Raw genomic sequence first — 50,560 nt, forward strand, 5'->3', positions numbered from 1 at the left:
CTCCGTATTACCGCGGCTGCTGGCACGGAGTTAGCCGGTGCTTCTTCTGTGACTAACGTCAAATCAACGTGCTATTAACACGTCCACCTTCCTCATCACCGAAAGAACTTTACAACCCGAAGGCCTTCTTCATTCACGCGGCATGGCTGCGTCAGGGTTCCCCCCATTGCGCAATATTCCCCACTGCTGCCTCCCGTAGGAGTCTGGGCCGTGTCTCAGTCCCAGTGTGGCTGGTCATCCTCTCAGACCAGCTAGAGATCGCAGGCTTGGTAGGCCTTTACCCCACCAACTACCTAATCCCACTTGGGCTCACCTTATGGCTAGTGGCCTTGCGGTCCCACTACTTTGATCCTCAGATATTACGCGGTGTTAGCCATCGTTTCCAATGGTTATCCCCCTCCATAAAACAGATTCCCAAGCATTACTCACCCGTCCGCCACTCGTCAGCATCGAAAGCAAGCTTTCAACCCGTTACCGTTCGACTTGCATGTGTTAAGCCTGCCGCCAGCGTTCAATCTGAGCCATGATCAAACTCTTCAGTTTAATCTCGCTCAATGAATACATAACGTTATATTCTTTTCGAATCTCAAGTTAAGCATCATTGATTTCTAAATTTTAAATCTTTTTGAAAATCAACGAATGCCCACACAGATTGTCTGATTGATTGTTAAAGAGCAAAAAAGAACGACGCGATTTGTATCATCTTAATTTCTACAACGTCGCGTCGTTGTGTGCGGCGTATTATAGACATCTCGAAAATCTTTGCAAGTCTTTTTTTGCAAATTTTTAAGATTTTTTATCGCTTGATGACTTTTACACCAACTTGCAAAATTATTCACCTAAGTGCGGTGAAAATTTAGTGAATTTTTATACCGCACTTTGCTTTTACGTCCTATTAATTTCACATTTTACTTTTTCATTTGCTTAATTAAAGCAGGTAATTGCGCAATGCTATTTATCACAAAATCAGCAGTTTGTTCACTTTCAGCGGTGATCGCTTTGCCTGTACGCACTAAAACACAATTTTGCACACCAGCTCCTTTGCCAGCTTGCATATCTTCTTTTTTATCACCCAGCATAAAAGACTGCGCAGGATCGATATCCAATTCTTCTATTGCCTGTAATAACATACCCGATTTCGGCTTACGGCAATCGCACGCTTCTTTATATTCTCCTTTGCCTTCAGGGTGATGAGGGCAATAATAGATACCATCGAGATCAACACCGCGATCTGCCAGTGACCAATCCATCCATTCGGTGAGTTGTAAAAATTGTTGTTCTGTAAAATAGCCTCTTGCAATGCCCGATTGATTCGTTACCAACACCAATAAATAGCCCATTGCCTTAAGTTGTTGCAATGCCTCAATACTTCCTTCAATAAATTGAAAGTCATCAATTTGATGGACATAACCGTGATCAATATTGATCGTCCCATCTCGATCGAGAAAAATCGCTTTATTCACCTTCTTATCCTTATTATATTAATGCTTGCTATTTTGTTGCATTATGACGTAATTTTATTCTAACTAATAGCGGAACATTCTAAAAATCTTGTGAATAAATATTGACACAGCATTCTAGACGTCTAAAATACCAAAAACTTAAATTTAAGCATATAAAAAGGGCTTATATGATTAAGCTAGAAAACCTTAGTAAAATTTTCGACATTGCGGATAAAAAAATCACCGCACTTGATAACGTCAATTTGCACGTTCCGAAAGGGCAAATTTGCGGTGTGATTGGTGCCTCAGGTGCGGGGAAAAGCACGCTAATCCGCTGTGTCAATTTATTAGAACGACCAACTTCTGGTTCTGTGATAGTAAATGGCAAAGCATTAACCCATTTATCCGATAGCCAACTGATTCAAGAACGACGCAATATTGGAATGATTTTCCAACATTTCAATTTGCTCAGTTCACGCACCGTCTATGGCAACATTGCCCTACCACTAGAATTAGCAGGTGAAAGCAAAGCTGACATTAAACAAAAAGTGGAACAGTTGCTTGCTTTAGTTGGATTAAGTGAAAAACGTGATGTTTACCCAGCCAATCTTTCAGGCGGACAAAAACAACGTGTTGCTATTGCACGCGCCTTAGCCAGTGATCCTAAAGTACTCCTCTGCGATGAAGCAACCAGTGCGCTAGATCCCGCCACCACGCAAGCAATTTTAAAATTATTAAAAGAAATTAACCGCACTTTAGGTATTACTATTCTATTGATTACACACGAAATGGACGTAGTAAAACGGATCTGCGATCAAGTTGCGGTGATTGACAAAGGACGACTTGTTGAACAAGGTTCGGTGAGCGAAATTTTCTCAAATCCAAAAACTGAATTGGCACAACAATTTATTAGCTCAACATTCCACATTAATTTGCCGGAAGAATATTTGGAAAAATTATCACCAACCCCAAAACACCCGAATGCTTGGCCAATTATTAAATTTGAATTTACGGGGCGTTCCGTAGATGCCCCGTTACTTTCACAAGCTTCCAAACGTTTTGGCGTGGATTTAAGTATTCTCACCTCACAAATTGACTATGCAGGTGGGGTAAAATTTGGTTTTACCATCGCAGAAGTGGAAGGCGATGAAGACGCGATTACGCAAGCCAAAATTTATCTAATGGAAAATAATGTTCGTGTGGAGGTATTAGGTTATGTGGACTGAGTTTAGCGCTGAATTTTCCCGTCAGCTTACCCCACAAGTTTGGCAACTGATTGCCAACAGCTCTTTTGAAACAGTTTATATGAGCCTTGTGGCAACCTTTTTTGCTGTATTATTTGGCTTGCCATTGGGCATCATCACCTTTCTAACCAAAGAAGGGCAAACCCTAAATAATAAAAAATTGAACCGCACTTTAGAAATCATTATTAATGTTGGGCGTTCAATTCCTTTTATCATTTTATTATTTGACTTAATGCCCGTAACGCGTTTTCTGGTTGGCACCACCTTAGGCACCACAGCGGCAATTATTCCATTAAGTGTTGCGGCCTTGCCTTTTTACGCACGCTTAACCGTAAACGCCTTGGGCGATATTCCTACGGGGCTAACAGAAACCGCCAAAGCAATGGGAACAAACGTTTGGCAGCTAGTTACACGCTTTTATTTACCCGAAGCCTTACCGATTCTAATTAAAGCAATGACACTCACCTTAGTCACGCTGATTGGTTATTCCGCAATGGCTGGCGCAGTGGGCGGTGGCGGTTTAGGTAACACCGCAATTTCTTTCGGATTACACCGCAATATGCCTTATGTGCTTTGGGTTTCAACCATTATCATCGTACTTATCGTTATGTTATGCGAAAAATACGGTAACAAATTAGCGGATCATTTCGATCATCGTTAATCTCAACATCCACTTAACTCACTAAAAAGGAAAGTAAAAATGAACTTTAAAAAATTATTCACGGTAGCCACACTTTCATCGGTTTTAGCGCTAACCGCTTGTAAAGATGACAAAAAAGCAGAAACCACCGCCTCAGCACAACCTGCTACACAAAAAATTAAAGTGGGCGTAATGTCAGGGCCAGAACACCAAGTGGCGGAAATTGCGGCAAAAGTAGCGAAAGAAAAATATGGTTTAGATGTCGAATTTGTCGAATTTAACGAATATTCATTACCAAACCCAGCGGTAAGCAATGGGGATTTAGATATCAATGCAATGCAACACAAACCTTACCTTGATAAAGATTCGCAAGAACACGGCTATAAAAACCTTGTTATCGTGGGTAACACCTTCGTTTATCCATTAGCTGGTTATTCGAAAAAAATTAAAAATGTGAGCGAATTACAAGACGGTGCAATCATTGCTGTGCCAAATGATCCAAGTAACCTTGCGCGTGCATTAATCTTATTAGAAAAACAAGGTTTAATTAAACTTAAAGACAACACAAACCTATTCGCAACCTCTTTAGACATTGTAGAAAATCCAAAACATCTACAAATTAAAGAAGTGGATACCTCTGTGGCAGCCCGTGCATTAGATGATGTTGATTTAGCGGTTGTTAATAACACTTACGCGGGTCAAGTTGGTTTAAATACGCAAGAACACGGTGTGTTTGTCGAAGATAAAGATTCGCCTTATGTAAATATTATCGTAGCGCGTGAAGACAACAAAGACAGCGACGCGGTGAAAAACTTCGTAAAAGCGTATCAAACCGATGAAGTGTACCAAGAAGCAGTAAAATACTTCAAAGACGGCGTAGTTAAAGGCTGGTAATTTTAGCCCCTTTTTTCACCTTGCCCCTGACCATTCAGGGGCATTATTTTCTCATCGAAAAAACACCGCACTTTTCTTGTTCAACGAAAATGAACGCTCTATAATAGCAACCCCTTTACTTATTCCAAAAAAACGTATGGACATTGCAATTTATATCCAATTTTTCGTAGGACTGATCGCACTAGTCAATCCACTGGGTGTCATTCCTATCTTCTACTCAATGACATCAGATCAAACACCTGCACAGCAAAATCGCACTGGGCTTATTACCTGCTTTTCTGTTACCGTGATTTTGTTGGTCAGCTTCTTCTTTGGCAATATGATTTTAGATGCCTTCCATATTTCCATTAACTCTTTCCGCATTGCGGGAGGCATTTTGGTGGCGATGATCGCACTGACAATGATCAACGGTAAAATCGGTGATCATAAAATCAATAAAGAAGAAAAAGCAGAAAACTTTGACGATTACAACAACATTGCCGTTGTGCCATTGGCAATGCCAATTATGGCAGGCCCCGGCTCAATCAGTGCCACCATCGTATTTGGCTCAAATCAGCATACCATTATGGATTATATTTACACCTCTCTCACCATTGCCATTTTCGGGCTATGCTGTTTTATCTTATTAAAATATTCTGAGCCATTGATTAAAAAATTAGGCAAAACAGGTTCCAATGTGATTACCCGTATTATGGGGTTAATTTTGATGTCTCTCGGAGTTGAAATTATTGTTGAAGGGATCAAAAACCTTCATCTCTTCTGATTTATTTTTTAAAGTGCGGTGGTTTATTTAGAATTTTTTCATAAACCACCGCTTTTTTTTGATAATCATCTAATCTTTCATAAAAAACCATTTTTTTACAAAAAAATATTTGCAATAGATCCCCTTTTTGTTGCATAGTAATTCCCAAGCCAACTTTCTAAGGCTTACCTAAAGACTGTACAACAGGACTTTAGCCATTCTAATAATAAATTTATCAACATCATACACACATAAAGGAAGTAAATTATGTCACAAGTTACCTCATTAGAAGAATTCTTAGCCAAAGTTGAACAACGTGATGGACACCAACCAGAGTTTTTACAAGCTGTGCGTGAAGTGTTCACTTCGATTTGGCCATTCTTAGAGAAAAACCCACAATATCGCTCACAAGCTCTTTTAGAGCGCCTTGTTGAGCCTGAGCGTTTAATCCAATTCCGCGTAGCGTGGACAGATGACAAAGGTCAAGTACAGGTAAACCGTGCTTTCCGTGTTCAATTCAGCAGTGCAATTGGACCATTTAAAGGCGGAATGCGTTTCCACCCTTCTGTAAACCAATCAATCTTAAAATTCTTAGGCTTTGAACAAATCTTCAAAAATGCCCTCACCACATTGCCAATGGGCGGTGGTAAAGGCGGTTCAGACTTCGATCCTAAAGGTAAATCTGACGGCGAAGTAATGCGTTTCTGCCAAGCATTAGTGAGTGAGCTTTATCGCCATATTGGCCCTGATACAGACGTTCCTGCAGGCGACATTGGTGTTGGTGGTCGTGAAGTGGGCTATCTTGCTGGAATGATGAAAAAATTATCTAACCAAGCAGGCTGTGTGTTCACAGGGCGTGGTTTATCATTCGGTGGTAGCTTAATTCGTCCAGAAGCGACAGGCTATGGCTTAGTGTATTTTGCACAAGCAATGCTTGAAGAAAAAAATCAATCTTTCCAAGGTAAAACCGTGGTTGTGTCAGGTTCAGGTAACGTCGCACAATATGCGATTGAGAAAGCCTTACAACTTGGCGCGAAAGTCGTTACTTGTTCTGACAGCTCTGGCTACGTTTATGATGAAGCGGGTTTCACCCCAGAAAAATTAGCTGCGTTGATGGAAATCAAAAATGTACAGCGCGGTCGAGTGAAAGATTATGCAGAAAAATTCGGCTTACAATATGTTGCGAACGAGCGTCCGTGGAGCGTGAAAGCAGACATCGCCTTACCTTGTGCAACACAAAACGAATTAGACCTTGCTGATGCACAAAAATTAATCGCCAATGGCGTACAACTTGTGGCAGAAGGTGCAAATATGCCAACAACGATTGAAGCAACTGACGCATTACTTGAAGCTGGCGTATTATTTGGTCCAGGTAAAGCGGCAAATGCAGGTGGTGTGGCGACTTCAGGCTTAGAAATGGCACAAAGCTCACAACGTCTATACTGGACGGCTGAAGAAGTGGACGCGAAATTAAAACAAATTATGCTCGACATCCACGCTAACTGTAAAAAATACGGTAAAGTGGAAGGTCAAGCTAACATCAATTATGTCACTGGTGCAAACGTCGCTGGTTTCGTAAAAGTTGCTGATGCAATGTTAGCGCAAGGGGTTTACTAATAATCCGTAAAGAGCAAAACACATTATGGACTAAGCAAGCAGAGCGAAAGGACATTAATGTATTTATTAAGATAAAGGGAGGTTAAACGCCTCCCTTTATTTTCTCTGCTAATCATTTATAAACAGGTAAAAATTCATAAAAAAACCACCGCACTTTTTTACGATGGTTTTTCTTTTCCCGAGTTTTCACTTATCCTAAAAAATACTTATACGCCGGGCTATCCGTTACATCTTGATAGGTGTAAGCCAGTTCTTCCAAATGTCCGTTAAAACGAATTTCATCATTTTCATCTAATTGGAAGCCAGCAAGCACATTGCCATAATCTGCACCGTGCGCACGATAATGGAACAAGGAAATGTTCCAGTGTGTGCCAAGCATTTCAAGGAATTTAAGCAATGCACCTTTCTGTTCTGGGAACTCAAAACTGTATAAACGTTCTTTAGCTTGGCTTGATGAGCGTCCACCAATCATATAACGAATATGGGTTTTCGCGACATCATCATCAGACAGATCCATCACCGCATAGCCGTTTTGTTGTAGCTGGGCGATGATTTCATTTTTTTCCTTTTCACCACTGATACGCACCCCAACAAAGATACAGGCTTGCGCTTGATCGGCATAGCGGTAATTAAATTCTGTTACCGCACGATCGCCAAGCAAATGACAAAAACGCAAGAAACTGCCTTTTTCTTCGGGAATCGTTACCGCGAGCATCGCTTCGTGTTTTTCACCAATTTCACAACGCTCGGAGACATAACGTAAAGTATGAAAATTCAGGTTTGCCCCAGATAAAATATTGACTAAGGTTTCCCCTTGAATTTGATGTTGTTTGACATATTTTTTAAGCCCCGCCAGAGAAACAGCGCCTGAAGGCTCCGCAATTGCACGAACATTTTCAAAAATATCTTTCATTGCCGCACAAATTTCATCGCCATCCACTAGCACCACATCATCAAGATAGTGCTGACATAAGCGGAACGTTTCATCACCAATGCGTTTTACTGCCACCCCATCGGCAAATAATCCCACTCTTTCTAGATCCATGGGTTGCCCTGCTTTTAACGCTTGATACAGGCACGCCGAATCTTTGCTTTCCACGCCAATCACTTTAATTTCTGGCATTAATTGTTTAATTAACACAGCAACCCCCGCTGCCAAACCGCCACCGCCAACGGGGACAAAAACCCGATCGATATTAGAAGATTGTTGTAATAATTCCAGAGCTAAGGTGCCTTGCCCTGCGATCACTAAAGGATGATCGAAAGGGGGAATGAACGTCATATTTTTCGTTTTAGCCAGTTCAATCGCTTTACTTTTTGCTTCATCGAAGTTTGCGCCATAAAGCAACACATCGCCACCAAAACGACGCACCGCTTCAACTTTAATGCTTGGCGTATTCTGTGGCATCACAATTAATGCCTTTAAGCCAAGATGCTTGGCGGATAACGCAACGCCTTGTGCGTGGTTACCTGCGGATGCGGCAATGACCCCCGCTTGACGTTGTTGTTCGTTTAATGCGGCGATCATTGCGTAAGCACCGCGTAATTTAAAACTATGCACTGGCTGGCGATCTTCACGTTTAATTAAAATGTGATTAGCTAAGCGAGAAGAGAGTTTTTCCATCGGCTGTAATGGGGTGGTTTGCGCTACTTGATAAACCACTGAACCTAATTTTAAAATGGTTTTTAAATAATCGTCCCCACTGGGTGCCGGACTGTTGAATGAAAGGGTTGTCATTTTATTATCCTTAAATAAAACCTGAAATAATATTAATCAGTAAAGAAAGCACGGTAACGTTAAAAATAAAGGCAACAATGCTATGAATCCCGCCTAAAATACGCCCTGCTCTTGATGAAAACATAACATCGGCGGTTTGCGCTGACGTGCCTATAATCAAGGCTGTATAAATAAAATCATAATAATTTGGCTCGGTTTGATAACCATTTTGCCCATCACTTTGGGGAATTTGTAATGGCATTGGCTCCCCGCTTATTTTGCTATGGTAGAAAAGATGAGCATACCGAATGGCGAATAAAATATGAATGACTAGCCAAGAAAGAAAAATAGAAATGATAGCCACACTGATATACCACATTTTTTCCATAACGGGCAAATTTTGTACAATACTCACTAAACGGACTAAGGCAACAAGACAAGCAACAATAATAATGCTCACAATGGCAAACATCGCTTTTGTTCCTGTTTGGCGTTCTTGTAAAAGTGCGGTCATTTTTTCGCGATGACGATGTTGCTGGCGAATTGTCCAAAATGTCCAAAATAAATACAGGCTCATACCTATATCCCAAGAATAAATCAGATCAATGCTGATCTCGCCCTGAGAAAGCAGGCGAAAGCCTAAAAAAGCAAACACAACAAGGATCAAGCTGGTATAAAATTTAATGTGTTGCTTTAACATTTTTAGCATAATGTTTCCCTTCACGACCTAAGATTATAGGCACAATGATAAAAAATAAGTGAAAAAATGACCGCACTTTATTCCGTGCAGTCATTTTTCTTTAATCGGCTAATTTAGTGCGATCTCTCACCGCACCTTTATCTGCAGAAGTGGCGAAGTGGCCATAAATTTTCAGTGCTAACGACACTTCACGCTGACGATTCGCTGGTTTCCAGCCTTTTGCATCTTGCTCTGCACGACGGACCGCCAATTCTTGTTCAGATACCATTAATTGAATGGAACGGTTTGGAATGTCGATCTCAATGGTATCGCCATCTTTCACTAAGCCAATTACGCCACCTGCTGCCGCTTCTGGCGAACAATGTCCGATAGATAAGCCTGATGTTCCACCAGAAAAACGCCCATCGGTTAATAATGCACAAGCCTTGCCTAGCCCCATTGATTTTAAGTAACTGGTTGGATAAAGCATTTCTTGCATACCCGGTCCGCCTTTTGGCCCTTCGTAACGAATCACCACCACGTGGCCCGCTTGCACTTTTCCACCTAAAATGCCATTAACCGCGTCTTCTTGGCTTTCAAAGACAATGGCGTTTCCGGTGAATTTTAAAATCGATTCATCTACCCCAGCGGTTTTTACAATACAACCATCTAAGGCGATATTACCTGAAAGCATTGCAAGTCCACCATCTTGGCTATAAGCAAATGCTTTACTGCGGATACAGCCGTTTTCTCTGTCATCATCAAGGCTTTCCCAACGGCAATCTTGCGAAAAGGCTTGTGTGGTGCGAATGCCAGCCGGCCCTGCACGATAGAATGCACGAATTGCTTCGTCTTGAGTTAGCATAATGTCATATTTGGCTATTTGCTCTGCCAAGCTTAACCCTAATACGGTGCGAGTTTGGTTATCCAGCAGATTCGCACGATCTAATTCGCCTAAAATGGCCATTATACCGCCTGCTCTATGAACATCTTCCATATGATATTTCGCGGTATTTGGGGCAACTTTGCTTAAACAAGGCACACGGCGAGAGAGGCGATCAATGTCTGCCATCGTGAAATCCACTTCAGCTTCTTGCGCTGCCGCCAATAAATGCAGAACGGTATTGGTTGATCCCCCCATTGCAATATCTAAGCTCATCGCATTTTCAAAAGCGGCTTTCGTGGCAATCGAACGTGGTAATACAGATTCATCATCTTGTTGATAATAGTTGTGGCAAAGTTCAACAATTTGTTTCCCTGCATCTAAAAATAATTGTTTACGATCTTTATGCGTTGCCAAACAAGAGCCATTACCCGGCAAGCTTAAGCCTAATGCTTCTGTTAAACAGTTCATTGAGTTTGCGGTGAACATTCCAGAGCAAGAACCACAGGTTGGACAAGCTGAGCGTTCAATAGCTTCAACATCAGAATCGGACACATTTTTATCCGCACTTTGTACCATTGCATCGACTAAATCTAACTTAATCAATTGATCAGAGAGCTTGGTTTTTCCGGCTTCCATTGGACCGCCAGAAACGAAAATGGTTGGAATATTTAAGCGTAATGCTGCCATTAACATTCCCGGGGTAATTTTATCGCAGTTGGAAATACACACCATTGCATCGGCACAATGTGCATTCACCATATATTCTACGCTGTCGGCAATTAAATCACGAGAAGGTAAGGAATACAGCATTCCACCGTGTCCCATTGCAATGCCATCATCAACGGCGATCGTGTTAAATTCCTTCGCCACGCCACCAGCTTGTTCGATCTGCTGTGCAACTAATTGCCCAATATCTTTCAAATGAACGTGTCCCGGTACAAATTGTGTAAATGAGTTCACCACCGCAATAATAGGTTTTCCAAAATCATTTTCTTTCATTCCTGTTGCACGCCATAAGGCGCGTGCGCCCGCCATATTGCGACCTTGTGTACTGGTTGCTGAACGTAATTTAGGCATAATCTCTCCAAACTTTGACAAATTTTTAAATTAAATACAATGCGATAAAACGCAATGAGGCATTTATTTCTTCAGTTAGCCGATGAATTTAACGCAATGACATCAGGTAATTTCACTAATTGATTGACTAATAATTCCACCGCTCTTTCACTTTGCACGATGACTTGCAAGGTGATTTCTTGTTGCTGGCTTTCGGTTTGTAATTTTACCACTTCAAAACCACGATGACGCATTACGCGCAATAAACGCTCTAAAGTTTCTGGCCGTCTATTGGCACGAATTGATAATTCATACTGTTGCATAATTTTCCCCACAATTCCTTTTTTTTATTCTTCCAGCATATCCACATTGCAAGCATTTGGCGGAACAAGTGGCCACACGTTTTCTTCTGCTGGGATACAAATATGTAATAAATAAGCCCCTTCTGATCGGAATAAACGATCTAATGCCCCTTGCACTTCTTCCCCTGATTCAATGCGTTCACCCTGAATATCAAAGGCAGAGGCAAGGGTAACGAAATCAGGGTTATCATCAAGAATGGTATTACTATGACGAGCTTGGAAAAATAAGGTTTGCCATTGGCGTACCATACCTAAGCGTTGGTTGTCTAATAAAATGATTTTTACTGGTGTTTTGCCACGTTTAATCGTGCCAAGTTCTTGCACGTTCATCATTAATGAGCCATCACCCGTAATTAAAATCACCTCATCATTGGGACGGGCTTTTTTCGCCCCAATCGCTGCGGGCAAGCCAAATCCCATTGTGCCAAATCCTGCTGAGGTAATAAAATTTTCTGGGGCATAATGTTGCATATGCTGTGCTGACCACATTTGATGCTGTCCGACATCAGTAACCACAATGGCGTTTTTTGCTTTTTGCTGAGAAACCGTGTTAAGCAACCACCAAGGATTAATCGGTTGTTTCCCCTGATTTTGTGCATAGCGAAAATCAAACGCTTGTTTGAGTTTATTGATTTCTTTATGCCAATCAGCCAATGCTAATTTCATTGCTAAGGCGTGAAAAATGGCATTTAAATCACCACGTAATGCCACATCAGGACGGCGTAATTTACCGAGTTCAGCAATATCAATATCGCAATGAATCACTTTTGCCTTAGGGGCGAAGGTATCTAATTTTCCCGTTACACGATCATCAAAACGCGCACCGAACACGAGCAATAAATCTGACTCTTGAGTGGCTAAATTGGCGGCTTTGGTGCCGTGCATACCGATCATTCCCATATAATAAGGCGTATCAGGCAAAATTGTGCCTAATCCCTTTAAGGTGGAAATACTTGGGATTTCGGTGATAGCTAAAAATTCACGCAAGGCAGGAACCGCATTCGCCATTCCTACGCCCCCGCCAACATACACCACAGGACGTTTCGCATTTTTCACTAATGCCAATGCTTTTTCTAATTCGACAGGATCAAGTGTGGTTGGTTTTTCCACAGGAAGGGTAAAAGGCTGTAAATCGGTTTCAGCAAATTGCACATCTTTTGGAATATCAATCAACACAGGGCCAGGGCGACCACTTTGCGCGATTTGAAAGGCTTTGGCGATAATTTCTGGCAATTCACCAATATGTTGCACAATAAAACTATGTTTCGTGCAAGCGAGAGATAACCCTAATACATCGGCTTCTTGAAAGGCATCCGTACCGATTAATGAGGACGCCACTTGCCCCGTAATCGCCACAACTGGAATGGAATCCATTAACGCATCACCTAGCCCAGTGATTAAATTGGTTGCTCCCGGGCCTGAAGTGGCAATACATACGCCTGTTTTACCGCTGGCTCTGGCATAGCCAATTGCCGCCATCGCAGCGCCTTGCTCATTACGACAGAGTAAATGTTCCAAGCCTGAATCATAAATGGCATCATAAACTGGCATTATCGCCCCACCGGGATACCCAAACACCACATCCACCTGATGCGCCTTTAAACATTCGGTTACTAATCTTGCACCGTTCATTTTTCACCTATCCTATATCATAAATTAGTTATAAAAAAAGCCTCTCAGCAATCTCTGCGAGGGGCTTTCTAATAAGTATAAATCAGGTTTAATTATTCTAGTTATTAGCAAGCCAACACCTCGCAGTGATAATCACCACGAGGTTAATAATAATGCTAATAAGAGAATAATGTTTTGTCATTGTGTGAATAAAATCTGAATAATTACCGTTACTGGCTACTATTGATACCACATTGAAAATAGAAATCAAGGAATTTTTCTATTTAGCAATCGTTTTCTTATAAAAGAGAAAACGTGAAAGAAAAAGTGCGGTCATTTTTTCGTATAATTTGCTATGATATTCGCTGTTTTTGTTGAAGGAGCTTAATTATGCAAAATCAACCCTTTCGTGCCGTTGTATCCGATTTAGATGGCACATTGCTCAATGGAAATCACGTGATTGGTGATTTCACAATTGAAACCCTCGAAAAATTATCCCAAAAAAAGATTGATATTATTCTCGCCACAGGGCGGAAATATGAAGACGTGGCACATATTGTAGGCAAAGTGAAACTGGATAACGCCGTGCTCATTACTTCAAATGGCGCAAGAGCGCATAATTTGCAAGGTAAATTGCTGTTGAGCAACAGTTTGCCCGATGCAATCGCAATGGAAATAATGCAAACCCCTTATGATAAAAAAAATGTGTTTGTAAATAGCTATCAAGAAGAGGGTTGGTTCATTAGCCTAGATATGCCCGAATTAGCAAAATATCATCAAGATTCTGGTTTTATGTATCAGGTTGTGGATTTCAACCAACATCACGGGCGTGAAACAGAAAAAGTCTTCTTCATTGGCAGAACGCCCGCCGATCTCGCCCCAATTGAAGCACATATCGCACAACATTTTGGCGAGCACGTTTATATGACCTATTCCACCCCACAGTGTTTAGAAATTATGAATAAAAATGTGTCAAAAGCCACCGCACTTGCTAAAGTTGTAACAAATCGCGACTATGGCTTAAATGCTTGTATTGCCTTTGGAGATGGAATGAACGATGTGGAAATGCTCAGCGAAGTAGGAAAAGGGTGCATTATGGGCAATGCTGATCCACGTTTAGTGCAAACTTGCCCGCAGTTAGAACAGATCGGTTTTAACCGTCACGAAGCTGTCGCAAGTTATTTACGCGCCACCTTTGGCGTGTATTAGAGCAAAATAAGCGGGTATCAGGCGAGATGGCAATTTGGCAAACATTACTCATCATCAGTACTGGCGCAGCATTAGGCGCTTGCACACGTTGGGGCTTGAGTGAGTTATTAAACCCACTGTTTTCATTTCTCACGTTTGGTACACTGATCGCCAATTATCTCGGCTGTTTTTTAATTGGCATCTTACTCGCTCTCGCTTGGCAATCCCCCCAGTTTTCTGGCGAATGGCGATTATTTTTAATCACAGGGTTTTTAGGCAGTCTCACCACCTTTTCTTCCTTTTCAGCGGAAGTCATTAATAATTTCTTAAATGAAAAATGGCTGTCCGCACTGACCATTATTGCCTTACATCTTGCAGGCAGTCTATTATTTACACTGTTGGGCGTGTTGTTGTTTCGTTATTGGCGATAAAGGCTTGTACTGTATTTAAGGCTTCGGCACGAATTTTATCCCGTTCAAATAAAATCTCGTGCTTGGCATTTTCCAGTGTAATTAACTGTCCTTGTGGCAAGCAGGCAACTAATTTTGCCAACTGTGCATTTTCTACAATTTTTTCTTTGCCAGCTTGCAAAACCAAGACAGGAATTTCAATGCGCGACAAAATTTTTTCCAACCCTTTAATTGCCGTTAAACACAAATGCACCCAGCGGAACGTTGGCCCGCCAAGACTTAATTCAGGAAAATAGCGATTAATACGATTCATCCATTTCATTCTGGTTTTGCAGAAACTGAGTTCATTTAACTCAAGATTGGTGGGTTTATAAGCGGTTTTGCCGAATACATAACGCTGTCCTTGTCCAACTAACATCATCAAATTAATGATCAACTCATCACGCAATAAATGTTTGGTCGGCAAGCCAAAAAATGGCGAAGAAAGCACCGCACGTTGAATCTGATGATCATAATTAGCCAAATAATAGGCCGAAATCAGTGATCCCAACGAATGGGCAAGCAGGTATTGTTGCGAATAATCGTTGTGGCAAGTGATTTGCTTAATTACCGTATCCATATCCTCACAGTAAAAGCGAAATTCATCAACATAACCTTTGTCTTTATCCGTTAATAAACGTTGAGAATACCCCTGTCCACGGTGATCAAAAAGCAATACATCATATCCCCATTGATAAAAATCATAAGCCAACTCCGACCATTTCAACATATTCTCCGCCCGTCCATTGACTAAAATCATCAATTTTCGCTCCGCACTTGGCAAGGTTTCTGCGTGCAAAAAATGGCGATAGGCAATTTGGCAACCCTGCTTCCCCGTTAAATATTGGATAGGAAATTGATCGACAAAGGGCATTAATTGCTGTAACGCAAATCGACAAAAATGAGGTTCTCGGTGTAAGCAATTTGACATTGGATTACCTTCAATAAAACAAAGATATCACGATCATAAAGGAAAGCTGATAAGAAAGATAGAACATAATGCCACATCAGAGGTTCTGACTTTTTGATAAAACTTCATATTTTTAAAGTGCGGTGTTTTTTTCGTTATTTTTATACAACAGCCCTATTGCTAAACATTCAAGGGAAAATAAAACATTTTGCTATTCAAATTCACTAAAAAACCCACAAAAAAGCACCGCACTTTATTTTCAGCCGTGCGGTGCTTTCTATCTATTCGTTTTTCAATGAGTTTTTAACTTAGAAATTACGCCACGAGTTGTTTTAAAATACGGCGAACAGGCTCCGCTGCCCCCCATAGTAATTGGTCACCAACAGTGAAGGCGGCGAGGTATTCTGGCCCCATTGCTAACTTGCGTAAGCGCCCTACTGGTACGCTTAATGTGCCTGTTACTTTTGCAGGGGTTAATTCGCGTAAAGTGGTTTCTTTATCGTTTGGAATCACTTTCACCCATTCATTGTGAGATGCAAGAATTTGCTCAATTTCGTCTAATGGCAAATCTTTTTTCAATTTGATGGTGAAGGCTTGGCTGTGGCAACGTAATGCGCCAATACGCACACATAAGCCGTCCACTGGGATTGGATTGTCACTTAAACCTAAAATTTTATTGGTTTCTGCATAGCCTTTCCATTCTTCTTTAGTTTGCCCTGTTTCCGGTAATAATTTATCGATCCAAGGGATTAAACTACCGGCAAGTGGCGCACCAAAATTATCAATTGGGAAGGACGCATCACGCATTTTTGCCGTTACTTTGCGTTCAATATCTAAGATTGATGAAGCTGGATTTGCTAATTCAGCTTTAACAGACGCTTCTAATTCGCCCATTTGCACTAATAATTCACGCATATTTTTTGCACCCGCACCAGAGGCAGCTTGGTAAGTGGCAACGGATACCCACTCCACCAAATCACGTTCAAATAATCCGCCTAATGCCATTAACATTAAGCTCACTGTACAGTTTCCGCCAACGAAGGTTTTTACACCATTTTTTAGCCCTTCACTGATCACATTCTGGTTTACAGGATCAAGTACGATAATTGCATCTTTGTCCATACGTAATGCAGAAGCTGCATCAATCCAATAGCCGTTCCAACCTGTTGCTTTTAGTTTTGGATAGACTTCATTGGTATAATCACCGCCTTGGCAGGTAACGATAATGTCTAATTTTTGTAATTCCGCGATGTCAAACGCATCTTTTAACACACCGGCCTCTTTACCCGCGAAAACAGGGGCTTTTTGACCTGCTTGTGAAGTGGTAAAAAAGATAGGGTTGATATTCGCGAAATCATTTTCTTGCTGCATACGATCCATTAGTACGGAACCCACCATTCCACGCCAACCGATAAAACCAACGTTTTGCATAAAATTTTCCTTATAAGTAATGTTGTGTTGAAAATAAAATCTGGATGAATTATGCCCAGTAAAACGGTTAAAAGTATAACCCTTCGGCTTTAATTCACAGGAAATTAATTACGTTAAACCGTGCAAAAAAACGTACAAGATAGCGTAAACAAAAGCAAGCATTTTTCTAAAAAAAGTTGCGAATAATTGATCTTTCTATAAAGAATACTCAATTTAGCTCGGCGAGCGTTGAAAAAATTGAAAAAGGAAAGAAAAATCCCCTTTTTACAAGGCAAAAGGGGATTAAAAGAACGAGAAAAATTAGCTGTATTTTTTTGCCGATAACCACGCGGCGATATAGCCCAAGAGCGCGCACATTGCGAGTAAAAATAGTAACTCGCCAATCATTATGCCGTGTAGCTCAAAATTTACCGCAAAAATTTCCGTCACATATTTCACCGCACTTGTAAAATAGCCAATTACAATGGCACTGAACACGCAAGCCAATAATCCTCCTAGGACGGCATAGATCATACCTGTGTAAAGGAAAGGACGTAGGATAAATTGATCTGTGGCACCAAGCAATTTCATCACTTCAATATTCGCTTTGTTGCTATACACATCAGAACGAATACTGTTGCCAATCACGAGAAAAACGGAAATAGCCATCAAAAGCGTGCAAACTACCGCAATATGTGCAATGAGCCACGAAAGTGCGGTGAGTTTTTCCATTAAATTATTATCTAAACGCACTTCTTGCACGCCTTTTATTTTAGCTAAGTTTTCCCTTAATTCATTGCGTTTTTGGCTTTCATTATAGTCTTTGCTTGGCTTAATAATCACTACCGCAGGCAGCGGATTATCATCTAGAATATCCAAGCCTTCACTAAAACCAGACCAGTTTTTAAACTCATTAAGACTCTCTTGACGAGAAATATAATTCAGACTTTCTACCCCAGATTGTTGGCGAATTTTTTCCACCACTAAATTAGCATCGGCTTCCGTGAGATTTTTATGCAAATAAACGGTAAATTCGCTTTCAGGATAAAATTGTGTGGTGGCTTGATGAATATTTTTCCATAACAAATAGCTCACCGTTGGCACAGTTAGCGAAGCGGCGATCACGAGAATGGTTAATAGGGTGGCATATTTTTTCTTAATTAGATCTGCCAGCACCGCTCGTAGCACATAATGGGTTTGAACCCACCAAGACGCATTAATTGGACGAGAACTCATTTCACTTTCCTTAACGTAAATGACCTTGTTCTAAGATTAAACAAGGTTTTGGTTTTTGTTGAACAATATTAATATCGTGAGTGGCAATTAACACCGTCATACCAAGGCGGTTAAACTCTTCAAATAAATTAAAAATATCGAGAGAAAGCGCGTTATCTAAATTGCCTGTTGGCTCATCGGCAAGTAATAATTGAGGCTTATGTACAATGGCACGAGCAATATCCACGCGCTGTTGTTCTCCACCAGATAAATGGATAGGCAAGTGATTGGCACGATCACGTAAACCAACACGATCTAACGCGGCTAAGGCTCGGCTTTGTGCTTCTTTTGGATGAATACCTGAAATAATTAATGGTAATGCCACATTATCAACAATACAACGATCGGCAAGCAGACGATAGTCTTGATGCACCATACCAATTTGGCGACGTAAAAATGGCAATTCGTGTTTAGACAAACGTGTAATATCGTGTCCGTTAAACCAAATTTGCCCGCCATTCGCGCGCTCCATTCCCATAATGAGTTTCAATAAGGTACTTTTCCCCGCGCCAGAATGCCCAAGAACATAGGTCATACTCCCTACGGGAAGATGAAAGTTTAATCCCTGCAAGGCAGGCTTGCCGCCTAAATAAGCCTTGCTGACATTTTCAAAGCGTATCATCGTTGTTATCTCTTTTCTTTTATGTTAAGCGGATGATTATAACGGATATTCTCATTTTTTGAGCAGAAATTTGTGGGATAAATGTAAGGAATTGTCAATCAAACTAGAAAATGACGAGCATAACTAAATTGCTCATCATTTTTATCCATTAATCCAATAGTTTACCTTTCAATTCTGGAATTAAGAAAAGAGTAGCGATCATATCGATCACATAAATCAAGGCAAGGAAAGCAATCGCAGTAGAAAAAGAATAAGTCGCCACCACTGCCCCGACAACTACTGGGCCAAAGCCACCTACAGCACGTCCAAGATTAAACAACACATTTTGTGCAGTGGCACGAGCTTGGGTCGGATAGGCCTCTGCCATTAATGCACCATAGCCCCCCATCATTCCGTTTACAAACATTCCTAAGAATGCCCCCGCAATGAGCATAGCGCTTGGTTCAGTCAGTTGCGAATAAGTGATGACGCTGATAATCGCACCAAGCTGGAAAAGCAGAAAACTTGGCTTACGCCCGATTTTGTCGGCAAGACGGCCAAAAATCCAGATACCACTCATCATTCCACACACAGTTACCGCAGTCCAAACACCAGATTTAGTTAAACTGAACCCAAGCTGTTTAGAAAGGAAATTAGGTAACCAAATCATTATGCCGTAATAACCAAAATTTTGTACAGATGTAAGTATCACCACGCCCAAGCTCACTTTTGCTGTTTGCTTATCTTTCACCAATAATTGGAAAGACTCTCGGAATGCCTGCCATTTAGATTGTGTAGGATGTGTAGTGGAAAGTGCGGTCTGTTTTTCCGTAAAAACCTCTGGCTCGTGTAATTTTCTTCGTAAATACCACGCAACAAGAGCAGGGAAAATGCCCACAATAAACATTCCTCGCCAGCCGATTATTGGCAATAATAATGGGGTAAGCAGCACCGCGCCCAATACACCGATTTGCCACCCAAGAGCCACATAAGAAGCTGCTTTGGCACGATGTCGAGCAGGCCACGCTTCTGCCGCTAATGCCATTCCAATCCCAAATTCACCACCTAAGCCAATACCAGCAATAGTACGATAGATTAGTAAATCCCAATAGCCTTGAGCAAACGCACATAACCCTGTAAACACGGCAAAGAGAACAATTGTCCAAGTTAATACTCGCACACGTCCATAACGATCACTTAACGCACCAAAAATTATGCCACCGGCTACCGCTCCGATTAATGTCCAAGTAACTAAAGATCCTGCTTGGGCGCTTGATAATGCTAAATCAGCAGAAATGGCACTAAGCATAAAGCCAAGAATGAGTAAATCAAAACCGTCCATTGCATAGCCCACGGCAGAGCCAATCAAGGCTTTCCAGCCATAATCATTTACGTTGTTTTTCATAGATGTCCTTTTGCTACTCACGGGTAGCCTTTAAAGTGTTAAGAAAGGAGATTTGCTAATATGTACATAAAAGCACATCATAAAAGCGTGCATAGTGTAGTCAATTCGTTTGCGTTAAGCAATGAGAACAGACTAGAAAATGAAGAATAAAAAACAGCCTTGCAAATCATTACAAGGCTGTTAGAAAACTTATTCCACCGTAACCGCTTTAGCTAGATTACGAGGTTGATCCACATCAGTGCCTTTAATTAAGGCAATGTGATAAGAAAGGAGTTGTAACGGCACAGTGTAAAAAATGGGTGCAGTAACTTCATCAACTTTCGGCAATACGATCGTTTTAAAGCCTTCGCCATTGCTGAAACCCGCATCGTGATCTGCGAAAATATAAAGCTGACCACCACGAGCGCGAACTTCCTCAATATTTGATTTTACTTTTTCCAGTAAATCATTTTCTGGCGCAACCACAATCACAGGCATATCGCTATCAATTAGGGCTAATGGGCCGTGTTTTAATTCTCCTGCCGCATAGGCCTCTGCGTGAATATAAGAAATTTCTTTCAATTTCAATGCAGATTCCATTGCAATTGGGTAAAACTCACCACGTCCTAAGAATAATGTATGATGTTTTTCAGCAAAATCTTCAGAGAGTTTTTCAATCTGTTTATCAAAAACTAGCGCACTTTCAATTTGCGCTGGTAAGCGTTGTAGAGCCTGTACGATGTGATGTTCTTGTTCTTCACTCACGGTGCCTTTTAAACGCCCAATTGCTGCATTTAATAATAATAAGCAAGTTAATTGCGTGGTAAATGCTTTGGTGGATGCCACACCAATTTCCACCCCCGCACGGGTCATAAAGGCAAAATCAGATTCACGTACTAATGAAGAGCTTGCCACGTTACAGATGGTCATTGCTGTCATATAACCCGATTCTTTCGCTAAACGTAATGCAGCTAAAGTATCTGCCGTTTCTCCTGATTGTGAAAGGGTAATTAATAAACTGTTTGGACGTGTTACAAATTTGCGATAGCGGAATTCCGAAGCAATTTCCACATCACAGCTCACCCCAGCAATAGATTCAAACCAGTAGCGCGCAACCATACCTGCATTATACGATGTACCACAGGCAACAATTTGAATATGTTCCACTTTTTTCAAGATTTCTGCGGCATTAGGGCCAATGGCATCAATATTCACTTTACCATTGACGATGCGGCCATCTAAGGTATTCATAATTGCAACAGGCTGTTCAAAAATTTCTTTTTGCATATAGTGGCGATATTGTCCTTTATCTGCCGCATCCGCTTCAAAATGTCCTTCGTGTACTTCACGCTCAACGGCATTACCTTGCGCATCAAAAATTTGCACATCTCGGCGAGAAATTTCAGCAACATCACCTTCTTCTAAATAAATAAAACGACGTGTAACACTTAAGAGGGCAAGCGGATCAGAGGCAAGGAAATTTTCACCCACACCTAAGCCGATAACCAATGGGCTACCAGAACGAGCGACAACAAGATGTTCAGGTTCATCTTGATGCATCGCAACCATACCATAAGCGCCGCGCAATTGTGCCACGGTTTTTTGCACGGCGTCTAATAATGAGCTAGCAGTACGATATTCCCATTCTACTAGGTGTGCAATGACTTCTGTATCGGTTTGAGAAAGAAATACATAACCGCGTTTTTGCAATTCTTCACGCAATTCTTCGTAATTTTCAATAATACCATTATGTACAATAGCAATTTTACCAGAGCGATGTGGGTGAGCATTGGCTTCTGAAGGCTCACCGTGAGTAGCCCAACGTGTATGTGCAATCCCTGTTCCGCCTAAAATGGGGTTCGCTTCAATTGCTTCATCCAGCGCATTGACTTTCCCTACTCGGCGAACAATTTGCATATTATGATCTGCATCTAATACCGCCACACCCGCGGAATCATAACCACGGTATTCCAAACGATGTAATCCATCAACCAGAATTTCTGCTACATCACGTTGTGCTACTGCACCAACAATTCCACACATAAAATGTCCTTTGTTTCAATGTTAAAAAAATAATAAAAAATACTTAAAATTTAGACCGCACTTGCACAAATAACCTCTACGCCTTGTGCTTCGATTTGCTGTCTAATGTCTTCTGTCAACAAATCATCTGTGACTAATACATCAATTTGTTGCCAGGTTAATTCGATATTTGGCATTTTTCTGCCAATTTTTTGTGATTCCACCATAACGATAACTTCACGGGAAACATCCGCCATAACACGACTTAAATCCACTAATTCATTAAATGTCGTGGTACCGCGTTCAAGATCAATGCCATCTGCACCAATAAAGAGCTGATCAAAATTGTATGAACGTAACACCTGTGCGGCGACTTGCCCTTGAAAAGATTCAGAACGGGTATCCCAAGTCCCCCCTGTCATCAATAGCGTTGGTTCATTTTCTAAAGCACGCAACTGCGTGGCAACGGAAAGCGAGTTGGTCATCACGACCAAACCTTGCTTCTTATTGAGCTGATTGATCAATGCAGCGGTTGTGTTACCGCTATCAATGATGATGCGATTATGATCGGCAATCCGTTCTGCCGCTTTTTTTGCAATCGCTAACTTTCGTTTTGAAAGATGCTCATCTTGGTTTTCATCCAGCAATTCTTGCGGCATTAAAATCGCCCCACCATAACGGCGTACTAATACCCCATTTGCCTCAAGCGCAGTTAAATCTTTGCGAATAGTCACTTCTGAGGTGTCAAATAATTGCACAAGTTGCTCTACACTGACTTCACCTTGGCTTTGTAATAACTGCACAATACGATGACGGCGTTGCTGGGTATTTCTTGGCTGAATATTTCGTTTCATAACACTTAATCAGATTTAAATTTCGGTTCGGAATATTATAGAAAGAAAAGGAAAATGTAAATAGAAAATTGGTTAAAATAGAGAAGAAGGCTATTTATCAAGTAGCATAAATAAAAAACCCTGCTTATGCAGGGTCAGAAAAATAAAGACAATAATTATTTAATTGCGTCTTTTAAACCTTTACCAGCAACGAAAGCAGGCACTTTTGAAGCAGCGATTTTAATCTCTGCACCTGTTTGTGGATTACGACCAATACGCGCTTTACGCTCATTCACTTTAAATGTACCAAAGCCGATTAATTGAACTGGTTGACCTGCTTTTAAGCTCCCTGCGATAGCATCTAAAGTTGCTTCTAATGCAGCTTTAGCTTGTTTTTTATTTAACTCTGCTGCACTTGCAATTGCATCAATTAAATCCGTTTTGTTCATAAATTAGTACCTTCTCTATTTTCGATTAAATTAAGCGTATTAGGACATACCTAACACCTAAGTCTATTAAGAAATACTGTATTCACAGTGTGCTAAAGCATAAATCAACTTCGATATAAAACAAAGCAATAAATCGCAAAAATGTCGCCTAAATCACATTATTGGTTAAATTCTATACCGATATTTGAAATCCCTTCAGCTCGAATTTCATTTTTAAGGGCTAAAATCAAGGAAATATCACGCGCCTCGCTCTCTCGGAGCGTGCGATAGAGCTGCCATTGTACATCTAGTTCTTGCTCAATTTCTTCACTTGCTTTGAGTTCTTGCTCGGATAATTCCCGATCTAAATGCATTTCCAATAATCCAGTAACAGTTTGCAAAGAAATCAAACTCACTTGCACCGCGTGTTCTAAGGTTTCTCCCGCAATCAGGCTGTGTAATAATTCAGAAAGCGCCTCGCACGCATCAATCGCGGGCACTACACCATAAAAGTCGTAATTATTTACATCTGGGATAATCGCCTCAAACTTTTCTAACTGATTATCAAAATTGATGTTTGCCCCTTTCACGGTTAAATATTCCCAGGTTAAATTCAGAATATTTTGATAAACTCGACTTTGCTCAGGCTGTTCTGTTACTTGGCAAAAAAGCTGAAAATTCGGCAACATTCGTTCACATAGGCACGCCATAAAAGTGATATGCTGCCAACTTGCTAAATGTTCTAAGCGTTTATGAATAGGATTACGCATTGTTTGCCCTTATTTATGATAAGACTGAGAATAATGATGAATCGCATCAACGAAAATCTTCGGACTGATTTCAGGTACATCTTGATGAATACCGTGACCAAGATTAAAGATATGCCCGCTTCCTTCACCAAAATCCGCCAAAATTGACCGCACTTCTTGTTCAATGCGTTCAGGAGAAGCATAAAGCACGGAAGGATCCATATTACCTTGTAGTGCCACTTTATGCCCGATACGCTTTTTCGCCTCTGCGAGATCCACGGTCCAATCCAAACCAACTGCATCACAACCTGTGTTCGCGATATGTTCTAACCACAATCCGCCACCTTTGGTAAATAAGGTAACTGGTACTTTGCGTCCATCATAATGACGAATGAGGTTTTCCACAATTTTTCGCATATATTGTAGCGAAAATTCAAGATATTCACGATGCGCTAGCACACCACCCCAAGTGTCAAAAATCATCACTGATTGCGCACCTGCTTTAATTTGCGCATTGAGGTAAAGGGCAACGGAATCCGCTAATTTGTCGAGTAATAAATGCAAGGTTTTTGGATCGCTATAAAGCATTTTCTTAATTTTCGTGAAAGCCTTGCTGCTACCACCTTCCACCATATAAGTCGCAAGCGTCCAAGGGCTGCCAGAAAATCCAATTAACGGCACTTCGCCTTTGAGTTCACGGCGAATGGTTCGCACCGCATTCATCACATATTGCAATTCTTGTTCAGGATCAGGAATCGGCAAATTTTCCACCGCACTTCTATTTTCTATTGGATGGGCAAATTTTGGTCCTTCCCCAGCTCCAAAGCTCAAACCTAGCCCCATTGCATCTGGAATAGTGAGAATATCAGAAAACAAAATTGCAGCGTCCAAATTATAACGGCGTAAAGGTTGTAGCGTAACCTCACAAGCCAGCTCAGCATTACGACAAAGGGACATAAAATCCCCTGCTTGCGCACGTGTGGCTTTATATTCTGGTAAATAACGCCCTGCTTGACGCATCATCCATACTGGGGTCATATCCACAGGTTCACGCAGAAGCGCACGTAAATAACGATCATTTTTTAATTCAGACATCTTAACTTCCTTTATTTTTCTACCGCACTTTTATCATCAGCGGCACAAAGTGCCAGTGTGGCATTAATTAATTTCAACGCAATAGTGCCTTTTGGTGGCAAATTTGGCAAGGGTTTATCATAATCGAACCACTGTGCATCTTGAATCTCTGTTTCTTGCACACGAATCTCCCCCGAAACATAATCAGCTAAAAACCCCACCATTTGAGAATTAGGAAATGCCCAAGGTTGGCTACCAAAATAGCGAATATTTTTCACCTTGATTCCCGTTTCTTCAAACACTTCACGTTTTACCGTTTGCTCAAAACTCTCCCCCGCTTCCACAAAGCCCGCCAAGGTAGTGTACATTTTTTCTTGTTGATGACGCTGATGATTAGCGAGCAAAATCTGCTTACCACGGCGAACTGCCACGATAATTGAAGGGCAAATCACAGGATAAGTGCGGTAAGAACAGGCAGAGTTTTCACATTGCACCGCCAATTCGTCTTTCACCATTGCCATTTTCGTCCCACATTTCCCACAAAAGCGGTGAGTTTTTAGGAAATGATTAATTTCCACACCACGATTGAGCAAATTAAATTGTGTTTCAGGCAAATGCAACAAACTACGCAAAGACGTGTAAGTTCGTAAATCTTCCTGTTCTGCAACAAGCCAAAGTGGTTGATCATTCCAACGCCCAATCTCCATTGCTAAAAGCCCCGCTAATTGAAACGCTTCCGCCTTGCCCTCAGGTAATTTTTCATTTATCAGAAAAACATTTGATCCTTGGGTTAAAAGCCAAGCGCCTTGCGTTGTGGATGCAATAGGTTGCATAGAAAAATTCATAAAAACTCACCGCACTTTTGTTTTGCTCATTTAAGAATTGAGCTATTTTACAGGGTTACTCTGATTTCGCTATAAAAAAATGCCTTTTCCTACAAGTTTAATTAGCCCACTCTTTTCAAATACAATCAATGCTAGTTGTTTTACATAAAATTATTATGTCATTCCTAGATGACTCATCCAAATTTTTTTACGCAAAAAAAGAGCTATTTTAGTAATTCTAGGATTATTTTTAATTTAAAATATTTTGCTATTTACCCTTTACTTTAGAAGAATTTTAATAAATTCTCTCTCAGGAAATATTTACCTCAATCCTCTCATCTATCTCTAAGAAAATTGATACTTAATTGCCTAATAAAGCTCTAAAGCATTTAATTTCTTCACAAACAATCTCTTTTTCTATACTTTCCACCCCATAAAAAAACCTTACTATAAAAGGAAATACCGAAAATAATAAAACATATCAATCAATATAAAAATATGAAAGTAGCTATCATTAATAATGAAATAAAAGATAGTTAAATAACAAAAAACCTATATATTATACTTGATAGGCTTGTTTATAAAAATTAGAATAATAAAAAAACCTAAGGATATTAATATGAAAATTTTAGTTACTGGAGGTGCTGGATTTATTGGTTCAGCACTTGTTCGTTATCTTATCAATCAAACAAATGATCAAGTTTTTAATATTGATAAACTCACCTATGCAAGCTGTCTTGATAGCCTAAACACAGTACAAAACAATCCTCGATATAAATTTCAACAAGTTGATATTTGCAATAGTCATTTACTAAACAACGTCTTCTCGCAATATCAACCCGATGCAGTCATTCATCTTGCAGCAGAAACACACGTTGATCGCTCTATTTCGAATAGTTTACCTTTTATTCAAACAAATATTGTTGGAACCTATACTTTACTAGAAAACACATATAATTATTGGAAAATTTTAGACGAACAAAAACAAAAAAATTTTCGTTTTATTCATATATCTACCGATGAAGTTTATGGTGATTTACAAAAAGACCAACAACCTTTTAATGAAAATTCAATTTATGCTCCTAATAGCCCCTATTCAGCCTCTAAAGCCTCAAGCGATCATCTTGTCCGTGCTTGGTACAGAACTTTTGGGTTACCTACGATCATAACCCATTGTTCAAATAACTATGGACCATATCAATTTCCTGAAAAATTAATTCCGTTAATGATTTTAAATGCCTTATCTGGGAAACCATTACCTATTTATGGTAACGGTATGCAAATTAGAGATTGGCTTTTTGTGGAAGATCACGTTCAAGCTTTGCACTTAGTCTTAACTCAAGGTAAAATAGGCGAGATTTATAATATTGGTGGGCATAATGAAAGGACAAATCTCGAAATTGTTAAAACAATCTGTGAACATTTAGAAGAACTTGCTCCAAATAAACCTAATAATGTAAACCGATATGTAGATTTAATCACCTTTGTTGAAGATCGCTTAGGTCACGACCAACGTTATGCCATTAATACGTATAAAATTAATTCTGAACTAGGGTGGTACCCTCAAGAAACGTTTGACACAGGACTGCGCCAAACCATTTTATGGTATTTAGAACACCCAAATTTTTGGAAAAATACACACAATAAGTAAACTAAAACAATCTTGTAAACTAACGGAAATTAAAATGATTAAAAAATGTTTATTCCCCGCTGCGGGTTATGGGACACGATTTTTACCAGCCACCAAATCTATGCCTAAAGAAATGATGCCAATTGTGAATAAACCGTTGATTGAATATGGGGTAGATGAAGCAATCCAAGCTGGAATGCAAGATATGTGTATCGTAACAGGTCGCGGAAAATATTCCATCATGGATCACTTTGATAAGAGCTATGAATTAGAACATCAAATCCAAGGGACAAATAAAGAATCTTTGCTTGAAGATATTCGTAAAATTATCAACTCTGCAAGTTTTACTTTTATCCGTCAAGGGGAAATGCTTGGATTAGGACACGCGGTACTCGTTGGTAGAGAATTAGTTGGCAACGAACCTTTTGCTGTTGTTTTAGCTGACGATTTATGCATTAACGAACAAGGGCAAGGCGTTTTAGCACAAATGGTAGAATTATACAATCAATATGGCTGCACTATTGTTGCTGTTGAAGAAGTGCCAGAAGATGAAACGCATAAATATGGTGTGATTTCAGGCAAACCTATCAATGAGGATTTATTCCAAGTTGAAAATATGGTAGAAAAACCAGAAAAAGGCACTGCTCCAAGTAATCTGGCAATTATTGGACGTTATATTTTAACTCCCGATATCTTTGAGCTATTAGAGCATACCCCAGCGGGTAAAAATGGCGAAATTCAAATTACTGATGCTTTATTGCAACAAGCTAAACAAGGCAAAGTATTAGCCTATAAATTTAAAGGTAAACGCTTTGACTGTGGAAGCGTTGAAGGTTTCATTGAGGCAACCAACTATTGCTACCAAAATGTTTATCTTAAAGATACAGATATTAGCTTAGCCAAAGAAAGTACACATAAAATATAAGAATATCTATATGAATCAAGACTAAGATACAATTAAAAACATCTTAAAAAGTGTTTGCCGTACATTCTCTTTGGATATGATGTACTAACCTTAGTAGATATTTAAAATTGTCATAAGTATGGCAAGTACAATCAGCAATTTGTCTTACACTTAGCAATCATAAAATTCTAAAAAAAACAAAAAAGCTTCTAGCAGCAACTAGAAGCTTTTCCTTTTAAACAATCATATAACAACTAAATCGGTAAAATCTCTCGACCAAAATTTTCGTTAATCATTTCTGCAGCAGCGAGATAAAATGCGGCTAATGCTGTGATTAACCCTAAATACCCACCAATATTCACGATATGGTGATAACCAAAACCATCGCCGATTGCTAATGCGTAGAAAGTTAGCACAAGAAAGAAGAAGACCACACGTAACGCTTTTGGTTTGCTAAATGAGGCAATAAACATCATTAAAGTAAAAGTTCCCCAAGCAGCTAAATAACAACCTAAAAAGGCAGGGCTTGCGGTTGGCATAAATTGTACGAACAATGCCCAAGACCACCAAAATGCCCCATAGCTGATGAAAGCGGTGAAGCCAAAGGTATTGCCTTTGCGGTATTCCATTATACCTGCGATTAATTGTGCTGTTCCCCCAAAGGCGAATGCCATTGCTAACACAACAGAGATCCCATCTTGTTTAACAAAAATCCCTGCATTAATTAAACTTAATAACCATGTTGTTAAAGCAAAACCGCATAAGCCTAAAGGACCCGGATTTGCCAATTTTTCTGTTGTTTGAACTGTCATTTGTTTTCCTAGTTTGTTAGTAAAATGAAAGGGCGGATTATGCTTGATATTATTTTGAAAATAAAGCAATTTTATCGAAATTGAGAGGAAAAATTTAACTCAGATAACGTTTTAAGAGCGGTATAAAATTTATGAATTTTTCACCGCACTTTATATGCTTACCTAAATATTAATGCCCCTAATCCCAAGTAATAAAAAAGCCCGAAATGATATTCGGGCTTTCGATGACTTAAAGACTAAATTTTATTCTGCATCTTCTGCCATATTTAACATTTCTGCTAAACTTGCGGTGGCATCATCAGCACTGAATGTAAATTCAGAGGCAATGTCTTCATCTGAAACCATTGAGGCTTTCGTTGGTTGCTCAGGTTCTACAATACCCGCAGCACGGTTTTTCTGGCGTTGTTGGTGATACGCAAAACCTGTACCTGCTGGGATCAAACGACCAACGATAACGTTCTCTTTCAAGCCACGTAATTCATCGCGTTTACCTGCCACGGCTGCTTCCGTAAGCACGCGGGTGGTTTCTTGGAATGAGGCGGCTGAGATAAAGGATTCGGTCGCCAATGAGGCTTTGGTGATACCCAATAACTCACGCTCAAACTCAACCAATGGTTTACCTTCCGCTTCACGTTTTTGGTTAACCATTTTCACACGTGCAACTTCCACTTGCTCACCTTCTAAGAATTCAGAGTCATAAGCCTTCGTGATGATGGCTTTACGCAACATTTGGCGAACGATAACTTCGATATGTTTATCGTTAATTTTTACCCCTTGTAAGCGGTAAACTTCTTGCACTTCGTTCACAATGTAATCAGTCACTGCGTGTACACCGCGCAAACGTAGAATATCGTGTGGCGTTTCTGCACCATCAGAAATCAGATCCCCACGCTCTACCATTTCACCTTCAAATACGTTGAGCTGACGCCATTTTGGAATCATTTCTTCGTACACTTCACCTTCTGTTGGGGTGATAAGTAAGCGGCGTTTACCTTTGGTTTCTTTACCGAAGGAAACAATACCGGAAATTTCTGCTAAGATGGCTGGTTCTTTCGGTTTACGCGCTTCAAAGAGATCGGCTACGCGTGGAAGACCACCGGTAATATCTTTGGTTCCTGCTGATTCTTGTGGAATACGTGCAAGGGAATCCCCGACGTGAACCTCTGCACCATCTTCAAGGGTAACAATCGCTTTACCCGGTAAGGTGTACTGCGCTGGCATATCCGAACCTGCAATGAGAACATCATTACCTTGTGCATCGACTAGTTTGATAGTTGGACGTAAATCCTTACCGGCTGTTGCGCGTTCACCCACATCTTGTACGACGATTGAAGATAAACCTGTTAATTCATCGGTTTGACGAGTTACGGTTAAGCCATCAACAATATCAACAAATTTCACGAAACCTGATACTTCGGAAACCACTGGCATAGTATGTGGATCCCAGTTTGCGACGGTTTCGCCTGCGTTCACGTCATCACCGTCTGCTTTGTTTAATACTGCACCGTAAGGCACTTTATAATGCTCTTTGGTACGACCAAAGGCATCAATGACAGTTAATTCAGTGTTACGAGAAGTTAATACCAATTTGCCTTCTTTGTTGGTAACAAATTTCACGTTTGCTAAACGTAATGTACCGTTATTCTTAACTTGAATGCTTGATTCTTTTGCTGCCGCAGATGCCGCACCACCGATATGGAAGGTACGCATCGTTAGCTGTGTACCCGGCTCACCGATTGATTGCGCTGCAATAACGCCCACCGCTTCACCTTGGTTAATAAGGTGTCCGCGTGCCAGATCGCGCCCATAACATTTCGCACATACACCAAAGTTAGTATCACAGGTTACGACTGAACGTACTTTAATGCTATCAACGGAATTTTCATCAATGAGGTCACAAAGTTTTTCATCTAATAAGGTATTACGTGGGATTAAAACTTCATCTGTACCCGGTTTTAAGATGTCTTCTGCGGCAACACGACCTAATACGCGATCACGTAAAGGCTCTTTTACATCGCCCCCCTCAATTAATGGGGTCATTACGATACCTTCGTAAGTACCACAGTCATCTTCAATGATCACTAAATCTTGTGCCACATCCACTAAACGGCGAGTTAAGTAACCTGAGTTTGCCGTTTTCAGTGCGGTATCCGCCAAACCTTTACGCGCACCGTGGGTTGAAATAAAGTACTGAAGTACGTTTAGCCCTTCGCGGAAGTTCGCGGTAATTGGTGTTTCGATAATTGAGCCATCTGGACGAGCCATCAAACCACGCATACCAGCAAGCTGACGAATCTGTGCGGCAGAACCACGCGCCCCAGAATCAGCCATCATAAAGATACTGTTAAATGACGCTTGTTTTTCCAGCTCCCCTTCACGATTTACGACTTCTTCTTGTGAAAGGTTTTCCATCATCGCTTTAGCAACACGTTCATTTGCGGCTGCCCAAATATCGATGACTTTGTTATAACGCTCACCTGCGGTAACTAAACCTGATTGGAATTGCTCTTGAATTTCTGCAACTTCTTGTTCTGCGGCTGAAATAATTTCATATTTTTTCGCCGGGATCACCATATCATCAATACCGACTGATGAACCAGAACGCGCAGCATAAGCAAAACCAGTGTACATAATTTGGTCAGCAAATAGCACGCTCGCTTTTAATCCAAGACGACGATAACTTTCATTGATTAATTTAGAAATCGCTTTTTTGCCTAGGGTTTGATTGAATAAGCTAAATGGCATTCCTTTTGGTGCAATCATCCATAAAATGGCACGACCAATTGTGGTATCCACAAGGTTTGTTTGCGGAACAAACTCATCAGCAGCATCTTTCACATATTCTGTGATACGTACTTTCACACGAGAATGTAATTCTGCTTGTCCTGTACGATAAGCTTTTTCTGCTTCACGCGGATCTTGTAATAACATTCCTTCGCCTTTACCGTTCACTTTATCGCGTGTCATATAGTAAAGACCTAATACCACGTCTTGTGATGGTACGATAATCGGCTCACCATTAGCTGGTGAAAGAATGTTGTTGGTTGACATCATCAACGCACGCGCTTCAAGCTGAGCTTCAAGGGTTAATGGTACGTGAACCGCCATTTGGTCACCATCGAAGTCCGCATTGAATGCCGCACACACTAATGGGTGTAATTGAATCGCTTTACCTTCAATTAAGATTGGTTCAAAAGCCTGAATACCCAAACGGTGCAAGGTTGGCGCACGGTTTAATAAGATTGGGTGTTCACGAATCACTTCGGCTAAAATATCCCATACGATAGCATCTTCACGCTCAACCATTTTCTTCGCCGCTTTAATGGTTGTTGCAAAGCCACGGCTTTCTAATTTCGCGTAAATAAATGGACGGAATAATTCCAATGCCATTTTTTTCGGTAAACCACATTGATGTAGATGTAAGTATGGACCCACTGTAATTACAGAACGACCAGAATAATCAACACGTTTACCTAATAAGTTTTGACGGAAACGACCTTGTTTACCTTTGATCATATCCGCAAGTGATTTCAATGGACGACGGTTAGAACCCGTAATTGCACGACCACGACGGCCATTATCTAATAACGCATCGACAGACTCTTGTAACATCCGTTTTTCGTTACGCACAATAATATCCGGTGCAATCAAGTCTAATAAACGTTTTAAACGGTTATTACGGTTAATCACACGACGATATAAATCATTTAAATCAGATGTTGCAAAGCGTCCGCCATCAAGCGGTACTAATGGGCGTAAATCTGGTGGTAAAACAGGTAATACTGTCATCACCATCCACTCAGGTTTATTGCCTGATTGAATGAAAGATTCTAATAATTTTAAGCGTTTAGTAATTTTTTTACGTTTCGTCTCTGAATTGGTTTCTTGCAATTCTTCACGCAAGTTCTCGCATTCCACTTCTAGATCCATATCGCGTAATAACGCTTGGATCGCTTCCGCTCCCATTTTCGCTTCAAATTCGTCAGCCCAACGATCTTCAGCGTCCATATATTGTTCTTCCGTTAATAATTGACCTTTTTCCAGATCCGTCATTCCCGGTTCAGTAACAATGTAAGATTCAAAATAAAGTACACGTTCAATATCACGCAACGGCATATCTAATAATAAACCGATACGGGATGGTAAAGATTTTAAGAACCAAATGTGTGCAACTGGAGAAGCTAACTCAATATGTCCCATACGTTCACGACGAACTTTTGCTTGAGTAACTTCGACACCACATTTTTCACAGATCACACCACGGTGTTTTAAACGTTTATATTTTCCACATAAACATTCGTAGTCTTTTACTGGCCCGAAAATACGCGCACAGAAAAGCCCGTCACGCTCTGGTTTAAACGTACGGTAGTTGATAGTTTCAGGTTTTTTAACTTCACCAAATGACCAAGAACGGATCATATCCGGTGAGGCTAAACCAATTTTAATCACATCAAAATCTTCTGAAGTTTTTGATTGTGCTTTTAAAAACTTAACTAAGTCTTTCACAGATTTTGCTCCTGTCGGAGTTAAACTTATCCAAGTGCGGTGTAAAATTTCAACATTTTTTCACCGCACTTGAGCGTACTTTAGCTTTCGCTTATCAGATTATTCTTCGTCTAAGTCGATGTTAATACCCAGTGAACGAATTTCTTTCATAATTACGTTGAAAGATTCTGGCGTACCCGGATCCATTTGTTGGTTACCGCTCACGATATTTTTATACATCTTCGTACGACCATTCACATCATCAGATTTCACTGTAAGCATTTCTTGTAAGGTGTAAGCCGCACCATAAGCTTCGAGCGCCCATACCTCCATCTCACCGAAACGCTGACCACCAAATTGTGCTTTACCACCTAATGGTTGTTGCGTAACAAGACTATAAGAACCTGTTGAACGTGCGTGCATTTTGTCATCCACTAAGTGGTTCAATTTGAGCATATACATATAACCCACGGTTACAGGACGTTCAAATTTCTCACCGGTACGACCATCATATAAGGTGATTTGACCAGACGTTGGTAAGCCACCTAGCTCTAACAAGCCTTTAATTTCTGCTTCGTGCGCCCCGTCAAATACTGGTGTTGCTAATGGTAAACCTTTGCGTAAGTTTTGCGCTAAACGCATCACTTCTTCATCTGTAAAGGTTGAAAGATCCACTTTTTGTGAGCCACCACCTAAGTCATAGGCTTTTTGGATATAACCACGCAATTTCTCAACATCTTGTTTTTGTTTGATCATTGCATTGATTTGATCACCAATTCCTTTCGCCGCTAAACCTAAGTGTGTTTCAAGAATCTGACCAATGTTCATACGTGAAGGTACGCCCAGCGGGTTCAATACGATATCCACTGGCTGACCATTTTCGTCATACGGCATATCTTCAACTGGGTTAATTTTTGAGATAACCCCTTTGTTACCGTGACGACCCGCCATTTTATCACCCGGTTGGATTTGACGTTTCACCGCAAGATACACTTTCACCACTTTCAATACGCCCGGTGCAAGATCATCACCTTGGATAATTTTGCCACGTTTGACTTCAAGTTTGTGTTCAAAGTCTTTGCGAAGTTCTTCGTATTGTTCGGCTAATTGTTCTAATTGGCTTTGTTTGTCTTCATCTGAAAGGGTTTGTTCTAACCATTTTGTGCGTTCTAGTTTATCTAACTGCGCTTCAGAGATTCCGCCAGAAATTAATACGTTACGTACACGAGCAAATAAACCTGCTTCTAAGATCTCTAATTCTTCGACAAGATCTTTTTTCGCTTGTTTTAATTGCATTTCTTCAATTTCTAATGCACGTTTATCTTTTTCTACACCATCACGGGTGAAAACTTGAACGTCAATCACAGTACCTGATACGCTATTTGGTACGCGTAGTGAAGAATCTTTTACATCTGAGGCTTTTTCACCAAAGATGGCGCGTAATAATTTTTCTTCTGGGGTTAATTGGGTTTCACCTTTTGGTGTGACTTTACCCACAAGAATATCGCCGCCTTTTACTTCTGCACCGATATATACAATCCCTGATTCATCAAGTTTGCTTAATGCGGCCTCACCGACGTTTGGAATATCTGCGGTGATTTCTTCTGAACCCAGTTTAGTATCACGTGCCACACAAGAAAGTTCTTGAATATGAATAGTCGTGAAACGATCTTCTTGTACTACTCGCTCAGACACTAACATTGAGTCTTCAAAGTTATAACCATTCCAAGGCATAAATGCGACGCGCATATTTTGCCCAAGCGCAAGTTCACCTAAATCTGTTGATGGCCCATCAGCAAGGATTTCACCACGTTCAATAGGCTCACCTAATTGCACACAAGGAATTTGGTTGATACAGGTGTTTTGGTTAGAACGGGTATATTTCACAAGATTGTAAATATCAATCCCCGCTTCGCCTGCGACGGTTTCATCTTCGTTTACTTTAACCACGATACGTGAAGCATCAACATATTGGATTGTTCCACCGCGTTTTGCGACTACCGCTACCCCAGAGTCTAATGCCACAGGTTTTTCCATACCTGTACCGACTAATGGCTTATCTGCACGCAAGGTTGGCACGGCTTGGCGTTGCATGTTCGCCCCCATCAAGGCACGGTTTGCATCATCGTGCTCAAGGAATGGAATCAACGCTGCTGCCACAGAAACGATTTGCTGTGTTGATACGTCCATATAGTGAATTTCTTCTGGGCGATATAAACCAGATTCCCCATGCTCACCACGACAGGTTACGAAAGTATCGGTAAAGCGTAATTCCTCATCTAAATTTGAGTTTGCCTGTGCGATGATATATTTGCCTTCTTCAATGGCTGATAAGTATTCAATTTCTTCCGTAACTTGACCATTTACCACTTTGCGGTATGGGGTTTCTAAGAAACCGTAATCATTAGTACGCGCATACACCGCTAGCGAGTTGATCAAACCGATGTTTGGACCTTCAGGCGTTTCAATTGGACACACACGTCCATAATGGGTTGCGTGAACATCTCGCACCTCGAAGCCTGCACGTTCACGAGTTAAACCACCCGGTCCTAATGCAGAAATACGGCGTTTATGTGTCACTTCTGAAAGCGGGTTATTCTGATCCATAAATTGGGAAAGTTGTGATGAACCAAAGAATTCTTTCACCGCAGCTGAAATTGGTTTCGCATTAATTAAATCTTGTGGAGTTACTGCTTCAAGATCGCCTAAAGAAAGACGCTCTTTCACTGCACGCTCAACACGCACTAAACCAATACGGAATTGGTTTTCTGCCATTTCACCCACAGAACGAATACGGCGGTTACCTAAGTGGTCAATGTCATCAACTTCACCACGACCATTACGGATATCAATCAATTTACGCATTACATTGACAATATCTTCTTTACTTAAGATACCGCTGCCCGTTGTTTCTTCAATGCCTAAAGAGCGGTTGAATTTCATTCGACCTACCGCCGATAAATCATAGCGATCTGCCGAGAAGAAAAGATTATCAAACAAGCCTTCTGCTGCTTCTTTTGTTGGTGGCTCACCCGGACGCATCATACGATAAATTTCAACCAATGCACTCAAACGATCAGTGGTTGGATCAACGCGTAAGGTATCTGAAATATATGGACCGTAATCTAAATCGTTCGTAAATAGGGTTTCAATGGTTTTATAACCCGCTTGTGATAATTTTGCTAAAACCTCTAGTGTCATTTCACCATTGGCTGGACAAATCACTTCACCCGTTTCAAGATCAACATAGTCTTTCGCAGCCACTTTGCCTACAATGTATTCTGTTGGCACTTCAACCTGAGTCACATTGTCTTTTTCAAGCGCACGAATATGACGAGCGGTAATACGACGCCCCACTTCAACATAGGTTTTTCCATTTGCCACAATATCAAAAGTTGCCGTTTCACCACGCAATCTTTCTGGTACTAAGGTCATTAATAATTTGTTATCGTCAATTTGGAAAACGACTTTATCAAAGAATAAATCTAAAATTTCTTCTGTCGTGTAATTTAAAGCACGCAAAATAATGGTCGCAGGTAATTTACGACGACGGTCAATACGCGCATATAAGTTATCTTTTGGATCAAATTCAAAATCTAACCAAGAACCACGATAAGGAATAATACGTGCGTTATAAAGTACTTTTCCTGATGAGTGTGTTTTACCTTTGTCGCTATCAAAGAACACACCCGGGCTACGGTGTAATTGCGAAACGATTACACGTTCAGTACCATTAATCACAAATGTTCCATTATCTGTCATTAATGGGATTTCACCCATATACACTTCTTGTTCTTTAATATCTTTGATCGTACCCGGTGCGGCATCTTTATCATAGCTAACAAGACGCAATTTTACCCGTAATGGTGCAGCATAAGTGGTACCGCGAATTTGACATTCACGCACATCAAATACGGGTTCGCCTAAACGGTAGCTGACATATTGTAATTCTGTATTGCCATTATTGCTGACAATCGGGAATACAGAACGGAATGCCGCTTCTAGACCTTGCTGACCCTCAGGATCTCTTTGGATAAATTTATCAAAAGAATCAAGTTGAATTGTTAATAAATATGGTACATTTAAAACTTGCGGACGCTTGCCGAAGTCTTTACGAATACGTTTTTTCTCAGTATAGGAGTAACCCATTGGTTTTCCTCAATAAATTTTAGTGAGACCGAGTTGAAAGAAAATAAAAGTGCGGTCATTTTTTCGCTTATTTTCAATCAATGATGAATCCGTTTCCAGATACCGCACTCTGAACCTTACTTCTGATGAGCGGGTTGCCATCAAACTACCAGAAAACTAGCCTGATTCACGCAACAAAACGGTGATTATTCAGTATATTTTTAATCCAAACTATTTAGCGGAATTAAAAATGGCTGATAATTATATAAGAATGGATAAATAAAAGTCAAGTAACTAGTGCTATATAAATAAAAACCCCGATATTTCTATCGGGGCTTTTAGAACCAGAATTGGTCGCGGAAAAATCAAAATTATTTGATTTCTACTTGTGCGCCAGCTTCTTCTAATTCTTTCTTAAGTGCTTCAGCTTCTGCTTTAGCAATACCTTCTTTTAATACTGCTGGTGCAGATTCAACTAAGTCTTTCGCTTCTTTTAAGCCTAAGCCAGTTGCACCACGTACTGCTTTGATTACTGCTACTTTGTTTGCACCAGCTGCTGCAAGTACTACATCAAATTCAGTTTTCTCTTCTGCTGCAGCTGCGTCACCGCCTGCTGCTACTGCTACTGCAGCCGCTGCTGCTGAAACACCGAATTTTTCTTCCATCGCAGAGATTAATTCTACGATTTCAGTTACTGATTTAGAAGCAATCGCTTCAATGATTTGTTCGTTAGTTAATGACATAACAATCAATTCCTAAAGTAAATAAATTAAACCGAATAAGAAACGCTGTAATTAAGCTGCTTCTTGTAATTTGTCGCGTAATGCTGCAAGAGTGCGAACAAGTTTGCCTGCCGCAGCTTCTTTCATTGTACCCATTAAACGTGCAATTGCTTCTTCGTAAGTTGGTAATGTTGCTAAGAATTCAACATCTTGGATCTTACCTTCAAAGGCTGCACCTTTAATTTCAAACTTATCATTTGCTTTTGCAAAATCTTTGAACAAACGTGCTGCTGCACCTGGGTGTTCAGTAGAAAATGCGATAAGTGTTGGACCTACAAACGCATCTTTTAAGCATTCATAATCTGTGCCTTCAACTGCACGACGTAACAAGGTGTTACGCACAACACGCATTGAAACACCAGCTTCACGAGCTGCTTTACGTAATTCAGTCATTTTATCAACAGTCACACCACGGGAATCCGCGATAACTGCCGACAGGGCACCTTTGGCTGCTTCATTTACTTCAGCAACAATTGCTTGTTTGTCTTGAAGATTTAATGCCATTGGCTGTTAGCTCCTGATACACTCCGCCTAAGCGGAACTTCTAAAAAATCTCAAAAAAATAACCGCACTTTAAATTTGCGAGGTTTCTCTTTGAGGCTAAGGTGTCCAGAAGCAGAAAATTCTGTCTGTCCACCATCTACGCAGGCATTGCTATTAAGAAATGAAATCATTTCACCTACGGTCTTGGACGGGGCTTGATAGTAAGCACCATCAAAAATCTGCCGAAACAGATTTAGGTCGGGCATTATAGAGAGATTTATCATCAATGTAAATAAAAAGTTCCATTGAAGAGCCATTTTCTCAGTATAAAACCCAATATAAAAACGGCTTATTAATACAATAAGCCGTTTTTTAAACTCAAATTATAGACTGTTTTGATCTACTGCGACACCCGCACCTTGAGTGGTAGAAAGACTTACTTTCTTAATAAATACGCCTTTAGCAGAAGCAGGTTTTGCTTTTGTTAAAGCCGCTAATAAAGCTTGTAAGTTTTCTTTTAATTGCTCTGGGCTAAAGTCTGCTTTACCGATTGTAGTATGAATAATACCATTTTTATCATTACGGTAACGAACCTGACCAGATTTCGCATTTTTGACTGCTTCAGCCACATTTGAGGTTACAGTACCTACTTTCGGGTTTGGCATTAAGCCACGAGGTCCTAAAATTTGACCTAATTGACCAACAACGCGCATTGCATCAGGGGAAGCGATAACAACATCAAAGTCCATTTCGCCTTTCTTGATTTGCTCTGCTAAATCTTCCATACCCACTAAATCTGCACCTGCTTCTTTCGCTGCATCTGCATTTGCGCCTTGAGTGAATACCGCAACGCGAACGTTACGACCTGTACCATTTGGTAATACTGTCGCACCACGAACATTTTGGTCAGATTTACGTGCATCAATCCCTAAATTTACTGCAACATCAACGCTTTCTACGAATTTAGCACTCGTAAATTGTTTTAATACTGCGATCGCTTCATTGATTTCATAAGCTTTAGTTGAATCAACACCCGCTTTGATTGCTTTCATACGTTTGGTTAGTTTAGCCATTAATTAGTCCTCCACTACCAAACCCATTGAACGTGCAGTACCTTCAATAGATTTCATCTTAGTTTCAATTGTTGCACCCGTCATATCCGCTGCTTTTGTTTCAGCAATCTCACGGATTTGTGCTTTTGTTACTTTACCGACTTTATCTTTGTTCGGTTTACCAGAACCTGACTTGATGCCAGCTGCTTTTTTCAATAATACCGCTGCTGGTGGGGTTTTAGTTACAAAAGTAAATGAACGGTCTGCATAAACAGTGATAACCACTGGAATCGGTAAACCTTTTTCTAAGCTCTCAGTACGAGCGTTGAATGCTTTACAGAATTCCATAATATTCACACCTTGTTGACCTAATGCTGGACCAACTGGTGGTGAAGGGTTAGCCATACCCGCTGCAACTTGCAACTTAATATAGGCTTGAACTTTCTTTGCCATTTTAATTTCCTCGTTATGGGTGATAACGCTTTTCAGCTCCCCGTATGATTGAAAGCACTTATCGTGCGATTACATAACAATACGCGAAAGATTTACGCGTAAGGTCGCGAATTATACAAATTCTTGCGAATATTGCCAAGCAAAAATTACAATTTGATGATACTAAAAAAATGGCAAGTATCACCTTGCCATTTATAATTAGATGTTTATTAATTATTTTTTTCTACTTGACCAAACTCCAGTTCAACTGGTGTAGCTCGACCAAAGATAGAAACCGATACTTTCAGACGACCTTTATCGTAATCGACTTCTTCAACCGTTCCATTAAAGTCTGCAAACGGACCTTCTTTAACTCTCACTTCCTCACCAGGTTGGAAGACAGTTCTTGGTTTTGGTTTGTCAGAATTTTGCTCTAGACGATTTAAAATAATGTCAGCCTCACGGTTACTAATCGGCGCAGGCTTATCTGGTGTACCACCAATAAATCCCATTACGCGTGGCACACTACGCACAAGCTGCCAAGTGTAATCATTCATTTCCATTTGTACCAAGACATAACCGGGGAAGTATTTACGTTCACTTTTACGACGCTTACCACCCACGTTCTCAACTACTTCTTCTGTAGGAACAAGTACTTCACCAAATTGATCTTCCATTTGGTGCAATTTAATATATTCGCGCAATGTTGCTGCTACACGGCCTTCAAAGCCAGAAAATGCTTGTAACACATACCAGCGTTTTTTTGGTGTATTCTCTGTCATCTTAGAACCTCAAATTTGTTAAGAAATTAATTACAGAAACAATAATAGAATCAAGTCCCCATAAAATGAGAGAAACAATCATCGTAACAGCCATAACAATCAAGGTTGTTTGCATTGCCTCAGAACGTGTTGGCCATACAATTTTTCTTAATTCTATTCTAGAGTCTTTCAAAAAGGCGCGTGCTTTTGTCCCTTGGTTAGTAATAGCTAAAATACCCAAGGCAATAAGTAATAGAATCACTACCGCAACCACACGGATTGGAGTAGAAAATTGGTCTGCAAAATAAATATTTCCAACTGCTGCCACAGCAATAATTACCATACTGAGTAGCCATAAAAAGGTATTTAGTCCTTTTGACTTCTGAAGATCTTCCGCTTGTTCAGCGTGTTTCTTTTTATCAATATTTGACGCCATAATTGTATCCATTATTCAATAAAATCGGGATGCTGTTCTGAACGCGCAATTGTAGCATTTTCTTATTTTGTTGCCTATCAAAAATCATAGAAAATTTAACGATTTCTTACAAAAAAGAAATTAATCATTCCCTATTATTTCAACGAAGAGATCACATCTTTCATCATCTAAAGTGCGGTGCCTTTCCAGTAAATTTTTGCTTTTAACTTAATAAGCAAATAATTATTAGATGTAAAACATACGAATAATAAGGGAATAGTAACCACTCTATTTCTAGAAGTAACAAAGAGATAGCCTGACCCAATTTAGCAAATTAATCAACGATTCTTAAAATCAAAGTGCGGTGCTTTTTCGTGAAGTTTTTCATTTTGTCAATCAACTCAGTTTGCGCAACATTTTTAAATTAGCAGTAAAAAACAAAAGGGCATCTTTCGATGCCCTCTTTCGCTTTCTGATAGCTTTCTAGCGTTATCTAGCAATAATCATTATTTGATGATTTTCGCTACAACACCCGCACCTACTGTACGGCCACCTTCACGGATCGCAAAGCGTAAACCTTGGTCCATTGCGATTGGGTGAATTAAGCTTACTGTCATTTTGATGTTATCGCCTGGCATTACCATTTCTACACCTTCTGGTAACTCAATTGTTCCTGTTACGTCAGTGGTACGGAAATAGAATTGTGGACGGTAACCTTTGAAGAATGGCGTATGACGTCCACCTTCTTCTTTTGATAATACGTAAACTTCTGATTCAAAGTCGGTGTGTGGCGTGATTGAACCTGGTTTCGCTAATACTTGACCACGTTCGATTTCTTCACGTTTTGTACCACGTAATAATGCACCGATGTTTTCACCTGCACGACCTTCGTCAAGTAATTTACGGAACATTTCTACACCTGTTACGGTTGTTTTCGCTGTTTCTTTGATACCAACGATTTCTACTTCATCACCTGTGCGGATGATACCACGCTCTACACGACCAGTTACTACGGTACCACGACCTGAGATTGAGAATACGTCTTCGATTGGTAATAAGAACGGTTGGTCAATCGCACGCTCTGGCTCTGGGATGTAAGTATCTAAGTGGTTTGCTAACTCAAGGATTTTTTCTTCCCATTGTGCATCGCCTTCTAACGCTTTTAACGCTGAACCACGTACGATTGGGGTATCATCACCCGGGAAGTCATATTGAGAAAGAAGCTCACGCACTTCCATTTCAACTAATTCTAATAACTCTTCATCATCTACCATATCGCATTTGTTTAAGAATACGATGATGTATGGTACACCTACTTGGCGACCTAATAAGATGTGTTCACGAGTTTGTGGCATTGGACCATCTGTTGCTGCTACTACTAAGATTGCACCGTCCATTTGCGCTGCACCAGTAATCATATTTTTTACATAGTCCGCGTGTCCTGGGCAGTCAACGTGTGCATAGTGGCGAGTTGGGGTATCGTATTCAACGTGTGAAGTGTTGATGGTGATACCGCGCGCTTTTTCTTCTGGCGCGTTATCAATTTGGTCAAATGCGCGTGCCGCACCACCGTAGTGTTTTGCTAATACGGTTGTGATTGCAGCAGTTAAAGTTGTTTTACCATGGTCAACGTGACCGATTGTACCCACGTTTACGTGCGGTTTTGTACGTTCAAATTTTTCTTTAGACATTGCTAATGTTTCCTTTAAGTAAAGTTCCGTAGCACATTACTGCACTACGGCGTTTAATATTCAATTATTTTTTACGTGCTTCAATAACTGCTGCTGCAACACTTGCTGGTGCTTCAGCATATTTCAATGGTTCCATTGAGTATGATGCACGACCTTGAGTTTGTGAACGAAGATCCGTTGCATAACCAAACATTTCAGAAAGTGGAACTTCTGCATTGATTTTAACAACAAATTCGCTTGCTTCTTGACCGTTTACCATTGCACGACGACGGCTTAAGTCACCAATTACATCACCCACATATTCAGGTGGCGTTTCCACTTCCACTTTCATAATTGGCTCAAGTAATACTGGGTTCGCTTTGTTAAATGCTGCTTTAAATGCAATAGATGCCGCCAGTTTAAATGCTAATTCAGATGAATCCACATCGTGGTATGAACCGAAATGTAAACGCACACCTAAATCAACTACTGGATAACCCGCTAATGGACCAGATTTAAGTTGTTCTTGAATACCTTTATCAACCGCAGGGATATATTCCCCCGGAATTACACCACCTTTGATTTCGTTGACAAATTCATAACCCGGACCTTCAGGATCTAATGGGTATAAGTCGATAACAACGTGACCATATTGACCGCGACCACCAGATTGTTTTGCGTGTTTCCCTTCAACATCATTTACGCGTGTACGAATAGTTTCGCGGTAAGATACTTGTGGTTTACCAATATTAGCTTCCACTTTGAACTCACGTTTCATACGGTCAACGATGATATCTAAGTGTAACTCACCCATACCAGAAATGATGGTTTCGCCTGATTCTTCATCAGTGTGAACACGGAATGAAGGGTCTTCTTGTGCAAGACGTCCTAATGCTAAGCCCATTTTCTCTTGGTCTGCTTTCGTTTTCGGTTCTACTGCAACAGAGATTACTGGCTCTGGGAATTCCATACGTTCAAGAATGATCGGTGCATCAACTGCACATAATGTATCACCTGTACCTACATCTTTCAGACCGATAGCAGCAGCGATGTCACCCGCACGAACTTCTTTGATTTCTTCACGTTTATTTGCGTGCATTTGAACGATACGACCAAAACGCTCACGTTTTTCTTTCACTGAGTTCAATACTGTAGCACCAGACTCAACCACACCAGAATATACACGGAAGAAAGTTAAGTTACCCACAAATGGGTCAGTTGCGATTTTAAATGCTAATGCTGAGAATGGTTCATTATCATCCGCGTGACGCTCACCTTCAGTTTCATCAGGATTGATCCCTTTGATTGCAGCGATGTCTGTTGGTGCTGGTAAGTAATCAATTACCGCATCAAGCATTGCTTGCACACCTTTATTTTTGAACGCAGAACCACAGGTTACAAGAATGATTTCCGTAGCCAAGGCACGTTGACGTAATGCACCTTTGATTTCTTCTTCAGTTAAATCTTCACCACCAAGGTATTTTTCCATTAACTCTTCTGAAGCTTCTGCCGCTGCTTCAACAAGATTTTGATGCCATTCTTCACATAATTCCACCATATCTGCTGGAATATCATCATAGGTAAAGGTCATACCTTGATCTGCTTCATTCCAGTTGATTGCTTTCATTTTAAGAAGATCAACAACACCTTTGAAGTTTTCTTCTGCACCAATCGGAAGTTGTAAAGGAACAGCATTACCACCTAAACGTGTTTTGATTTGTTCAACAACACGCAGGAAGTTTGCACCAGTACGGTCCATTTTGTTTACGAACGCGATACGAGGTACTTTATATTTGTTTGCTTGACGCCATACAGTTTCAGACTGAGGTTGAACACCACCTACTGCACAGTAAACCATCACCGCACCATCAAGAACACGCATTGAACGTTCTACTTCGATAGTAAAGTCAACGTGTCCCGGAGTATCAATCACGTTGATACGGTGTTGTGGGTATTGCTGAGACATACCAGACCAGAAAGCGGTTGTTGCCGCAGAAGTAATGGTAATACCACGCTCTTGTTCTTGTTCCATCCAGTCCATGGTTGCAGCACCATCATGCACCTCACCAATTTTGTGACTAACACCTGTATAGAATAGAATACGCTCTGTGGTTGTTGTTTTACCAGCATCAATGTGAGCACTAATACCGATGTTACGATAGCGCTCAATAGGAGTTACACGAGCCATTATTATTTCCTTGTTTGGAATTCAATAAATTAAAATTTTAAATATGGATAAGGCTTCACCGCATAGCAAAATGTGATGAAGCCTAAAAATCGTTTGATTAACAGATTACCAACGGTAATGTGCAAACGCTTTGTTAGCTTCAGCCATACGGTGAACGTCTTCACGTTTTTTCACTGCTGCGCCTTTGTTTTCTGATGCATCAGATAATTCATTTGCTAAACGTAAAGCCATTGATTTATCACCACGTTTACGTGCTGCCTCAACGATCCAACGCATACCTAATGCGTTACGACGTGCTGGACGCACTTCAACTGGCACTTGATAAGTAGAACCACCAACACGGCGAGATTTAACCTCAACAGTTGGGCGTACGTTTTCTAGTGCGATTTCAAATGCTTCTAACGCTTCTTTGCCTGTACGTTGCGCTAAAGTCTCTAACGCACCATAAACGATAGATTCTGCGATAGATTTTTTACCATCTACCATTAATACATTAATAAATTTCGCAAGTAATTCTGATCCGAACTTTGGATCTGGAAGAATTTTGCGTGGTTCAATACGACGACGACGTGGCATTGCAATTTCTCCGTTTTTTTATCTTCAGGATTATCCAAAACTCTTTGTGTAAGAGATCTTACGTTTACTGGAGTTTATGATAATTTATTTAATTTAATTCGCGTTTGGCCTTACTTAACGGAGAACCATTAAGCTTTAGGACGTTTAACGCCGTATTTAGAACGACCTTGTTTACGATCTTTTACGCCAGCACAGTCTAATGCACCGCGTACAGTGTGATAACGCACACCCGGTAAATCTTTAACACGACCGCCACGGATAAGCACAACGCTGTGCTCTTGAAGGTTATGACCTTCACCGCCGATATAAGAAGTTACTTCGTAACCATTTGTTAAACGAATACGGCACACTTTACGTAATGCTGAGTTCGGTTTTTTAGGTGTAGTTGTGTACACACGAGTACACACGCCACGTTTCTGCGGGCAAGCCTCTAATGCAGGAACGTTGCTTTTTACAACCTTTTTCACACGCGGTTTGCGTACTAATTGGTTGATAGTTGCCATTAAAAAAGCTCCAGTTTATTAATTGTTATTCATAAAAGAATGTTTACTTTTTGTTCTACCTTAGAATAGATAGACGCCGAATTTTAATCTTGAATGTACTTAATGTCAAGATTTGCAAAAAATAATGCAAAAAAACACCGCACTTATAAATTAGATAAAAAGACCCAGCTTTTCAGCTAGGTCTTTAACTCAATAACTTGCCTTCTTGTTAGAAGCTTGTTGTATCAAACACGCGATTAAAGGATCACTTTATTTGCTTCAACAAGTAAGTTATCTACATTTACTGTTACACCAGAGCCATCAGTGTAAGCGGTAACACCAGTATTATAATCTGTTGCCCCTTTCGAGAATCCAGATAACGTTACTGTGTCATCTTTATCACCATAGATAGTTAAGGTATTTCCACTATCTGTGATCGCTTTCACTTGAGCTGGAGTTAAGCTGATAGATTGGCTACCTTCTCCTAACTTGATTGTTTCAATGTTAGAAATAGATTTACCATTCAAGTTGATCGTACCGACATCAGTTAATAACAAGGTATCAATCCCCTCTCCACCATTGAAGGTTTGAATATGGTTGTTATACACCAATACGTCATTACCGCCATTACCATTTAACGCCACCGTTGTATCAGAACCGATTAAGGTTTCATTCATACCTGTACCGTTAATAGTATTACCGACAACTTGTTCTACCATAACTTTACCAGTATCTGTTAAATCTGGTGTTTCAGTTAATGTGTAATCAAACGAATCTCCTTCACTATGTTTAACGCCAACAAAGAGATCAAATGTTGGGTTGCTAAATGCCCGAGGTGTTCCTGTCATCTTGACATAATAAGTACCTGCCCTCAAATCATTCAACGCAAGCGAATCCCCCGCATTGAAAGAAGAATCTGAAGCAAGAACCGTTGTTCCATTCGTGTCAAGAATTTGGACACTACGTGACGAAGTATCTTGAGCAGCATTTAAATAAAGCATTAAATCATCACCACTTTGTAGGTTAAATTTAATGTATTCATCATCCTCAACAATACCACTATCAAATACCCCTTTTACCTCAGCCCATGTATAGCCAATTTGACTGAAATTACTTGGCGCTGAACTATTGGTTCCAAATGTCGTTAATTCAATGGATTGACTAATATTTTCATGCTGAGAAAGTTTTCTATCATAAGACACAACTTGTCCCACTTGATTTGTCGGATCCCACAGCTTAACCGTCACATCATTCGCAGTTTGTCCCGTTATAGAAGATCCATTTGCTTGAAGCGTTGCACTCTCACCTCGATAAACATCATTTGCTAATAATACGTCTTTATCAAGAGTGAGTGTATTACCCACCACATTCGTTAAGATACGATCATTAACAGCATCAAGTTTATAAATCTCGAGATGTTGTGTACCTGTAGCTTCATCACCATCAGCATCAACCACCGTAAACTCAATTACTTCAGTATAGCCAGCTTTACCTAATGAACCAGCTTGATAGGTGTAATCCCCTGTATCTAAGTTTACTTTCAACTCACCACCATTTGCCGTCTTAATTGTGGCAATGTGCGCGCCTGTGCTACTGCTTGTTGAATCATAAGTAACTGTCGTACTACCTACTTTTACAGACTGAATATGACCACCATCAGCACCAAAATGAGCCACTGCACCATCTTTATAAGTTGTAGTCGCATTTTCTGGTACTAATAAGTTATTAGTAATCATCGGCACTACCACTGTACCTTGCATATCCTCATTCAAGCCTGCAAAGTTAGAATCAGTATAGTAATTACTCATTCCCGCCGTAGATTGTGTTTCCGGATCATAGCCAATGCCGAATGACTTGAAAGTGGCAGCATAGGTATCATCACCACTCACACCATAACCATAAGCAGTAACATTATTCTCTTGCAAGAAATCACGCCAGGTCGTTAATGTGCTAGCCTGAGGTGGTGTAAATCCAGAGGCTGATTCATCTGCATCGGTAATAAAATAAACAACATTATTTGCATTATCATATTTACCAGACTCATTAAACTCTGTCATCGTACGTTTTAACGCAGAATCCATATCTGTACGATTATAAATAGGCGTACCATTAGAATTAATTACCGTAGGATCTTCCGATTGAATATTCATAAATGACTTAGCTAACTCAGCCTTAGCACTATCAATACTTTGCCAATTACTTCCTAGCTGTGTTGTACCGTTACCGTAAACAATCAAGTTCACTTTAACATCACCTAGATCACCATAGGCATTCAATAGCTGGTCAAGTACAGATTTCATCATATCCATACGACTTACACTACTTGTATCCGAGATCGTCTCGTTCATAGAACTTGAATAATCCACTACCAGCGTTAAATTAGTATTAACTGGCGAACCACCATTTACTGGATTCAAGACTGTGGTATCCATTGCTTCAGGAATGTCATCCCAAACAGTTACATTTAATGTAGATGATGTTGTGCCTTCGGCTCCATCGCTTACTAACGCTTTTACGTTGAATGACAAGTTATTTTGACCATTCACCGTGCTGTGTTCTAACGCGTGATGCAATGTTGTGGTGTAATTCGCAGTGAAGGTTGTTCCTTCTTTACTCACATCACTTAATGCCACAGTGATTACATCAACGGTTTGACCACCAATAACGGCTTTACCTGTTACAGTTTGTCCGTTATCAGATAGCATCCAAGTAACTTTAGCTCCAGTTGCGGTACCATCTTGTGCAAATAACGTTGGTAAGCCCTCAGTTGTAAGCTGAACTTTACCCGCTGTTGCAGATGCGCTATCAACTTTTCCTATACTATAATTTGTAGTATCTGAATCAGTAAATACCAATTTTCCTTGATCAACAATACCAATATTAGTGCTATTCACATCATTATGAATACCTTTATCCTGATGTTGTGCAACATTTGCTGCTAATTGACCTTCATTTACTTCTGTAGCTAAATCTGAACGATCAATGTTCATTTCAGGGTGTTGCTCAGCTGGAATATTGTTATTAGTAACCGTCAATGTCGCTGTTGTTGTACCTCCTTGGTTATCATCAGCAGTATAAGTAATGACTGGTAAAGCACCTGTATAATTTTGAGTAGGTGTTACACTATAAGTACCATTCTCATTTACTGTCACGCTAGCAATCACATCACCATTGCTATTACGGATCTGTGTTTCTTGACCCAAGACAAGAGGATCATCTACACCATCACCATTAATATCAACTTTTGCGGATCCCACTTTAAGCGTATCACCATTTACATCTGTATCATTGCTCAACACATTACCTGCTGCAGGTTTATCTGTTGTTGCTTGATCAATATCATTTTTGGCGACAGGTGGTGTATTTTTATTGCCATTCGTTACCGTTAAGGTGCCTTCATCTATGCCACCTTTACCATCTGATACAGTATAGGTAATAACTGGTAACTCACCGGTATAGTTCTCTGCTGGTGTAACAGTATAAGTACCGTCCGCATTCACTACGACCGTGCCAATAGTCTTACCTTCTTTCGTTAAAGTAACCGTTTCACCCGGTTTAACTACATCTAGCGAACCATTTCCGTCTTTATCAACGCTTACGCTCGTTACAGTCAGTTTATCGCCATTCACGTCGCTGTCGTTGCTTAACACATTACCACTCGCCGGTTTTGCTGTGCTACCAGTTGCTGCATCATCCACTGCCACTGGCGCTGTATTAGTATTT

General features: G+C 40.4%; 41 protein-coding genes and 1 rRNA gene (1 of these 42 only partly in view). 9 read left to right on the forward strand and 33 right to left on the reverse strand.

Features of this window, described 5'->3' with window-relative positions:
• Together L5B90_RS11025 and gmhB are read right to left on the reverse strand one after the other, a co-directional pair.
• Positions 1–543, reverse strand: a 16S ribosomal RNA gene (locus L5B90_RS11025); it reaches 1,001 nt to the left of the window's first position.
• A gap of 365 nt (positions 544–908) precedes the next feature.
• Positions 909–1,463 (reverse strand): D-glycero-beta-D-manno-heptose 1,7-bisphosphate 7-phosphatase, encoded by a 555-nt coding sequence (gene gmhB, locus L5B90_RS11030; protein WP_265762948.1) that lies wholly within the window; start codon positions 1,461–1,463, stop codon positions 909–911.
• A 167-nt stretch (positions 1,464–1,630) separates the two neighbouring features.
• Between gmhB and metN the strand changes: the two genes are divergently transcribed.
• The 4 genes from metN to L5B90_RS11050 all read left to right on the forward strand — a co-directional run bounded on the left by metN (position 1,631) and on the right by L5B90_RS11050 (position 4,983).
• Positions 1,631–2,668 carry a methionine ABC transporter ATP-binding protein MetN gene (metN, locus tag L5B90_RS11035; RefSeq protein ID WP_265762949.1) on the forward strand — a complete coding sequence of 346 codons (1,038 nt, stop codon included), beginning with the start codon at positions 1,631–1,633 and terminating at the stop codon, positions 2,666–2,668.
• On the forward strand, positions 2,658–3,347 hold the full coding sequence (locus tag L5B90_RS11040; RefSeq protein WP_250351142.1) for a methionine ABC transporter permease: 690 nt from the start codon (positions 2,658–2,660) through the stop codon (positions 3,345–3,347). Before metN ends, L5B90_RS11040 begins: the two co-directional genes overlap by 11 nt.
• A 39-nt stretch (positions 3,348–3,386) precedes the next feature.
• Positions 3,387–4,220, forward strand: coding sequence for a MetQ/NlpA family lipoprotein (locus tag L5B90_RS11045; protein WP_250351143.1), 834 nt, complete (start codon positions 3,387–3,389; stop codon positions 4,218–4,220).
• 136 nt (positions 4,221–4,356) lie between these two features.
• Positions 4,357–4,983, forward strand: coding sequence for a YchE family NAAT transporter (locus L5B90_RS11050; protein WP_250351144.1), 627 nt, complete (start codon positions 4,357–4,359; stop codon positions 4,981–4,983).
• 1 nt (position 4,984) lies between these two features.
• Here the strand turns inward: L5B90_RS11050 and L5B90_RS11055 are convergent, their stop codons facing one another.
• A complete protein-coding gene (locus L5B90_RS11055; RefSeq protein ID WP_265762950.1) occupies positions 4,985–5,119 on the reverse strand; it encodes a hypothetical protein in 135 nt (44 codons plus the stop codon).
• A 110-nt stretch (positions 5,120–5,229) separates the two neighbouring features.
• On the opposite strand from L5B90_RS11055, the gene gdhA reads away from it, so the two are divergent.
• Positions 5,230–6,579: an NADP-specific glutamate dehydrogenase gene (gene gdhA, locus L5B90_RS11060; RefSeq protein WP_265762951.1), complete on the forward strand. Its 1,350-nt coding sequence runs from the start codon at positions 5,230–5,232 to the stop codon at positions 6,577–6,579.
• Between the two features lie 190 nt (positions 6,580–6,769).
• Here gdhA and ilvA read toward each other — a convergent pair whose 3' ends face one another.
• The 5 genes from ilvA to ilvG form a co-directional block, all read right to left on the reverse strand.
• Positions 6,770–8,317 (reverse strand): threonine ammonia-lyase, biosynthetic, encoded by a 1,548-nt coding sequence (gene ilvA / locus L5B90_RS11065; RefSeq protein ID WP_265762952.1) that lies wholly within the window; start codon positions 8,315–8,317, stop codon positions 6,770–6,772.
• 10 nt (positions 8,318–8,327) lie between these two features.
• Entirely contained in the window at positions 8,328–9,005 is a 678-nt protein-coding gene (locus L5B90_RS11070; protein WP_265762953.1) for a DUF1345 domain-containing protein, read from the reverse strand.
• A 91-nt stretch (positions 9,006–9,096) separates the two neighbouring features.
• A complete protein-coding gene (gene ilvD / locus L5B90_RS11075; protein ID WP_265762954.1) occupies positions 9,097–10,938 on the reverse strand; it encodes a dihydroxy-acid dehydratase in 1,842 nt (613 codons plus the stop codon).
• A 71-nt stretch (positions 10,939–11,009) separates the two neighbouring features.
• Positions 11,010–11,240, reverse strand: a complete 231-nt coding sequence (gene ilvM / locus L5B90_RS11080; RefSeq protein ID WP_250351149.1) for an acetolactate synthase 2 small subunit — start codon at positions 11,238–11,240, stop codon at positions 11,010–11,012.
• A 24-nt stretch (positions 11,241–11,264) separates the two neighbouring features.
• Positions 11,265–12,911 (reverse strand): acetolactate synthase 2 catalytic subunit, encoded by a 1,647-nt coding sequence (gene ilvG, locus L5B90_RS11085; protein WP_265762955.1) that lies wholly within the window; start codon positions 12,909–12,911, stop codon positions 11,265–11,267.
• 369 nt (positions 12,912–13,280) lie between these two features.
• Between ilvG and L5B90_RS11090 the strand changes: the two genes are divergently transcribed.
• Positions 13,281–14,099 carry a Cof-type HAD-IIB family hydrolase gene (locus tag L5B90_RS11090; RefSeq protein ID WP_265762956.1) on the forward strand — a complete coding sequence of 273 codons (819 nt, stop codon included), beginning with the start codon at positions 13,281–13,283 and terminating at the stop codon, positions 14,097–14,099.
• A 26-nt stretch (positions 14,100–14,125) separates the two neighbouring features.
• On the forward strand, positions 14,126–14,509 hold the full coding sequence (gene crcB / locus L5B90_RS11095; protein WP_265762957.1) for a fluoride efflux transporter CrcB: 384 nt from the start codon (positions 14,126–14,128) through the stop codon (positions 14,507–14,509).
• Here crcB and L5B90_RS11100 read toward each other — a convergent pair.
• The 11 genes from L5B90_RS11100 to nudC all read right to left on the reverse strand — a co-directional run bounded on the left by L5B90_RS11100 (position 14,469) and on the right by nudC (position 26,046).
• A complete protein-coding gene (locus L5B90_RS11100; RefSeq protein WP_265762958.1) occupies positions 14,469–15,458 on the reverse strand; it encodes an alpha/beta fold hydrolase in 990 nt (329 codons plus the stop codon). The genes crcB and L5B90_RS11100 overlap by 41 nt on opposite strands.
• A 294-nt stretch (positions 15,459–15,752) precedes the next feature.
• Positions 15,753–16,868, reverse strand: coding sequence for an aspartate-semialdehyde dehydrogenase (asd, locus tag L5B90_RS11105; RefSeq protein ID WP_265762959.1), 1,116 nt, complete (start codon positions 16,866–16,868; stop codon positions 15,753–15,755).
• 300 nt (positions 16,869–17,168) lie between these two features.
• Positions 17,169–18,083 (reverse strand): permease-like cell division protein FtsX, encoded by a 915-nt coding sequence (gene ftsX / locus L5B90_RS11110; RefSeq protein ID WP_250351155.1) that lies wholly within the window; start codon positions 18,081–18,083, stop codon positions 17,169–17,171.
• A gap of 10 nt (positions 18,084–18,093) precedes the next feature.
• Positions 18,094–18,744 (reverse strand): cell division ATP-binding protein FtsE, encoded by a 651-nt coding sequence (ftsE, locus tag L5B90_RS11115; RefSeq protein WP_250351156.1) that lies wholly within the window; start codon positions 18,742–18,744, stop codon positions 18,094–18,096.
• Positions 18,745–18,892: 148 nt separating this feature from the next.
• Entirely contained in the window at positions 18,893–20,128 is a 1,236-nt protein-coding gene (locus tag L5B90_RS11120; protein WP_265762960.1) for an MFS transporter, read from the reverse strand.
• 189 nt (positions 20,129–20,317) lie between these two features.
• On the reverse strand, positions 20,318–22,150 hold the full coding sequence (gene glmS, locus L5B90_RS11125; RefSeq protein WP_265762961.1) for a glutamine--fructose-6-phosphate transaminase (isomerizing): 1,833 nt from the start codon (positions 22,148–22,150) through the stop codon (positions 20,318–20,320).
• Between the two features lie 50 nt (positions 22,151–22,200).
• Positions 22,201–22,983, reverse strand: coding sequence for a DeoR/GlpR family DNA-binding transcription regulator (locus L5B90_RS11130; RefSeq protein WP_265762962.1), 783 nt, complete (start codon positions 22,981–22,983; stop codon positions 22,201–22,203).
• A 155-nt stretch (positions 22,984–23,138) separates the two neighbouring features.
• Positions 23,139–23,411: an HU family DNA-binding protein gene (locus tag L5B90_RS11135; protein ID WP_265762963.1), complete on the reverse strand. Its 273-nt coding sequence runs from the start codon at positions 23,409–23,411 to the stop codon at positions 23,139–23,141.
• A 158-nt stretch (positions 23,412–23,569) separates the two neighbouring features.
• Positions 23,570–24,160: a YjaG family protein gene (locus tag L5B90_RS11140; protein WP_265762965.1), complete on the reverse strand. Its 591-nt coding sequence runs from the start codon at positions 24,158–24,160 to the stop codon at positions 23,570–23,572.
• A 9-nt stretch (positions 24,161–24,169) separates the two neighbouring features.
• Positions 24,170–25,234, reverse strand: coding sequence for a uroporphyrinogen decarboxylase (hemE, locus tag L5B90_RS11145; RefSeq protein WP_265762966.1), 1,065 nt, complete (start codon positions 25,232–25,234; stop codon positions 24,170–24,172).
• A gap of 11 nt (positions 25,235–25,245) precedes the next feature.
• Positions 25,246–26,046 carry an NAD(+) diphosphatase gene (gene nudC, locus L5B90_RS11150; RefSeq protein ID WP_265762985.1) on the reverse strand — a complete coding sequence of 267 codons (801 nt, stop codon included), beginning with the start codon at positions 26,044–26,046 and terminating at the stop codon, positions 25,246–25,248.
• Positions 26,047–26,656: 610 nt separating this feature from the next.
• Here nudC and rfbB point away from each other — a divergent pair.
• Together rfbB and galU are read left to right on the forward strand one after the other, a co-directional pair.
• Positions 26,657–27,688: a dTDP-glucose 4,6-dehydratase gene (gene rfbB / locus L5B90_RS11155; protein WP_265762967.1), complete on the forward strand. Its 1,032-nt coding sequence runs from the start codon at positions 26,657–26,659 to the stop codon at positions 27,686–27,688.
• Positions 27,689–27,722: 34 nt separating this feature from the next.
• Positions 27,723–28,592, forward strand: coding sequence for a UTP--glucose-1-phosphate uridylyltransferase GalU (galU, locus tag L5B90_RS11160; protein ID WP_265762969.1), 870 nt, complete (start codon positions 27,723–27,725; stop codon positions 28,590–28,592).
• Between the two features lie 233 nt (positions 28,593–28,825).
• Here galU and L5B90_RS11165 read toward each other — a convergent pair whose 3' ends face one another.
• From L5B90_RS11165 to L5B90_RS11230, 14 genes are all read right to left on the reverse strand, one after another.
• A complete protein-coding gene (locus L5B90_RS11165; protein WP_265762986.1) occupies positions 28,826–29,431 on the reverse strand; it encodes an acetate uptake transporter in 606 nt (201 codons plus the stop codon).
• Between the two features lie 195 nt (positions 29,432–29,626).
• On the reverse strand, positions 29,627–33,889 hold the full coding sequence (gene rpoC / locus L5B90_RS11170) for a DNA-directed RNA polymerase subunit beta' (protein WP_265762970.1): 4,263 nt from the start codon (positions 33,887–33,889) through the stop codon (positions 29,627–29,629).
• A gap of 99 nt (positions 33,890–33,988) precedes the next feature.
• Positions 33,989–38,017 (reverse strand): DNA-directed RNA polymerase subunit beta, encoded by a 4,029-nt coding sequence (gene rpoB / locus L5B90_RS11175; RefSeq protein WP_265762971.1) that lies wholly within the window; start codon positions 38,015–38,017, stop codon positions 33,989–33,991.
• 350 nt (positions 38,018–38,367) lie between these two features.
• Positions 38,368–38,739 (reverse strand): 50S ribosomal protein L7/L12, encoded by a 372-nt coding sequence (gene rplL, locus L5B90_RS11180; RefSeq protein WP_265762972.1) that lies wholly within the window; start codon positions 38,737–38,739, stop codon positions 38,368–38,370.
• A gap of 51 nt (positions 38,740–38,790) precedes the next feature.
• Positions 38,791–39,282, reverse strand: coding sequence for a 50S ribosomal protein L10 (gene rplJ, locus L5B90_RS11185; protein ID WP_103854415.1), 492 nt, complete (start codon positions 39,280–39,282; stop codon positions 38,791–38,793).
• A gap of 362 nt (positions 39,283–39,644) precedes the next feature.
• The gene (gene rplA, locus L5B90_RS11190; RefSeq protein WP_265762973.1) at positions 39,645–40,334 is read right to left on the reverse strand and encodes a 50S ribosomal protein L1; all 690 of its coding nucleotides are present in this window, start codon (positions 40,332–40,334) and stop codon (positions 39,645–39,647) included.
• A gap of 3 nt (positions 40,335–40,337) precedes the next feature.
• Entirely contained in the window at positions 40,338–40,766 is a 429-nt protein-coding gene (gene rplK, locus L5B90_RS11195; protein ID WP_265762974.1) for a 50S ribosomal protein L11, read from the reverse strand.
• 209 nt (positions 40,767–40,975) lie between these two features.
• On the reverse strand, positions 40,976–41,527 hold the full coding sequence (gene nusG, locus L5B90_RS11200; RefSeq protein ID WP_265762975.1) for a transcription termination/antitermination protein NusG: 552 nt from the start codon (positions 41,525–41,527) through the stop codon (positions 40,976–40,978).
• A gap of 1 nt (position 41,528) precedes the next feature.
• The gene (gene secE / locus L5B90_RS11205) at positions 41,529–41,942 is read right to left on the reverse strand and encodes a preprotein translocase subunit SecE (RefSeq protein ID WP_250351170.1); all 414 of its coding nucleotides are present in this window, start codon (positions 41,940–41,942) and stop codon (positions 41,529–41,531) included.
• 485 nt (positions 41,943–42,427) lie between these two features.
• Positions 42,428–43,612, reverse strand: a complete 1,185-nt coding sequence (gene tuf, locus L5B90_RS11210) for an elongation factor Tu (protein ID WP_046097610.1) — start codon at positions 43,610–43,612, stop codon at positions 42,428–42,430.
• A 64-nt stretch (positions 43,613–43,676) separates the two neighbouring features.
• Positions 43,677–45,779, reverse strand: a complete 2,103-nt coding sequence (gene fusA / locus L5B90_RS11215) for an elongation factor G (protein WP_250351171.1) — start codon at positions 45,777–45,779, stop codon at positions 43,677–43,679.
• A 105-nt stretch (positions 45,780–45,884) separates the two neighbouring features.
• The gene (rpsG, locus tag L5B90_RS11220) at positions 45,885–46,355 is read right to left on the reverse strand and encodes a 30S ribosomal protein S7 (protein ID WP_103853509.1); all 471 of its coding nucleotides are present in this window, start codon (positions 46,353–46,355) and stop codon (positions 45,885–45,887) included.
• 128 nt (positions 46,356–46,483) lie between these two features.
• Positions 46,484–46,858 carry a 30S ribosomal protein S12 gene (rpsL, locus tag L5B90_RS11225; protein ID WP_013745731.1) on the reverse strand — a complete coding sequence of 125 codons (375 nt, stop codon included), beginning with the start codon at positions 46,856–46,858 and terminating at the stop codon, positions 46,484–46,486.
• 236 nt (positions 46,859–47,094) lie between these two features.
• Positions 47,095–50,560 (reverse strand): Ig-like domain-containing protein (locus L5B90_RS11230; protein ID WP_265762976.1); only part of this gene is annotated, 3,466 nt, incomplete at its 5' end.

This window comes from Avibacterium sp. 20-129 (assembly GCF_026226845.1).
Lineage (GTDB): Bacteria > Pseudomonadota > Gammaproteobacteria > Enterobacterales > Pasteurellaceae > Avibacterium.

What these genes read in the sequence shown, in the direction of transcription:
- L5B90_RS11135 (WP_265762963.1), bottom strand. Translation starts at nt 23,411, where the DNA reads ATGAACAAAACGGATTTAATTGATGCAATTGCAAGTGCAGCAGAGTTA.
- glmS (WP_265762961.1), bottom strand. Translation starts at nt 22,150, where the DNA reads ATGTGTGGAATTGTTGGTGCAGTAGCACAACGTGATGTAGCAGAAATT.
- galU (WP_265762969.1), top strand. Translation starts at nt 27,723, where the DNA reads ATGATTAAAAAATGTTTATTCCCCGCTGCGGGTTATGGGACACGATTT.
- L5B90_RS11090 (WP_265762956.1), top strand. Translation starts at nt 13,281, where the DNA reads ATGCAAAATCAACCCTTTCGTGCCGTTGTATCCGATTTAGATGGCACA.
- L5B90_RS11050 (WP_250351144.1), top strand. Translation starts at nt 4,357, where the DNA reads ATGGACATTGCAATTTATATCCAATTTTTCGTAGGACTGATCGCACTA.
- ilvD (WP_265762954.1), bottom strand. Translation starts at nt 10,938, where the DNA reads ATGCCTAAATTACGTTCAGCAACCAGTACACAAGGTCGCAATATGGCG.
- secE (WP_250351170.1), bottom strand. Translation starts at nt 41,942, where the DNA reads ATGGCGTCAAATATTGATAAAAAGAAACACGCTGAACAAGCGGAAGAT.
- ilvG (WP_265762955.1), bottom strand. Translation starts at nt 12,911, where the DNA reads ATGAACGGTGCAAGATTAGTAACCGAATGTTTAAAGGCGCATCAGGTG.
- ilvA (WP_265762952.1), bottom strand. Translation starts at nt 8,317, where the DNA reads ATGACAACCCTTTCATTCAACAGTCCGGCACCCAGTGGGGACGATTAT.
- metN (WP_265762949.1), top strand. Translation starts at nt 1,631, where the DNA reads ATGATTAAGCTAGAAAACCTTAGTAAAATTTTCGACATTGCGGATAAA.
- gdhA (WP_265762951.1), top strand. Translation starts at nt 5,230, where the DNA reads ATGTCACAAGTTACCTCATTAGAAGAATTCTTAGCCAAAGTTGAACAA.
- fusA (WP_250351171.1), bottom strand. Translation starts at nt 45,779, where the DNA reads ATGGCTCGTGTAACTCCTATTGAGCGCTATCGTAACATCGGTATTAGT.
- crcB (WP_265762957.1), top strand. Translation starts at nt 14,126, where the DNA reads ATGGCAATTTGGCAAACATTACTCATCATCAGTACTGGCGCAGCATTA.
- rplA (WP_265762973.1), bottom strand. Translation starts at nt 40,334, where the DNA reads ATGGCTAAACTAACCAAACGTATGAAAGCAATCAAAGCGGGTGTTGAT.
- L5B90_RS11100 (WP_265762958.1), bottom strand. Translation starts at nt 15,458, where the DNA reads ATGTCAAATTGCTTACACCGAGAACCTCATTTTTGTCGATTTGCGTTA.
- L5B90_RS11040 (WP_250351142.1), top strand. Translation starts at nt 2,658, where the DNA reads ATGTGGACTGAGTTTAGCGCTGAATTTTCCCGTCAGCTTACCCCACAA.
- ilvM (WP_250351149.1), bottom strand. Translation starts at nt 11,240, where the DNA reads ATGCAACAGTATGAATTATCAATTCGTGCCAATAGACGGCCAGAAACT.
- ftsE (WP_250351156.1), bottom strand. Translation starts at nt 18,744, where the DNA reads ATGATACGCTTTGAAAATGTCAGCAAGGCTTATTTAGGCGGCAAGCCT.
- rplJ (WP_103854415.1), bottom strand. Translation starts at nt 39,282, where the DNA reads ATGGCATTAAATCTTCAAGACAAACAAGCAATTGTTGCTGAAGTAAAT.
- asd (WP_265762959.1), bottom strand. Translation starts at nt 16,868, where the DNA reads ATGCAAAACGTTGGTTTTATCGGTTGGCGTGGAATGGTGGGTTCCGTA.
- L5B90_RS11070 (WP_265762953.1), bottom strand. Translation starts at nt 9,005, where the DNA reads ATGCTAAAAATGTTAAAGCAACACATTAAATTTTATACCAGCTTGATC.
- L5B90_RS11045 (WP_250351143.1), top strand. Translation starts at nt 3,387, where the DNA reads ATGAACTTTAAAAAATTATTCACGGTAGCCACACTTTCATCGGTTTTA.
- L5B90_RS11120 (WP_265762960.1), bottom strand. Translation starts at nt 20,128, where the DNA reads ATGAAAAACAACGTAAATGATTATGGCTGGAAAGCCTTGATTGGCTCT.
- rplL (WP_265762972.1), bottom strand. Translation starts at nt 38,739, where the DNA reads ATGTCATTAACTAACGAACAAATCATTGAAGCGATTGCTTCTAAATCA.
- L5B90_RS11055 (WP_265762950.1), bottom strand. Translation starts at nt 5,119, where the DNA reads ATGCAACAAAAAGGGGATCTATTGCAAATATTTTTTTGTAAAAAAATG.
- rpsL (WP_013745731.1), bottom strand. Translation starts at nt 46,858, where the DNA reads ATGGCAACTATCAACCAATTAGTACGCAAACCGCGTGTGAAAAAGGTT.
- rpoB (WP_265762971.1), bottom strand. Translation starts at nt 38,017, where the DNA reads ATGGGTTACTCCTATACTGAGAAAAAACGTATTCGTAAAGACTTCGGC.
- L5B90_RS11140 (WP_265762965.1), bottom strand. Translation starts at nt 24,160, where the DNA reads ATGCGTAATCCTATTCATAAACGCTTAGAACATTTAGCAAGTTGGCAG.
- nusG (WP_265762975.1), bottom strand. Translation starts at nt 41,527, where the DNA reads ATGACAGAGAATACACCAAAAAAACGCTGGTATGTGTTACAAGCATTT.
- L5B90_RS11130 (WP_265762962.1), bottom strand. Translation starts at nt 22,983, where the DNA reads ATGAAACGAAATATTCAGCCAAGAAATACCCAGCAACGCCGTCATCGT.
- rpsG (WP_103853509.1), bottom strand. Translation starts at nt 46,355, where the DNA reads ATGCCACGTCGTCGTCGTATTGAACCACGCAAAATTCTTCCAGATCCA.
- nudC (WP_265762985.1), bottom strand. Translation starts at nt 26,046, where the DNA reads ATGCAACCTATTGCATCCACAACGCAAGGCGCTTGGCTTTTAACCCAA.
- hemE (WP_265762966.1), bottom strand. Translation starts at nt 25,234, where the DNA reads ATGTCTGAATTAAAAAATGATCGTTATTTACGTGCGCTTCTGCGTGAA.
- ftsX (WP_250351155.1), bottom strand. Translation starts at nt 18,083, where the DNA reads ATGAGTTCTCGTCCAATTAATGCGTCTTGGTGGGTTCAAACCCATTAT.
- rfbB (WP_265762967.1), top strand. Translation starts at nt 26,657, where the DNA reads ATGAAAATTTTAGTTACTGGAGGTGCTGGATTTATTGGTTCAGCACTT.
- rplK (WP_265762974.1), bottom strand. Translation starts at nt 40,766, where the DNA reads ATGGCAAAGAAAGTTCAAGCCTATATTAAGTTGCAAGTTGCAGCGGGT.
- tuf (WP_046097610.1), bottom strand. Translation starts at nt 43,612, where the DNA reads ATGTCTAAAGAAAAATTTGAACGTACAAAACCGCACGTAAACGTGGGT.